This window comes from Lachnospira sp. (assembly GCF_016290755.1).
Lineage (GTDB): Bacteria > Bacillota > Clostridia > Lachnospirales > Lachnospiraceae > Lachnospira > Lachnospira multipara.
Genome location: NZ_JAEEVD010000017.1, coordinates 1 through 43030 on the forward strand (window position 1 = coordinate 1; position 43030 = coordinate 43030).

The window sequence follows — 43030 nt, forward strand, 5'->3', positions numbered from 1 at the left end:
TGACCTAAAGGTGGCTAGCCTTACTCTAGAACCTATTGCAGCTATTAATATTGCGGTACCAGAAAACTTTAGACTGCTTAATCTAGGTTTGGTGGATGTGGGAGCTGGAACTTCCGATATTTGCCTTACTAAGGATGGCAGCATTATTGCCTTTGGCATGATTCCTGTGGCAGGAGATGAAATCACTGAAGCCATTGCAAGACACTATCTTGTAGACTTTAAAACTGCAGAGCAGATTAAGATGATTGCAAGCTCTAAGCCAAAGGGACAGGTGAAATTTAAAGACGTCATGGGCATTGAGCAAAAAATCAATGTTTCAGATATTAATAAAGTTGCCTCAGAGCCAATTGGTGAGATGGCTAAGGAAACAGCAAGTCGCATTAAAGAGCTTAATGGAGGCAAGAGCTGTAACGCCGTCTTTGTAGTTGGTGGCGGTGGCAAAATGTCTGGCTACACACAAACTCTTGCTAAGGAGCTTGGTCTTCCAAAGGAGAGAGTTGCAGTTCGTGGGGCAGATGTACTTGAAAGCGTGGATTTTAGCGCGGTTTCTTTCCAGAAGGATTCCCTTTATGTAACACCAATCGGAATTTGCACTAATTTCTATAACCAGAAGAACAACTTCGTCTTTGTTAGCGTAAACGAGTCAAGGGTTAAGCTCTATGACAACAACCACCTAACAATTAGCGATGCCCTTGTTCAGATTGGTTATTCTAATAGCGATGTATTCCCTAAACGTGGTAAGGCCCTTAGTTTCTCAATTAATGGCGTTCAAAGACAGGTTAAGGGTAAATCTGGCGAAGGCGCTATAATTAAGCTAAATGGCAAGCCTGCTAACCTAAATTCTAAGATTGGTCAAAATGCAAAGATTGAAATTAAGAATTCAACTGCCGGTGAGGATGCAAACCTTACACTTAATAAGCTAGAGGAGCTCTCAAGCCCAGTTAAGTTAACTCTTAACGGTGAGCTACTTGAACTTCCAAAGATTGTCTATGTAAATGGCGAGACAAAGCCTGAAGATTACGACATTTTAGAGGGAGATCATTTAAGAGTTGAAAACTATTATACTGTTAAGCAGCTTTGTGACTGCCTTGGCATGAAAGCCCTTGATAACGAAATCTTTGTAAACGGCGAGGAAGCTAATCCTATTACTAAGATTTATTCCGGTGATTCTATTACAGCCTCAAGTTACATTAAGAGTAATGAAAATGCATCAAATCCTGACAATAAGTATCTAACCCTAACAAATGGCTTAGAGGTGGAAAATTATGAGGAAGACTTAGAAGAACTAGAAAAGGCTAAGGAGCGTGGCAGAAAGAAGGCTATACTTGAAGAAGAAAAGAAGTTAAAGGAAGAGGCCCAAAAAAGCATTGACCTTAAAAATATCGATGAATCAAGCATTGGTAAGATGAGTGCTTCCTTTACTAAAAAGAATAAGATTTCAAATAACAAGTTCATGAATGAAATTATAAAAAGCAATACATTTTCAGAAAATATTGCCAAGCCTGGAAATCAGGAAGAATTGGCGCAGGTGGCAGCAGACATGGTTGTGGTTGAGAAAAAGTCAGACATTCCAAATAAAATGACTAAGGGTATCACAATTTTTGTAAATAATGAACCTGTAAAATTATCTGGGAAAAGCGACTACATTTTGGTAGACTTATTTCAGTTCTACGAATTTGATTTGTCTAAGCCAAAGGGAGTCGTAGTTCTAAAACAAAATGGAAATAAGGGTGAATACACAGCTCCTCTAAAGGAAGGAGATAAGATTGACCTTTATTGGGAGGATATAACACAATGAGAATGATGCCAATCGCAAGTGGCAGCAGTGGAAACTGCGTCTACGTTGGCTCTGATAATACGCATATTTTAATTGATGCAGGAGTTAGTCGTAAAAAAATTGAAGAGGGTTTGAATAAAATCGACCTTTCAGTTAAAGATTTATCTGCAATATTCGTAACACATGAGCACAGTGACCACATTAAGGGTATTGGAGTTATAAGTCGAAAAGAGGCTATTCCAATTTATGCAACCCAAGGTACAATTGATGGAATATTAGAGGCTGGTTTAGGAGATATGCCTGAGGGCATACTTAATAGAATCGGCGTTGACATTCCCTTTTACCTTAACGATTTAGTTATTAGACCTTTTGCAATTTCACACGATGCTAACGAGCCTTGTGCTTACAGCATTACTAATGCAAATAAGAAGGTTTCTGTTTGTACAGACCTTGGTTGTTATGATGACTATACAGTTGAGAATTTGAAAGAATCGGACATTTTATATGTAGAGGCTAATCATGACATAAATCTACTTCAGGTAGGTAGTTACCCATATTATCTTAAGCAAAGAATCTTAGGAAATAAGGGACATTTATGTAATGAATCTTCAGGACAGCTAATTAGTAAGGTTTTACATCCTAATTTAAAGAAGGTAATTCTTGGCCACTTAAGTAAGGATAATAACTACGAAAAGCTAGCCTATGAAACTGTAAAATTAGAAATTGACCAGTCAGAAAATGACTATAAGGCCAGTGATTTTGAAATTGAGGTGGCAAAGAGATTTGAAACTTCAATGTTAAATGTGATTTAAGCTTATATGTAATTAAATGTTGCATTTGATTTAATGTTACATGTTAAATGTGCTTTAAAGTAACATTTTCAAAAAGAATAAAAATTTAAGCTTCCGAAATCTTGCAATTATGCGGGGTTTTGGAAGCTTTTTGCTTATCTTAAAATTGACATACATTCAGAAATAGAGTATCTTTAGAGGGATAAAGCTTGCAATTTGCAAGTGTTTAATTTTAAGGAGAATGATTATATGAAGAAGTGTGTAATTACAGTTGTAGGAAAAGATACAGTTGGAATTATAGCAAAGGTATGTACTTATTTAGCTGAGTCTAAGATCAATATCTTAGATATTTCACAGACTATCGTTTCAGGTTATTTTAACATGATGATGATCGTTGATATTGCTAATACAACTAAGAGCTATGATGAAATTTTAGAGAATTTAGACAAGCTTGGCGAAGGTATCGGCGTTTCTATTAAGTGCCAGAAGGAAGAAATCTTCGACATGATGCATAGAATCTAATTCGATTTTTCAAAACACATAAAAACTCTGATAATATAGGAGAAAACTATGATTAATATTATGGAAGTCACTGAGACTAATAAGATGGTTGAGAAGGAAAACCTTGATGTAAGAACTATTACAATGGGTATTAACTTGCTTGAATGTGCAAGTCCAGACCTTAAGTCTACATGTGATAATATTTACAATAAAATTACAACTCTTGCTAAGGACTTAGTAAAGACTGGTGAAGACATTGCTAGGGAATTCGGTGTCCCTATTGTTAATAAAAGAATTTCTATCACACCAATTTCTTTAGTTGGTGGTGCTTGTTGTAAGACAAGTGATGACTATGTTGAAATCGCAAAGACTCTTGATAAGGCTGCACACACAGTTGGTGTTAACTTTATCGGTGGTTATTCAGCAGTAGTTTCAAAGGGTATGACTCGTTCTGATGAGTTACTCATTCGTTCAATCCCAAAGGCTTTAAAGGAAACAGAACTTATTTGTGCTTCTGTAAATGTTGGATCAACAAAGACTGGTATCAATATGGATGCAGTTAAGCTTATGGGCGAAATTGTAAAGGAAACAGCACATTTGACAAAGGACAACGACTCTATTGGTTGTGCTAAGTTAGTTGTTTTATGTAATGCACCTGATGATAATCCATTTATGGCTGGAGCTTTCCACGGTGTAACAGAAGACGACGCAATCATTAACGTAGGTGTTTCTGGTCCAGGTGTTGTAAAATATGCTCTCGAATCAGTACGTGGTGAGAGCTTTGAGGTTCTTTGCGAAACTATAAAGAAGACTGCCTTTAAGATTACTAGAGTAGGTCAGTTAGTAGCTCAAGAAGCTTCTAAGCGTCTTGGTGTACCTTTTGGTATCATCGACCTTTCACTTGCTCCAACTCCAGCAATCGGCGATTCAGTTGCAGATATTTTAGAAGAAATCGGACTTGAAAGAGCCGGTGCTCCTGGTACAACAGCAGCTCTTGCCCTTTTAAATGACCAGGTTAAGAAGGGTGGCGTTATGGCTTCTTCTTACGTTGGTGGTTTATCAGGTGCCTTCATTCCTGTTTCAGAAGATCAGGGTATGATTGATTCTGTTGAGGCTGGTTGCCTTACAATTGAAAAGCTTGAGGCTATGACTTGTGTTTGTTCAGTAGGTCTTGATATGATTGCCATTCCTGGTGATACTAAGGCTACAACAATCTCAGGTATCATCGCAGATGAGGCAGCTATTGGTATGATCAACCAGAAGACAACTGCTGTAAGAGTTATTCCTGTTGAAGGAAAGGGACTTGGAGAGACAGTTGAATTTGGTGGATTACTTGGATACGCACCAATTATGCCAGTAAATCAGTTTGATTGTTCTGCGTTTGTGAATAGAAAAGGTAGAATTCCAGCGCCTATTCATAGTTTTAAGAACTAGGTGTATTAAATCAGTTATTAAATAATATAGTTTGATGCTTGCTGTTATATTTGTGTGACTAACTTACATTGCAGCGCAGCCATCAAATTCTCAAAGACGTACACTAGATTACAATCGCAAATTAAATCGACAATATTATATAGTTTGATGCTTGCTGTTATGTTTGTGTGACTAACGTACATTGCAGCACAGCCATCAAATTCTCAAAGACACGTTTTCACTAAGCTAATTGCTTAGCGGTACTAATAAAAGGGATGGGTTATAACCCATCCCTTTTAAAGTGCCGAAGCAATTAGAATTGTCTTTTCGAATTTATGTCTGCGCTTCCATTTACCTTACAACAAACCAGACAATAAGATGAAACTTTATAGATATAAAACGGCTTTAATTGCCGATAGAATTGGCGAGAATTATCGCATGGGGTATCTTCATCCGCGGGGGTGATGCACAATGTAAGTGGAGATACAAGTTCGAAAAGACAATTCTAGCTGCCTCTGCACTTAAAAGGACGTCCCCTTTAGGGGGCTGGACTTTCTTAGTACAGCTAGGCAGCTAGCTTAGCGGGAGCGGGTCTTTGAGAACTTCGTAGCTTCACTGCAATGTCCGTCCTTCTCCCCTTAGCGGCTGAGATAACTCATCCCATTAGTAAAACTCCCTATTTAGTTTTCCTTCACAATTGCCTTCTTAATCTCTCTTTCTGGAATCTTTCCTGTCTTCCTTCCTAGCACATTATTGTACAAATCAGACATATACATTTCTTCCAAAAATTCTTTATTTTCTTTTCCCTTAGAGTTCTTAGTTATTAGTTCTATATCTAAGTCCTTCTTTACGCTAGATAGTAGGGCTTGTCCTTTTTTATCAAAGCCTAACACTTTAATAAAAGCTAATTCTTCCTTTATATCTGTCTTTTTTATTCCTAAAATTATGCAAAAAAGACAGCGGGAGATGCGAGAGTAAGTGTAGGTTTTTGATTTTAGAGCATCTATAAAATCACTGATTTTAAAGGCTCTATTCCAGTTTATAAACTTCGTATAGATAGAGGCTGCTAAAAATTCTGATAGGTCGTTGAATTCTACTAAAGTTTTTATAGCCTCGTCTTTGTTATATTTGCAAAGGTCTAAGAGCTTAAAATAAAGAAGGTCACTAAAGTCATCAATAAAGATTAGTTCGTTCTTATTAAAGCTATCTTCTAAGATATTATAAGTAAATTCATTTGTGTGACCTTTGATTATTTCTATGTCTTTTTTATACAAAGAATTTCTAATAGCTGTGGCGCTTGTAAGATTTTCTTTTATTTCTTCATCATTAAAGTCTTGGCCAAGGCGTTTTATGCCTTCAAAGCTTATGTTGGCCTTATGTTTTTTGTTATATTTTAAAATCTGTCTAATATATTCAATAGCAAGCACATTGTTGGACTTAGTTGTTTCCTTTGCCAAATTCTCCCCATAAATAGAAGAGAGGGCAAGCATTCTAGCCTTAGGGTAGGAGTAGCCTTCATTAATAAAGGACTTGATGCTTTCACTAAATTCTGGACTTTCGTCGTTTAGTAGGTTAGCGATCTTTACTAGATTTTCAATATTATCAGACTCCATGCCAAAGATTATCTTATTAGCTCCCAGCTTTATGAGACTGTTAACGGCTGCAAAGGCAAAGTAGCTTGCGCTTGATAAGGAAAATTTAGTTGCTATCTGAAGGATGAGATTTACATTTTCAGATAAAGCCATACTCGTTCTTTTATATTTATCTATAATTGCTCCCTCGCCTCTTTGGACATAATCGCCACTCATGGAAACAATGAGGCTTGTCTCTGGGTATTTAGCCTTGATTGAGTCAAGCAAATACTTGTGTCCGTTGTGGAAGGGATTAAATTCTGCAACTATTCCTATAGTCATAATTAAACCTCTTGTTAAATTTATATAAAATTACAAGTTAATAATATTATTTTTTCTAAAACATGTCAAAATCGTGCTTTTAAAGAGATAATGTTAAAATATTTTCTTGTATTCAAAAAGGAAAAGTCGTATAATTTTTACTAGTGTTCGAAGTGTTTTTGAAACTGGAAATCATCGAACTAATATTAAAAAAACAAAATAATCTAAGGAGGAGTCAGTAATCATGGCATTTATTGACGAAATTAAAGCAAAGGCTAAAGCTGATAAGAAGACTATCGTTTTACCTGAATCTATGGATAAGAGAACATTTGCTGCTGCAGAGCAGATTTTAAAGGAAGGTATCGCTAACTTAATCATTATCGGTACTAAGGAAGAAATCGCTGCTAACAGTGAAGGATATGATATTACAGGTGCAACTATCGTTGATCCTTTCAACGATCCTAACAAGCAGAAGTACATCGACAAGTTTGTTGAATTAAGAGCTAAGAAGGGTGTTACTCCAGAGCAGGCTAAAGAAATGATGGAAAAGGATTACATGTACTATGCATGCCTTATGTGTAAGTGTGGAGATGCTGATGGTGCTGTTTCAGGTGCTTGCCACTCAACAGGTAACACAATCAGACCAGCTCTTCAGTTATTAAAGACTAAGCCAGGTATCTCTTCAGTTTCTGGTTTCTTCCTTATGGAAGTTCCTAACTGCGAACTTGGTGAAAACGGTTTATTCGTATTCGCTGACTGTGCTGTTAACCCAGATGTTGATTCTGAAAAGTTAGCTGAAATCGCAAAGTTATCTGCTGAATCATTTGAAACATTTGTTGGTAAGGAAGCTAAGGTTGCTATGCTTTCATTCTCTACAAAGGGTTCTGCTAAGCATGACAATGTAGATAAGGTTGCTAACGCTGTTGCAATCGCTCATGAGAAGTACCCAGAACTTACACTTGATGGTGAATTACAGTTAGATGCTGCATTAGTTCCAGAAGTTGGTGAATTAAAGGCTCCAGGTTCTAAGGTTGCTGGTCATGCTAACACATTAGTATTCCCTTCACTTGAAGCTGGTAACATCGGTTATAAGTTAGTTCAGAGACTTGCTAAGGCTGGTGCTTACGGTCCTATCTTACAGGGTCTTTCACTTCCAGTTAACGATCTTTCAAGAGGTTGTTATGCAGAAGATATCGTTGGTACAGTAGCTTTAACAGCTGTTCAGGCTCAGAATGCTGCCAACTAATCTAGATTTAGTCTTATTTTAATTAACTAGATTTTTAAGATATTACTTAATAAAAACTGATCACCGGGAGTTTTACATTGCCTCCGGTGATTAGTTAAGTTATAAATAATTTTTTAAACAAGGAGATTATCAATGAATATTTTAGTTTTAAACTGTGGTAGTTCATCACTTAAGTATCAGTTAATCAACATGGACGACGAAAGCGTTATCGCTAAGGGTCTTGTTGAAAGAATTGGTATCGAAGGTTCAATCCTTACACATAAGCCAACAGGTAAGGATAAGTATGTAGTAGAAACACCTATGAAGGATCATAACATCGCTGTTAAGTTAGTTCTTGACGCTTTAGTAGATCCAGAACACGGTGTAATTAAGTCAACAGACGAAATCGGCGCTGTAGGTCATAGAGTACTTCACGCTGGTGAAGCTTACAAGGAGTCTTGCCTTGTAACTGAAGATGTTAAGAGAGTTATTAAGGAGTGCTTCGATTTAGGACCTCTTCATAACCCAGCTAACTTAATCGGTATCGAAGCTGTTGAAGCTGCTATGCCTGGTAAGAAGAATATCGCAGTTTGGGATACAGCATTTGGTGGAACAATGGAGCCAAAGGCTTACCTTTACGCTATTCCAAGAGAATACTATGAGAAGTATCATGTAAGAAGATACGGTTTCCACGGAACATCTCATATGTTCGTTTCTGGTGAAACAATTAAGTTTGCAGGCCTCAATAAGGACAACGCTAAGGTTATCGTTTGCCACTTAGGTAATGGTGCTTCAATCTCTGCATCAATCGGTGGTAAGTGTGTTGATACTTCAATGGGTCTTACTCCACTTGAAGGTTTAATCATGGGTACACGTTCTGGTGATCTTGATCCAGCTATCCTTGAATACCTTTGCAACCATGAGAATATGACAATCTCTGAGATGTTAAACGTTCTTAATAAGAAGTCTGGTATCTTAGGTATGTCAGGTATCTCTTCAGATTTCCGTGACTTAATCGCAGAAGTTGATAAGGGTAACCAGATTGCTAAGGATACATTAGATGCTTATGCTTACAGAGTTGCTAAGTACATCGGTTCTTATGTAGCAGCTATGAACGGTGTAGATGCTATCGCATTTACAGCTGGTGTTGGTGAGAACAACGCTAGAATCCGTAAGATGATCTTAAGCTACTTCAACTACTTAGGTATTGAAGTTGATGATGCAGCTAACGAAGCAGCAGTTGGCGAAACAAAGATGATTTCTACAGCAGATTCTAAGGTTAAGGTAGTAGTATTACCTACTAACGAAGAATTAGCAATCGCTAGAGATACATTAGCATTAGTTAAGTAATTGTCTTATAACTATTAAATTTTAAGCTGTAAAGTAATTTTACTTTACATTTTAGAAAATGTTGTTGACAAAAACAAAACATGTGCGTATAATTGACAAAGTGTGAAAAGGCAAGTTATTTCCCTTCACGCCTAGTATATAGGATCGGGTCGTAACTAAGTATTAAAGGTTTCGATAGGAGATTATGTATGCTAATTGATTTAAGAGAACTTTTATCCGGTTCATCTCAAGATTTAACTAAAAATGTTTCCCTTGAAGCGGATACATTTAATAATGGTCTATTTGACTATCCAATAGTTAAGAAGGCACCATTTGATGTTACTATTAACAAGATAGGAACTAACAAGATTTCTATTAAGGCAGTAACAGATGTAACTTTATCAATTCCTTGTGACAGATGTTTAACAGCTGTTGATACTAAGGTGGATTTAGTTATTGATGAGATAGTTGATTTTGCTGATGACGCTTCGGAAGAAGAGACTCAGATAGAAAAAGACTACATTGATGGATACAACCTCGACGCGGATAAATTATTATTTAGCGAATTGCTTGTTTCCATGCCAGGCAAGACTTTATGTAAGGAAGACTGCAAGGGCTTATGCTTAAAATGTGGTACTAATCTTAATATTAAGGAATGCGGGTGTGACCGCGATGTTCTGGATCCAAGAATGTCTGTTTTCAAAGATATTTTAAATGAGTTTAAGGAGGTGTAATAGTATGTCAATTTGTCCAAAGAATAAATCATCTAAGGCTAGAAGAGATAAGAGAAGAGCTAATTGGAAGATGAGCGCTCCTAATCTTGTTAAGTGTTCAAAGTGTGGTGCTTTAATGCTCCCTCATAGAGTTTGCAAGGCTTGTGGTTCTTACAACAAGAAGCAGATTATCGAAGTTGAAGCTTAATTCTAGAGCTTAATTTTTATAAAGAGTCCTTTTATAGGGCTCTTTTTTTGTTTGTTAAAAAACTCTAAAAGACTTGAAAAATGCGCGTTTTCGTGGTACTTTTAATAAAGTTTAAAAATAAATTCGGAGGAGAATATGATTAAAGTCGCTTTAGATGCTATGGGTGGAGATAATGCTCCAAAGGAAACAGTAAAGGGAGCTATAGAAGCAATTAATGCCGATAGTGACACATTTGTATATCTAGTTGGACTAGAGGATGTTATTAATAAGGAGCTTGCAAATTATAAATATAACAAGGATCAGCTTGAAGTAGTAGCTGCTAGTGAAGTTATTGAAACAGGTGAACCACCTGTTATGGCCGTTAGAAGAAAGAAGGATTCTTCTTTAGTTAAGGCTTTATATATGGTTAAGGAAAAGAAGGCTGACGCTTTTGTTTCAGCTGGTAGTTCAGGTGCTATTCTTGTTGGTGGACAAACTATTGTAGGTAGATTAAAGGGCGTTCAAAGACCTCCTATGTCACCACTTGTACCAACTATGAATGGTGTTTTCTTACTTGCAGATGCAGGTGCTAACGTAGATTCTAGACCGGATTTCCTTGTTCAGTGGGCTAAGATGGGCTCTATTTACATGGAGAATGTAGTAGGTGTTAAGAATCCTAGAGTAGCTATTGTTAACGTAGGTTTAGAAGAAGAGAAGGGTAACCAGTTAGTCAAGGAGACATTTCCACTTCTTAAGGCTTGCGATGACATTAACTTTATTGGAAGTATTGAAGCTAGAGAAATTCCTAATGGTGGAGCAGATGTAGTAGTCTGTGACGCCTTTGTAGGTAATGTAATCTTAAAGCTCTATGAAGGTCTTGGCGGTGGCTTACTTAAGAAAATTAAGGGTGTTTTAATGTCTAGTCTTAAGACTAAAATTGGTGCTCTCTTAATTAAGAATAAGCTTAAGGAAGAGTTAAAAACTATGGATGCTAGCCAGTACGGAGGAGCACCTTTAGTAGGCTTAAATGGTCTAGTTGTTAAGACTCACGGAAACGCTAAATCTACTGAAATTAGGAACTCAATTCTTCAGTGTGTTAAGTTTACAAAAATGAATATTAATGATAAGATTGTAAAGTCATTAGAGAATATGCCAACAGCTAATGACTAAGCATTTTGGCAAAGCTTTATAGCATGTATGATGCTAATAGAGGGATTTTTATTTTGAAAGGATGTTAATACTATGGAATTCGAGAAATTACAGAAAATTATTGCTGATGTACTTAATGTAGACGTTGACAAGATTAATCTTGATACAACATTTATCGATGATTTAGGCGCTGATTCATTAGATGTTTTTCAGATCATTATGGGAATTGAAGAAGAATTTGATATTGAAATCCCTGAAGACGCAGCAGAACAGATTTCAACTGTTGCAGATGCAGTAGAAGCAATTAAGAACGCAACTAAATAATAACTTTATATGATTTAATATAGGACTACTTATTTGTTTAAGTAAGTAGTCTTATTTATTTGTAAAAATATAAAAAGGAAGATGAATTTATGAATACTAATCTGAATGAATTAATGGATATTATTGGCTATAAGTTCAAAGATATCTCATTACTAGAGAATGCACTTACTCATAGTTCATATGCCAATGAAAAGAAACAGCTTAAGATTAAGGATAATGAAAGACTTGAATTTTTAGGCGATGCTGTTTTGGAACTATCAAGCAGTGACTACATTTTCAAAAAATTCACAATGAATGAAGGTAAGATGACTAGACTTCGTGCAAGTATTGTTTGTGAGCCAACTCTTGCACTTTGCGCTAGAGAATTTGGTTTTGAGGAATTTATTAAGCTTGGTAAGGGTGAAGAACTTACAGGCGGTAGAAGAAGAGACTCTATTGTTTCAGATGCACTTGAGGCTTTAATTGGTGCTATTTATCTTGATAGTGATTTTGCTAATGCAAAAGAGTTTGTCCTTAAATTTATTTTAAATGACTTAGACAATAAACAACTCTTTTTTGATAGCAAGACCATTCTACAGGAAGTTGTTCAAGGAATGGGTAAAGAGGTTAGCTATTCTCTAATTAGAGAAGAAGGACCAGAGCATAATAAGACTTTTGTTGTGGAAGTTAAAGTAGAGGGCTTAATTGAGATTGAAGGAAGCGGACACAATAAGAAGAATGCTCAGGCTAACGCCGCCTATAAAGCTTTAGTAGAGCTTAAAAATAAAGGGATAGAAATTAAAGATGTATTAAAGTAACTAAAGGGAGATTTTATGTATTTAAAGAGTATTGAGGTACAAGGATTTAAGTCCTTTGCCAATAAAATCGTTTTTGATTTTGATAACGGTATTACTGGTATTGTAGGGCCTAATGGTTCTGGTAAAAGTAATGTTGCCGATGCTGTAAGATGGGTTCTTGGTGAACAATCTGCAAAGCAACTTCGTGGTTCTAAGATGGAAGATGTTATCTTTGCTGGAACACAAAACAGAAAGCCTGTGGGCTTTGCGTATGTATCAATTACGCTTGATAATTCAGATCATGCACTAGCAGTTGATTATGATGAAGTAACTGTAAGCAGACGAGTTTATAGATCTGGCGAGAGCGAATATCTAATTAATGGTAATGCGTGTAGATTAAAGGATGTTACTGAACTTTTTTATGATACAGGTATTGGTAAAGAAGGCTACTCAATTATCGGACAGGGTCAGATTGATAAGATCCTTTCTGGTAAGCCTGAGGAAAGAAGAGAACTATTTGATGAAGCAGCAGGTATTGTAAAGTTTAAGAGAAGAAAAGCTGCCGCAATTAAGAAGCTTGAAAGTGAGAGAGCTAATTTAGTCAGAGTTAATGATATTTTATCTGAGCTTGAAAAGCAGGTAGGACCTTTAAAGGTGCAGTCTGATAAGGCTAAGGAATACCTTAATTTAAAGACTGATTTAAAGAATTACGATGTCAATGCCTTCCTCTTAGAGACAGACAGAATCCGTAATGATTTAGCTGCCTTAGATGAGAAGATTTCCATTGCTGATGGTGACCTTTCAAAGGCCAATGGCGAATACGAAACAATTAAGTCAGAATATGAGCAGGCTGAAAGTCAGTTAGAGGCAATTAATGCTCAGATTGAAGAAACTAATAATACTAAGTCTGAGACAGAACTTGAAAAGCAAAAGCTTGAGGGCACAATTAATGTCTATAGCGAGCAGATTAAGACTTTCAATAACAATAACGAACTTCACTCAGAAAGACTTACAAAGATCACTGAGGAGATTACATCAAAAAACGAAGAAATAGCTAAAGCTGAAGCTGATTATCAGGCTATTAAAAATGATATGACAGGCCACGATGATAGACTAGAAGAGATCAACAAGCAAAGCGAGGAAATTAAGGAAAAGATTTCTTCTGTAGAGACTAAGATTGATGAGAAGAACCAGTCTATTATGGATGCATTAAATGAGAAGTCATCTATTAATGCTGAGAATCAGAAGTACGTTACTATGCTTGAGAACTTAAGCATTAAAAAGGCAGAGCTTTCAAGTAAGGTAATTAAAGATAAGTCTGATGAAGCTAGCCAGAAAAAGCTTATTGATTCTTATTCTAACGAGCTTTTATCAGTGGATGAAGAATATAATGAATTAAACGATAAATTAGTTAAGAATAATGAAGAAATTACTAATATTAAAAATGCTAACACAGATTTAAATCTTCAAATTGAAAAATTAACTAGTAAATATCATAGAGAGAAATCAAGACTGGAATCCTTAATTAATATTACTGAGCGTTATGATGGTTACGGTAACTCAATTCGTGAAATCATGAAGCTTAAGGATACGAAGCCAGGTATTCTTGGTGTTATTGCAGATATTATTAAGGTTGAGCGTTCTTATGAAGTAGCAATTGAAACAGCCCTTGGCGGAACTATTCAGAATATCGTTACAGACAAGGAAGATACTGCTAAAGACTTGATTGCTCACTTAAAAGAAAACCGTTTGGGTAGAGCTACATTTTTACCATTAAACGCTATTAAGGCAAGAGAAACCCTTGAAAAGGATAATTGCATTAAGGAAGAGGGCGTTATTGGCGTAGCTTCTAACTTAGTTAGAGTTTCCTTTGAATATGAGAACCTTGCTAAGTATTTACTTGGTAGAATCTTAGTTGTAGATAATATTAACAATGCTCTTGCCATTGCAAGAAAGTATAGATATTCCCTTAGAATCGTAACTCTTGAAGGTGAACAGCTAAATCCAGGTGGTTCAATGACTGGTGGTGCTTTCAAGAATTCAAGCAACTTGCTTGGACGTAGAAGAGAAATCGAAGAGTTAAAGCAAAGTGTTAATGAGACTTCTAAGGCTGGCGTTGAGCTTAAGAATCAGGTTAGCGATAACAGAGCTAAGATTGCTGAAATTAGAACTGATAACGAAAGCTTAACAAAGGATTTAAGAGATGTTACTTTAAGAAAGAACACAATTCAGGTTAACTTAAATCAGGAGAAGGCTAAGTTAAAGTCAATCCTTGAGTTAGTTGCAAAGGATAGCATGGAAATTAAGATGGCGGATGAAGAAATCCAGAAGATTAATGAAAGCAAGTCCCTTGTTTCTAACAACTTAGATGAACTTGATAGTCAGAATGAGAAGTCTAAGGAAGAGATTGAGAGCTTGAATAAGTTCCTTGACGAGTTAAAGGAAGAAGAAGTTAAGATTTCTGTTAAGCTTGAAAATGTAAAGCTACAGCATAGCAGCTACAGCCAGAAGATAAGCTATATCGAAGAGACTATCCTTCGTCTTAACGAAGAAGTTAAAAAGCTTATTGTGGAAGAGGCAGAAATCAAGAATAAGATTAAACAGACTGAAACTGAAATTATTAATAAGAATAAGGACATTTCAGATGTTAAGAAGTCTATGAATCTTGCTGACTTTAGAATTAAGGAATCTAACGAAAAGATTGAGAAGTTAAGACTTGAGCGTGAAGAGATTTCAAAGACTCACAAGTCATCCTTTGATAAGAGAGATGAGATTAATAATCGAATCGTCTTACTTGAAAAGGAAAGCATGCGTCTTCATAACCAGCATGAAAAGCTCGATGAATCTAATGATACATTAGTAGATTACATGTGGAATGAATATGAGTTGACTTATAGTTATGCTCTCGAACTAAGAAACGAAGAACTTACTGATCTATCTAATATTAGAAAGCAGATTAACATTTTAAAATCCGCAATTAAAAAGCTCGGTGATGTAAATGTTAATGCCATTGAAGAATACAAAGGCGTTTCAGAACGTTACGAATTCTTAAAGGGCCAGCATGATGATATGATTGAAGCTGAAAATGCACTTATGCAGGTTATTGATGAACTTGATAGCGGCATGAGAACTCAGTTTACAGCTAAGTTTGAAGAAATTAAGAAGGAATTCGACCAGGTATTTAAGGAATTATTTGGCGGTGGAAAGGGTACAATCGAACTTGTAGAAGGTGAGGATATCCTTGAAGCAGGCATTACAATTATTTCTCAACCACCTGGAAAGAAATTACAGAATATGATGCAGTTATCCGGTGGTGAAAAGGCTCTTACAGCCATTGCGCTTTTATTTGCAATTCAGAACCTAAAGCCATCTCCATTCTGTCTACTTGATGAAATTGAGGCCGCTCTTGATGACTCAAATGTAGGAAGATACGCAAACTACCTACATAAGTTAACAAAGCATACTCAGTTTATTGTCATTACACATAGACGTGGTACTATGGCAGCTGCAGATAGACTCTTTGGTATTACAATGCAGGAGAAGGGTGTTTCAACTCTTGTTTCTGTTGACTTAATTGATAAAGAACTAGATAAAGATAAGCAGGTAAAAACTGCCTAGAAATTTTAGTTAAGCCTATATTTTTACTAGTATGGAAGTACTTGCATTAGAGGCGGCTTCTATGAAGTCGCTACATTTGATTAGTTTACTTGTAAGAATGTGGGCTTAATTTTTTTATAAGGAAGGATTTAATATGGGATTTTTTGAAAAATTAAAAGCAGGTCTTAATAAGACAAGAGACAATATTGTTTCAAGCATTGATTACGTTTTCAATGGCTTTACAAATATTGATGACGAATTCTATGAAGAGCTTGAAGAGACTCTTATTATGGGCGACTTAGGCGTTAGAACAACTGATGAAATCATTGAAAACCTCAAGGAAAAGGTTAAGGAAAATGCTATTAAGCAACCAGCTGAATGTAAGGAATTACTTATTCAGTTAATTAAGGAGCAAATGGATCTAGGCCCTAATGCCTACGATTTTGAAAATCAGAAATCCATCGTTTTATTAACTGGTGTTAATGGCGTTGGTAAAACAACTTCAGTGGGTAAGCTTGCTGGCTTACTAAAGAATCAGAATAAGAAGGTTATTATGGCTGCTGCCGATACCTTTAGAGCTGCTGCCATTGAACAGCTTACAGAATGGTCTCATAGAAATGGCTGTGAGATTATTGCTCAAAGCGAAGGTTCAGACCCAGCTGCAGTTATTTTTGATTCAATTCAGGCTGCAAAGGCAAGAAAAGCTGATGTTTTACTTTGCGATACAGCAGGACGTCTTCAGAATAAGAAAAACTTAATGGAAGAGCTTCGTAAAATCGATAAGGTTATTACAAGAGAATATCCAGAAGCTTATAGAGAGAATTTAATCGTACTTGATGCTACAACAGGACAGAATGCTCTTTCTCAGCTTAGAGAATTTAAGGATGTAACTGACATTACAGGTATTATTTTAACTAAGATGGATGGTACAGCTAAGGGTGGAATAGCAGTGGCTATTCAGTCTGAATTTGGCATTCCAGTTAAATATGTGGGAGTTGGCGAGCAGATTGAGGATTTACAGAAATTTAACTCAGAGGATTTTGTAAATGCCCTCTTTGACTTGCAATAAAAGCTTTACAGGTCTATAATTATGAACAACTTGTCATACAACAATTATGGCTTGTTGGACAAGAATACTTATGGGATTCAAGGAGAAGCTAGGAAAATGGAAGAATTAACATTGAAGAAATTCGAAGAAGCAGCTGAAAAAGTTAAAGAAGCTACTCTTCCAACAAATTTAGTATATAGCGAGTTCTTTAGTGCACAGTCAGGCAACAAGGTTTACTTAAAGCCTGAGAATATGCAGTATACAGGCGCATACAAGGTTAGAGGTGCTTATTATAAGATTAGCACAATGTCAGAGGAAGCTAGAAAAAGAGGATTAATTACAGCTTCAGCTGGTAACCATGCCCAGGGCGTTGCATTTGCAGCAAAGAAATATAACGTAAAAGCAACAGTAGTTATGCCTACTACAACACCTTTAATTAAGGTTAACAGAACTAAGGGCTATGGCGCCGAAGTTATCCTTTATGGAAATGTTTATGATGAGGCATGTGAATACGCAATTAAGTTAGCTAAGGAGCAAGGATTAACTTTCGTTCATCCATTTGATGACCTTGAAGTGGCTACAGGTCAGGGCTCAATAGCTATGGAAATCATTAAGGAATTACCTACAGTTGATTATATTTTAGTACCAGTAGGTGGTGGCGGACTTGCAACTGGTGTATCTACACTTGCAAAGCTACTTAATCCTAACATCAAGGTAATTGGTGTTGAACCTGCAGGAGCTAACTGTTTACAGGCATCCCTAAAGGCTGGGGCTGTAACAACACTACCAACTGTTAACACAATTGCAGATGGTACAGCAGTTAAGACTCCAGGTAGTAAGTTATTCCCATATTTACAGAAGAACTTAGACGATATTATTACAGTACCAGATGAAGACTTAATCGTATCCTTCCTTGATATGGTTGAGAACCACAAGATGGTAGTTGAGAATTCTGGTTTACTTACAGTAGCTGCCCTTAAGCAGCTTAATGTAAAGGATAAGAAGGTAGTTTCTATCCTTTCAGGTGGTAACATGGATGTAATTACAATGTCTTCAGTAGTTCAGCAGGGTCTTGTTCAGAGAAGCAGAATCTTTACAGTATCTGTTCTTTTACCAGATAAACCAGGTGAACTTGTAAGAGTTGCAACTATTATTGCAGAGGCTAATGGTAATGTAATTAAGCTTGAGCACAACCAGTTTGTATCAATTAACAGACAGACAACAGTTGAGCTTAGAATCACAATTGAAGCTTATGGACATGAGCATAAGGATGAGATTGTCGAAAAGCTTGAAGAAGCAGGCCTTAGACCAAGAATCGTTAAGGTTAATATCTAGTCAGACTATAAAGAAGCTAGATAATCTAATAAATTAGATACAAAACTACAGCTGTTATGAGTAAGTGAAACTAAGGTTTTACGCCCTTGTTTCATTTCTCATAGCAGCTTTTTTAATTTCTTTTTAAAATTTCTTTTTTATCTCTTTTTAATTTCTTTATTTCAGTTCACAAAAACACCACACAAAGAACACATTTACAACATTTTAAATCTTTATATTAATTATAAAAATAAGATATCAGAGGGCGGAAAGATTTACGATTCCCCAGTGATAGGTTTAATTAAAGGAGGATTACTTATGATTAATTTAAGAAAGGTAGGTACCATAGGATTAACTAGTGTATTAATTGCCATGAGTCTATATGGCTGCACAACTAACGAGGCTACAACGACAACTACAACAAGTTCATCTAGTTCTACAAGCTCATCAAGCACCACAACTGCAACAGTTGACGTAGATTTAGACGAGTTGATCTCAAGTCTTGAAAATGGAGTGTCTCTTGAACTAGATGAAAATGATACAGATACATCTTATGACAGCGACGACACAACAATTACACTTAATGGTTCTTCAATTTCAGTAAATGGTGATGGTGCAAGTGCATCTGGTTCTACTGTAACTATCACCCAAAAAGGAACTTATGTTATTTCCGGTAGCTTAAGCGATGGACAGATTGTAGTTGACCTTGAAGATGACACTGATGAGGTGCATTTAATTTTTAATGGAATGGATATTTCTAATTCAAGCACAGCACCAGTTTTAATTCTTAGTGCAGACAAGGTAACAATTACTCTTGCAGATGGTACAACTAATACAGTAACTGATTCTTCTAGAACAACAGATACTGAAGAATATAGCGCAGCAATTTATTCTAAGGACGACTTAAGCATTAATGGTAATGGTAGTTTAGTTGTAAATGCAGGCTATAACGATGCAATTACAAGTAAAGATGATTTAATTATCGTTAACGGAAACATTTCCATAACAGCAACTGATGATGGTTTAATTGGTAAAGACTTAGTAGGTATTGCTGGTGGAACAATTGATATTACAGCAACTGGAGATGGTATTAAGGCTTCAAACGATTCTGATGCAACTAAGGGTTATATCATTATTGAAGACGGTGAGATTACAATTCAGTCAGAAAATGACGGTATCCAGGCAGAAAACTATGTAGTTATTAATGGCGGTAACATTGATATTACAACAGGTGATGGAGCAGCAAACTCATCTGTTACTCATAGCTCAACTGACTTTGGCTTTAGAGCAAGCTCTTCAACTTCAACAACTTCATCAACAGCAACAGACTCTATGAAGGGTATTAAGGCAACAAATGTCCTTATTGTATTTGATGGTAGTATTAATATTGACTCTGAAGATGATGGCGTTCACACAGATGGTGCTGTAATCATTAAAGGCGGCGATTTAGAAATTGCAACCGGTGATGATGGTATTCATGCTGATACACTAGTTCAGATTGATGGTGGAACTGTTAATATTACTGATTCCTATGAAGGTTTAGAAAGTACTCAGATTGTTATTAACAATGGTAATGTTAGTGTAGTAGCTGACGATGATGGTATGAATGCCTCAGATGGTTCAACACAAACAACTGGCATGGGTAATACAACAGGTGGTACAAATTCAAGTGTTAAATTAGAAATCAACGGTGGAACTGTTTATGTTAAATCTACCGGTGATGGACTTGATTCAAATGGTACCATGACTATTGCCGGTGGTACTACAATAGTTGAAGGTCCTACAGATAGCGGAAATACTGCTCTTGACTTTGACTCTAGCCTTACAATTACAGGTGGTACATTAATGGCCTTTGGTTCAAGCGGAATGGTTGAAACACCAAGTTCTGCTACAAACGGTGTATGCTTATTATTATATGGTTCAGGTTCTGCTAATCAGACATTTACATTAACTGATTCAAGTGGAAATACAATTCTTTCATATACACCATCAAAGTCATATCAGGTTTGTATTTGTTACTCCGCTGACATCACAACAGGCAGCTCATACACATACACAATTGGTTCTTCTTCAACAACAGTAACACCAACAAGCTCTGTTTACTCAAATGGTTCTTCAAGCTCAGGTATGGGCAGTATGGGAAACATGGGTGGTAACTCACAGTCTGGCACTGGAAGAAATGCCTTTAAATAAAATCTAAATAAAATTTAAATATCTTTTAAAATATAAGAAAATAGGCTATAATTAAAGGGATGACTTTTTAGTCATCCCTTTTTTCGTACATTAAAGCCTAGATTATGGCGATAAATTTAAATATTAGGGGGATAAAATGAAAAATAAAGAACCGATAGATATTAGGAAATATTTAGGACTTACACTTGCATTTTCTATTTCTTTTATACTAGCAATGTTAGTATATTTTATGATTGATAGGGCTAGCTATATAAGTAAATTTCTAAATGGCATAATAAAAACCTTAATGCCGTTTTTAATAGGTGCCTGCTTGGCCTATATTATCTGTCCTATGGTAAATGGTCTAAATTTATTATACCAAAAGCTTTTTAAAAAACTAAAAGAAGAAAGAAGATTAGCCCTTGCTAATTCCTTTAGTATCTACACAGGTATTATAATTGCAGCACTTATTATAATTTTCGTTATTGTTATGATTATTCCAAACCTTGTTAACAGTATTATAAGAATTGTGCAATTAGCACCTTCGGCCATTGATAAATTCTATGATTTTGCAATTAATTTTATGCAGTCAAATGAATTTATTAGGGAGCATTCTCAAAATATTATTAATACAAGTTATGACTTTGCAAAAGATTATATTAATAACAGTCTAGTTAAAAACTCAGATGTTATCCTATCTAATCTTACAATCGGTGTAATGGGAGTATTAAATCTATTTTTTAACTTACTTATTGGTTTTATTGTTGCAATCTATCTTCTCTTTATGCGCAAAAAACTTGCTAAACAAAGTAAGATGATAATTTATAGCATTTTCAAAGAAAAAGAAGCAGAATCCATTATGGATGAATTTGAATTTGTTGATAAGGTATTTTCAGGCTTCCTTATTGGTAAAATTGTAGACGCCATTGTAATTGCCATCATTTGTTACTTTATGCTTATATTTTATAAATTGCTAAATCCTGGCGTTGAAACTATGAACGAAGTCATGATTGCAGTAATTGTAGGCATATTTAATGTCATTCCTTTCTTTGGATGGTACATTGCTTGGGCTATTGGCATTATACTTTGCTTAATTGTAAATCCGGGACAAGCCATATATTTCCTCGTGTTTAACTTTATTCTTCAGCAAATCGATGGAAATATTATAGGACCAAAAATTTTAGGAAACAGCACAGGTATCTCTGGCTTTTGGGTATTATTTGCCATCCTTTTATTCGGACACATTTGGGGCTTCTTTGGAATGTTAATTGGTGTTCCAATATTTGCCATAATTTATCACTTCATCAAGAAGGCTATTTTCAAAGGACTATTAAAAAAGGGACAGTTTAAAATGGCGGTGGATTATGAAAATGAATATCCAACGAAGGAAAATGAAAAGTTTAGTGAGAAGATGAAGTCCGCATATGAAAGAATTAAGGAAGATCAATTAAAACAAAAAGAAGAAATAGTAAAGCAAAAGGAAGAACAAAAAAGAATAAAAGAAGAGCTAAAGGAAAGCAAAAAGCTCAAAAAGGAAAACAAACAAAAAGAAGAAAATATAGAAATTGACTCTGAAATAGAAGAGGATGAAGAAGAATAATTTTTTAAATTTTCTTCCTCTGTCAAGTTTTTTTACTTGACATTAAAAATGCTATATGATATTCTATTCAAGGTTTAATTGAAACAAGCTAAATTTACATAAAGGTAAGGAATTATGGAGAAGATTGTTGAGCAGGCTCTTCTATATGACTTTTATGGAGAGTTACTAAATGAACATCAAAGAAAAGTCTATGAAGATGCAATATTTAACGATTTATCATTTAGTGAAATTGCTGATGAATATGGAATCTCTAGACAAGGAGTTTTTGATTTAATTAAGCGTGTCAATAAGACATTGGCCAATTATGAATCTAAACTTCACCTTATTGAGAAGTTTCAAGAAACTAAGACAAAGGTTGCAAGAATAGATTCTTTAGCTGATTCTTATCTAGAGAATAATGATGAGAATTTAATACTAGATATCAAGAAGATATCTAAAGAAATACTAGATGAATTTTAGAGGTGTTACATGGCATTTGATAGTCTTTCAGATAAACTACAGAATGTATTTAAGAACCTTCGAAGTAAGGGACGATTAACAGAAAGTGATGTTAAGGCAGCCCTTAAAGAAGTAAAGATGGCTTTACTTGAAGCTGATGTAAACTTCAAAGTTGTAAAAAACTTTGTTAAGTCAGTGGAGGAAAGAGCAGTAGGTCAGGACGTTTTAACAAGTTTAACTCCTGGACAGATGGTCATTAAGATAGTTAACGAAGAGATGGTTAACTTAATGGGATCTGAAACTACTGAGATAAAGCTAAAGTCCGGTAATGAAATTACCGTAATTATGATGGCCGGTCTTCAGGGTGCTGGTAAAACAACTACAACAGCTAAGTTAGCTGGAAAGTTTAAAGCTAAGGGTAAGAAACCTTTACTAGTTGCCTGTGATGTTTATAGACCTGCAGCTGTTGAGCAGTTACAGATAAATGGTAAGAAGCAAGAGGTAGAAGTTTTCTCAATGGGAACTAATAACAGCCCAATTGATATTGCCAAAGCTGCTATTAATCATGCTAAAGATAATAACTTTAATGTTGTTATTTTAGATACAGCCGGTAGACTTCATGTTGATGAAGACATGATGAACGAGCTTATTGAAATTAAGAAGAACGTAGAAGTTGATCAGACAATCTTAGTTGTGGATTCCATGACTGGTCAGGATGCAGTTAATGTTTCTGCTTCCTTTGATGAGAAGATTGGCATTGACGGAGTTATCTTAACAAAGCTTGACGGCGATACAAGAGGTGGTGCTGCACTTTCAATTAAAGCAGTAACTGGTAAGCCAATTCTCTATGTTGGTATGGGTGAGAAGTTATCTGACCTTGAACAGTTTTATCCAGATAGAATGGCAAGCCGAATCCTTGGTATGGGCGATGTCCTTACTCTTATTGAGAAGGCAGAAGCTCAGATAGATGCCACTAAGGCCAAAGAGATGGAGAACAAGTTAAAGAAAGCAGAGTTTGACTTTAACGATTTCCTTGATTCCATGGATCAGATTAGTAACATGGGTGGTATCGGTTCAATACTTGGTATGTTACCGGGTATGGGACTTGGCTCTAAGATGAAGGATGTTTCAATCGATGAGAATGAAGCAGAAGCTAATTTAAAGAAGACAAGAGCAATTATTCAATCTATGACAAATAAAGAAAGATCTCATCCAGATATTCTTAATCCGTCAAGAAAGAATAGAATTGCAAGAGGTGCAGGTGTTGATATTGCAGAAGTCAATCGTCTTGTTAAGCAGTTTGAGCAGATGAAGAAGATGATGAAGCAGATGCCTGGAATGATGAAAGGTGGTAAAAAGGGTCGATTCAGATTACCTTTTTAACATATATCAGCAAATAATTTAGGAGGTGAAATTTAACATGGTAAAGATTAGATTAAAGAGATTAGGTGAGAAGAAGTCTCCTTTCTATAGAGTAATCGTAGCAGATTCAAGATCTCCAAGAAATGGTAGATTCATTGATCAGATTGGTACTTATGATCCTAATTATGAACCAGCTAAGATTAACATCGATGCAGAAGCTGCTAAGAAGTGGTTAGCTAACGGTGCTCAGCCAACTGAGGTAGTTAGCAAGCTTTTCAAGGCTGCTGGTATCGAAAAGTAATTGACTAGTAGTGGAGGTGTGGTCTATGAAAGAATTAGTAGAAATTATCGCTAAAGCGCTAGTTGATAATCCCGATGAAGTTGTAGTAACTGAAACTGAAAAGGACAAGGCAATTGTAATTGATTTAAAGGTTGCTTCTTCTGATATGGGTAAAGTAATCGGTAAATCAGGTAGAATTGCAAAGTCTATTAGAGCAGTTGTTTCAGCTGCTGCACAGAAAACCGATAAGAAGGTTATAGTCGAAATTGACAACTAGTTAATGGAGAACTATTTGAGAGAGATTAAGTTTAGCTTAGTTTCTCTCTTTTTTTGTATCTTAGTTTACTTGGCTCACTTTACATGTGCTTCAAAGTTTATTACAATATTTATGTTTTTTAAGAAACTAAAAGACATTGGGAGGAATACATTGAAAATTATACATTGTGCAGATTTGCACCTAGATTCGTCCTTAACAGCTAATTTTAATGCAGGACAGACTAAGGAAAGAAAACTAGAACTGATAAATAGCTTCGAAAGATTACTTCGCTATGCCGATGAGAATCTTGTAGATGCTGTTATTATCGCTGGGGATTTATTTGATAAGCCAATCGTTAGTAAGACTACAAAGAATATTGTTCTTGATGGAATTACTAGATTAAAAGATATAGATTTTTACTACTTAAAGGGAAATCATGACGAGTTTAATTCCCTTGATCAACTAAGAAACTTACCGGAGAATTTGCATTTGTTTAATAATGAATGGCAGACCTATACAGCATTTTCTTCGGATTATTATGATATAACAATTTCAGGAAAAGAGCTAACTAGCAGAGATTCTAATCTAGACTTAGAGAGCCTTGAGCTTGAAGCTTCTGACTTTAACATAGTCTGCCTACATGGTCAGCTAACAGGCTACGAATCTAAAAAGGATGACATAAACATTCCTTTAAATGGCCTTGTAGGGAAGAATATCGACTATTTAGCCCTTGGCCATATTCATAAAGAAAGCGTCGGAGAAATCGATTCTAGGGGCATTTATGCCTATTCTGGAGCGCTAGAGGGCCGCGGCTTTGATGAGCTTGGGGAGAAGGGATTTATTTTACTAAATATTGATGAGGAAAATCACAGCTTTACTCACGAGTTTATTCCCTTTGCTAAAAGGACCCTTGAAGAGGTATGGGTGGACATTACAGATGCATATACAAGCCTTGATGTTATTGAGCTTGCAACAGAGGCTATTAATGAAGCCAATATCCCTAAAACCTCCCTTATTAAGCTAGTCCTTGTGGGAGAAGTCCTTGTGGAGGCGGATATTAATGAAAATGTAATCAAGCGCCATTTTGAAAACGACTTCTTCTACGTTAAAATCGTAAACGACAGCCGATTTAAGCTAAATATTAGCGACTACGCCCATGAAGAGTCCTTGAAAGGTGAATTTGTAAGGTTAATTGCTACAGATAAGGAACTTTCAAATAAGGACAAGATGCAAATAATTAATATTGGAATTAAAGCGTTAACTAACGATTTAGGAAAGCAGGACTATGAGATTAATTAGCTGTCATATTGAGAATTTTGGTAAGCTGTCAAATTTTGATTACAATTTTAACGAGACTAAAAATATCATCCTAGAGGACAACGGCTGGGGAAAGACAACACTTGCAGCCTTTATTCGTGTCATGTTTTACGGTTTTGCAAACCCTCTAAAAAAGGATGATTATGAAAATGAAAGAAAGAGATTTAAACCTTGGAAAGGCGGAGTTTATGGCGGCAGCCTAAGCTTTAGCGTTAATAACAAGGAATATATAATTAACCGTGTCTTTTTTGATAGAGAAAAGGAAGATACATTTTCCATAAGAGACGCCCACACTTTACTTGAGACTACAGACTTTAGTAAAAACATTGGGGAGGAAATCTTTAAGATTAATCACGAGTCCTTTAAAAATACCATCTTTGTGGGACAGGACGAGCTAGAAACCAAGTCTACAAGGGATATTGAGAGCTTGCTTGGTAATGTAAGCCTAGATGAACTTGATATTAATAACTACGACGACGCCCTTGGCACCATTAACGGCCTTATTAATAGTTTAAGCCCTGATAGAAAGACTGGCAGACTCTACAAGCTATCTAGACAGCTTGATAATCTTGAATTTGAAAATCTATCTTTTGACGCTAATAAAACACGAGTTTCTAAGTTAGTTGAAAGAGCTAAGTCTTTGGAACATTTTCTAAATAAGGAAAGAAGGGCTAAGTCAGAGCTACAGGGGCTAATATTTGAGGAACTATCAAATAAGGGCGAGGAAAAGAAAGAAGCGAAAGAGGAGAAAAAGGAAGAGGCGCCAAAAGATGAGAGGGCAGAAAAGTTAAAGAAGGACATTTTTAACTTTAATAAGCTTGCCATCAATGAAAAGACTGATGTTATCGGACTTTTTATACTTTTCTTTGGATTTTTCCTAACGGTACTAGGTGTATTTTTACAAAATAATAACAGATACCACGGATACGCTTATCCACTGACCTTTATTGGAATTATCATTGTGATTTTCTATGTGTCTAGGACCTTCTTTAAAAGGGCCGATGATACGGAAGATGATGAGGAGGAGGAAGAGCCTCATCTAAAAGAGGAAGAAACTAAGGACTACGAACCTTTTAAATCCGCTGAGGATGCCGAGTTTAACAGCTCTTCTAGTAAGTATCAGGCTTTAATTGAGAAGATGAAGCTTAATGATAAGAAAATCGATGAGCACACAGGTGAGCTCTACCGCCTAAACCGCGAGATTGAGGAGCTTACAAAGGAGATTTTAAAGCAAGAAGAAAATATTACAAGACTAACAGAAATCAAGGAAGAGATAATCGAGCTTAAGGAAAAGTATGAATATACTCTAAAAGCTAGAGATTATCTAGGCTTGGCTAAGGAAAATTTTGCTAAGCGCTACAATAAGCCAGTAAAAAAGAGCTTTGATAAGTTCCTTGGCTATATGCTTGATGAGACGGATGACTACATTTTAAATATAAATAATGAACTAAGAATTAAGGATGCCGGAGAGTTAAGGGATGTGAGAATGCTAAGTAAGGCCTTTAGAGACGTAATTGGCCTTGCCCTTCGCCTTGCCTTTATTGAGAGTGCCTTTACTAAGGAAAAACCTTTTATTATCCTGGATGACCCTTTTGTAAATGTGGATGATAACACACTAGCTCCTTGCCTTAATACGCTAAATATCATCTCAAAGGATTATCAAATTATTTATTTTACTTGCTCAATAAGTAGGACCTAGTTTATAATACGAATACGATTTTAGATTGGAGTAGACTATGAAGAATGATTTATTAAGAGTCGGTGTTATTACATCTACTCATGGAATTCGTGGTGAAGTTAAGGTTTTCCCTACAACAGATGATCCACAAAGATTTAAAGACTTAAAGGAATGCATCATTGCTGCAAAAAGAGAGAATATTAACGTTACAGTGGAATCTGTGAAGTTTTTTAAGCAGTATGTTATAGTTAAATTCAAGGAATTCTCTAATATCAACGATATTGAAATCTATACTAAGTGCGATTTAATGGTTACTAGAGAAAATGCAGTTAAGCTCGAAGAAGGAGAATATTTTATCTGCGATTTAGTAGGCCTTGAGGTTATTACAGATGAAGGCAAAAAGATTGGTAAGTTAAAGGATGTCCTTGAGACTGCTGCCAACAATGTCTATATTGTAGAAGATGAGGATGGGGATGAAATCCTTATTCCTGTTATTGATCAGTGCATTTTAGGCCATGACCTAGAGGCTGGCACAATCACTGTTCACCTACTTGATGGCTTATTGGATTTAAATAAAAAATAAAGCTTGCATAAAGCGAGGATTTATGATAAATTAATAAAGTTGTGAGATAACGAGATGGTCCTCTGTTACAATTCCTGTATTAAGAACATCCAGATTAATAGGAGGTCACACATGGCTAATAGTATTATTAAGAGCATCGAAGATGCACAGCTTAAGGCTCAGGCACCTGAGTTCAGAACAGGTGATACAGTTAAGGTATCAGCTAAGATTAAAGAAGGAAACCGTGAAAGAATTCAGGTTTTCGAAGGTACAGTAATTAAGAAGCAGGGTACAGGCGTACGTGCTACTTTCACTGTAAGAAAGATTTCTAACGGAGTTGGCGTTGAGAAGACATGGCCACTTCATTCACCTATCGTAGAGAAGGTAGAAGTTACTAGACGTGGTAAGGCTAGACGTGCTAAGCTTTATTACTTAAGACAGAGAACAGGTAAGGCTGCTAAGGTTAAGGAATTAGTTAGATAATTAATTTACGTTAGTGGATCTATAAAGCCCGCAACTTATGTTGTGGGCTTTTTTTTTCTACATTTTTTTGATATAATCTAGTTTGTTTGTAAATTAATAAAGTTGGGAGAGAATATGGTGATATGGTAGCATTTAGAAGAAGATACCACGAGAACAAGCAATTGCTATTCGTGTGTAAATATATTGTTGATATAATAATGGTGATTGTGGCAGCTTACGTTTTAGTGAGCTTTATAGCCTATAGAGATACTAATGTGGGTAACTCCATGAACTCTATTTTAAAGGATGGAGATACAGTTTTAGTTAACCGTTATGCCTATTCTTTAGCTAGCCCTAAAAGATACGACGTTATTGCTTTTAGCGTAGATGGTGTTAATTCATCTAAGATTTATATTAAAAGAGTAATTGGTCTTCCAGGAGAGACAGTGCTTATTAAAGACGGCAAAGTCTTTATTAATGGTGAAGAGTTAGAAGACGATGTGGTGGATACAGAGATTTTAACTGCAGGTCTTGCAAGCACAAGCATTACCCTAGACAAGGATGAATATTTTGTTCTAGGTGATAATAGAAACAATAGTGAAGACAGTCGTTTCTCATCTATAGGAACAGTAAAGGAAGACAATATAGTTGGCAAGGTTTGGTTCATTTTAAGCCCTGTTAAACGTATTAAATTTGTATCATAATCAATCATAACTATCATTGAAAGGTGATTCTATATGAGTAAAGAAATCAAGAAAAATTTTGGAAAGTCAGCTTCTAAGGGAAGAGCTGCTGGAAAATCCAGTGCTAACAAATCAGGTTCTGGCAAAGCCGGTGCTAACAAGGCCGCTAGCAAAGCTGGCGCTGGCAAGTCTGGCTCTAAGTTTGGCGCAGCTAAGCCTAGCAAGACTTTTGATAAAAAGGAACACGATAGAAAAATTCAAGAACGTAAACTTGAAAAGAAGAAGAAAATGGAAGCTAAGGAAGCAGCAGGAGATAATAACAAGCTTGCAACTTTTAACTGGTATCCAGGTCATATGACTAAGGCGAAGCGTCAGATGCAGGAAGATATTAAGCTTATCGACCTTGTAATTGAAATCGTTGATGCAAGAGTACCAAACAGTTCAAGAAATCCTGATATTGATGAATTAGCTAATAATAAAGCAAGAATCGTTATTTTAAATAAGGCTGATTTAGCTGATGATAAGCTAACTAATGCTTGGATTAGCTATTTTAAGGAAAAAGGCTTTTACTGCCTAAAGATGGATTCAAGAAAGAATAACGGCTTTAAGGAATTAAACGAGATTATCCTTGAATCTTGTAGTGAGAAGATTGAAAAGGACAAGGCAAAGGGTATTGTTGGTAGACCTATTAGAGCCATGATCGTTGGTATTCCTAATGTGGGTAAGTCTACATTTATCAATGCCTACTCCGGTAAGGCTTCAGCTAAAACTGGTAACAAGCCTGGTGTAACAAAGGGTAAGCAGTGGATCAAGATTAAGGGTAACATCGAGCTTCTTGATACTCCTGGTATCCTCTGGCCTAAGTTTGAAGACCAGACAACAGGACTTAGACTTGCCATGATAGGTTCAATTAACGACAACATTTTAAATAAGGATGACTTAGCCCTTGAGGTTATTAAGTACTTAAATAAGTATTATGCCAATAACCTAAAGAAGCGTTACGAGTTTGAAGATAGCGAGGTTGAAGAGGCTAAGGCAAATTATGAAATGGCAATTAATGAAGAAACTGCAACTAGCCTTGCAATTATGGAAGTTATTGCCTTAAAGAGAGGTTGTATAAAGAAGGGGGCACAAGCTGATTTTGAAAAGGTATCTAATATTATCTTAGATGACTTTAGAAGTGCTAGACTTGGTCTCGTTTCTCTTGAAAGACCTTAATTTATCTAAGCTTAACTAAAGTTTAGGAAAATGGAGCATTATATGACATTAAAAGAAGAACGCGAATTAAAAAAGAAGAAAAAAATGGAAGAAGAAATGGCCAGAGTTGAGGCCATGTTTGAATATGAAAAGCAGCATCCTGATTGTGAGTATATCGCAGGTATCGATGAAGTAGGCCGTGGCCCTCTTGCAGGTCCTGTGGTTACTTGCTGCATCATTATGCCAAAGGATGTAAGAATCCCTTATGTAAATGATTCTAAAAAGGTTACTAAAAAAAGACGTGAAATGTTGTATGATATAATTATGGAGAAGGCAATTGCCGTTTCCATTGGCATCAATGACGAGAAGAGAATTGATGAGATTAACATTTTACAAGCAACTTATGAAGCTATGCGTAAAGCTATTAACAATTTAGAAGTAAAACCCGATATATTATTAAACGATGCAGTTAATATTCCTGAAATAGACATTCCTCAGATTCCAATCATTAAGGGTGACGCTAAAAGCTTTACCATTGCCTGTGCAAGTATCATTGCTAAGGTTACAAGAGATAGAATGATGGAAGAATACGACAAGAAATATCCAGGCTACGGCTTTGCAAAAAATATGGGCTATGGCACAAAGGAGCACACAGATGCCCTAAGAAAACTTGGCCCATGTGAAATTCACAGAAGAACTTTCATAAAGAATTTTGTGGATTAAATTTTTAAGTTAGTTAAGCAAGCTATAAAGTTGGCAAAAGATTTACCGTTACTAGAAACTAATAATTAGTATAGTGGGGGAATTATGGAGATTAATCTTTCAAAGCTATTTAATAACCAAAATATAAATACTAATCAGAATCCCGAAGGAGAGGTTTCAAGCACTTCTCTTAGGGAGTCTGCCAACCTTTTAAAGAATGTTGTTAATAGCAATAATTCTGAGAACGCTATAACTGTGCTTAAAAATATGCTAGCTGGAGATACATTTTCAGGGCTTGTAACCAATGTATCTGAAGGCAGCGTTGAAATTCTCCTTAATCAAAATGTAAAGATAAATGCCAGTCTCTCAAAAGGGGTTAATATCTCTAAAGGAGAGAACCTAACCTTTATGGTTGAGGACAATCAAAATGGCAAGGTTCATATAAGACCGCTTGATTCTAACGGTCAGGCAAACACTGTAATTAACAGAGCTCTTGAGGCAGCAAATCTTCCTGTAAACGAGAAGAACATAAACATTGTAAAAGAGCTTTTATCCCTAAATATGCCAATTAATAAAGAGACCATAACTAACTTGGCTCGTCAAATGGCAAAATTCCCAGAGGCTAATTTAAACAGCCTAGCTAATCTAACAAGACTAAATATTCCAATTAATAAAGAAAATATCGGACAATTTGAAGCCTATAAGCAATTCGACGCAAAGATAGAACAAAGCCTAAATACACTAGAGTCGGATTTTTTCAAAGACTTAGAAGGGCTTATAAATAATAAGGATCAGGCAGGAAATCTTGCCACTAAGGGCGATGCGCAAGGAAATAATCCTAGCAATCTAGTTGGAAATCCTAATGAGGCTAATGCTTCAGCCTTAGGAGAGAATATCCAAAATTTACAAAAGGATAATCTAGCTAACGCCCGTGATATTCTCAAATCCACTATAAACAATCTATACAATGGTGTGGCAGATTCAAAGGATAATACACTAGATACATTTTTATCAAAAGAAAGTTTAAATAATCTAGCAAGCCTTGTAAGCGATAAGGAATTAGCAAGCCAGATTAAAGATGGCTCAATTACTACAAGAGACCTAGTTACTAAGCTTTTTAATTCTGAAAATGCATTATCAAACGAAAATCTTGCAAAGCTTATTGGCGACAAAGACTTTAAGAGTCTTTTCCACGAATTAATTAATGAGACTATGAAGCTTAGCCCTAAGGAAGTAGGGGAGTCTGAGGACGCTATTAATGAATTTTACAATAAATTAAAGAAAAATGTGGACGAGCTATCTAAGGATTTAAAGAACCTAAATATTAGCCCACAGACCGAGAAAAACGTAGACAATCTAAAGAATAACATTAACTTTATGAACGAGCTTAATAGAAATCTTATGTTTATGCAGATGCCAATTAAGTTTAGTGATAGCGAGGGAAACGGAGAACTCTACGTTTTTAGTAATAAGAAAAATCTAAAATACGACCCAGATAATATTAGCGCTATGCTGCATCTAGACATGGAAAACTTAGGACCTCTAGACATTTACGTAAAGCTAACTAATAAGACTAATCTAAGCACCAACTTTGTTCTAGAGTCCGATGAGATGCTAGATTTTATCTATGAGAATATTGATAAGCTTGAAAAGCGGCTCTCAGAGCTTGGTTACGATACACATTTTGAAATGAAGACCAATGACGAGGCGGCAAAGAGTTTCGACTTTGTAAGAGATTTTATTGAGCGAGACCTAAATAAGTCAAGCCCTATTGAAACCTACATTTTTGATACCAAGGCCTAGCTAGAAAGTTTTGTGACTATTTAATTTTACGGGGGTAAAATTATGGCGGAGAATAAGTTTCATTTTAATAAGGAAAATGTAAATAAAGACAGCAGTAAAAATAAGGACGGGGACAATAAGCAAAAAATTGCAGTTGCTCTTGAATACGTCCCTGGGGAAGATGCGCCAAAAATCATTGCCAGTGGTAAGGGACATCTTGCAGAAACCATTATTGAAAAGGCCAAGGAGGTAAATGTGCCAACCTATGAGGACACAGGCCTTGCAAATACCCTATCTAAGCTAGATATAGGGGATATGATACCTCCTGAATTATATACAGTTGTTGCAGAAATACTTGTATTTGTGGATGACTGTGATAGAATAAGAGGAAAATTAAAAAATAAATAGAAAGGTTAAGCCATGAACAAAAGACAACTAGGGCAGGAGAATGAGTATTTAGCCCTCAAATACCTAACGGACAAGGGGTATAAAATTATTAAGAGGAATTACAGATGTAAATTAGGGGAAATAGATTTAATTGCTAAAAAAAATAATAGAATAATTTTTATCGAGGTTAAATATAGATCTAATAGCCGCTACGGAAATTCTATTGAGGCGGTAAATAAGCGCAAGCAACAAGTCATAAGGCAGGTAGCTCGCTACTATCTTTTAACAAACTATCACAGTTTGGAAATCCCCATAAGTTTTGATGTAATTGGAATTGATAAGGACAAAATAACACACATAGAGAATGGCTTTTAAAAAATATGGAATTTAAATTAATTAATAACAAGAATTTTTTTGACGGACTAAAGGTGGGCTCTTGTATTGATTCCACATATTTTGAAGAAATTGAGGTTGATGCAAATAAGTATTTTAATAGACAGCCTGCTGCCAAAGAGAACGAAGCATCTAAGGAGTCTTTGGCAAGTCACAAGGTTGGCATTATTAGATTTAAACCCTTTAAGGATTTAAACTTTATTGAGTGCGCCTTTTCTACTAGACTTGGTGGGGTAAGTACTGGCTACTCTGAGAGCATGAGCTTTTGCTATGATAGAGGAGATAGTAGGGAAAATGTTTTAGAAAATTTTAGAATTTTTTCTAAGGCCATTAAGATAAACCCAGACAGACTAGTCTATTCAAAACAAACTCACACAACTAATGTTTTATATGTAGATGAGTCAAATGCAGGCATGGGAGTTACAAAAGAACGTAACTATGACAATATCGATGGACTTATTACTGATAAGAAAAATCTATGTCTTGTAACTTCCTTTGCAGATTGTGTTCCTGTAATCTTCGTTGATAAAAAAAGACATGTAATAGGCTCTGCCCACTCTGGTTGGAGGGGTACAGTAGGAAATATTACAAGAAATGTAGTTGAACAAATGGGACAAAAGTTTGGCACAAAACCAGAAGATCTTGTAAGCTTTATTGGCCCATCAATTTGCATGGATTGTTATGAAATCAGTGAAGATGTAGCAGAAGAGTTTAAAAAGGCCTACTCAAAAGAAGAACAAAAACACATTCTATTAGATAAGAAAAATGGCCACTACCAACTAAACCTACACATGGCCAATTACTACAACATGCTAAACGCCGGCATAAAGCCAGAAAGCATAAACGTAACTAATATATGCACCTGCTGTAATAAAGATTTACTCTTCTCCCATAGAGGAAGTCAAGGAAAACGTGGTTTACTATGCAACTTCATATACATTAAACAATAAACCTATCTCCAAGCGCGGTGAAACTCGCGCGCAATTATATAGTTTAAGTAGTTATTTTGTAAACTCCGAGCGCGGCAACGCTCGCGCGAGTATCACAACAAAATCAAAACATCAACAGAACCGTCCCGTAAAAGCGTTAATTTGTAGCCCTCGAGCGCGGTGAAACTCGCGCGAGTTTTGCGACAAAGTAAATGGAAGCAAAGACACAACTTCGAAAAGACAATTCTAATTACCTCGGTACTTAAAAAGCCCAGGATTGTAAAATCCCGGGCTTTTTTTAGTATCCGCTAGGTAATTAGCTTAGCGCAAGCGTGTCTTTGAGAAGTTAGTGTCTTTGCTGCAATGTACGTCCGTCGCAAACCTCGAGCCTTTTCTGCACTTCCGTCTCTACAACCCCCTACGCTTCTTAATCTCTAGTTCTTCCTTTATCAACTTATTCTGTTTCTTCTTATTCCCAACTCTTATAAAGTAAACAAGCAATGCCAAAATTGCTACGGGAATGGCAGCAGTAATGATTACTGATAAAGTTTCGGAAACGACTCCATTTTCTAAAATCGAAGATTTAACTTCTGTATACTTAGCGGAGTTTAAAACAACTGCCATATTAGCAAGCATCTCATCTGTTACAGAATCTGTATTTGTCTGGATTGCAAAATTGTAAATGTAGCCATTAGCTACTGTATAATACTTTGTTGCGTAAACAACCACACCTTCAGTAGTAGTTGAAATGTTATATGTCATAAAATAGGGCTGATCATTAAAGTATTCTATGCCGCTATCTAAAATCTCTTCTTCCTTATATTCTGTCTCTAAATTGGATTCTGATTCGATGTAGGAATCAAATAGACTATTTAAATCACTTTCGGATAAAGTGTTAAAATCGGATAGAGACTCATTTGCCTTAACACCAGTAATTGCAAGTTCATAGGTCATATCTGCATCTACAGCTTCTAAGTAACAATTGTTGGCTATCATAGAAGTCTGAACTTCTGAGGCGTCTGAGGCACCAATTAATTCTAGATAGGAATTGTTATTAGTAGTAGACTGTGTAAAGCAAATCAGCTCACTTGGAACTTCTATCTTTAAATTTATGGCGGAAAATTGTAGGCTCTTCGTGTCTGTATCCGCAAAGCTTGTAACTTTGTTAAAATTTAAGAAGGACACCGTAAAAATTCCAACCATTAAACATGATAAAACTCTTCTTTTTATTTTGTTAAACTTCATCAAAAACCTCCCAGAAATCAACTAGTTTCAATAATCGGTATAATATCATAGACCTTTACAAAAAGCAATTAAACTGATATTATAAATCAGTATATTTACATTAAAAATTTATTAATAAGATTAGGATGAATAATTATGAGTAAACCTATTGTAGCTGTTGTCGGAAGACCTAATGTTGGTAAATCAACATTATTTAATTGTCTTTGTGGGCAACAGATTTCTATTGTTAAGGATACTCCTGGTGTTACAAGAGATAGAATTTATGCCGAGGTTACTTGGCTTGATAAATCATTTACACTTATTGACACAGGTGGTATCGAACCAGATTCAAAGGATATTATTTTATCTCAGATGAGAGAGCAGGCACAGATTGCCATTGATACTGCAGATGTCATTGTATTTATGACAGATGTTAAGCAGGGCTTAGTTGATTCAGATGCTAAGGTGGCAGATATGCTTAGACGTTCCCATAAGCCAGTTGTACTTTGTGTTAACAAGGTAGACAACTTTGATAAGCTTATGCCAGATGTCTACGAATTTTATAACCTTGGAATTGGCGATCCAATGCCAATTTCTGCTATTAGTAAGTTAGGTCTTGGTGACCTACTTGATGAGGTTATTAAGCATTTCCCAGAGGAAGCTGATACTGAGGAAGAAGATGACAGACCTAAGATTGCCGTTATTGGTAAGCCAAATGTTGGTAAGTCTTCCCTTATTAATAAGCTCATGGGAAAGAACAGAGTTATTGTAAGTAATATAGCTGGTACTACAAGAGACGCTATTGATACAGTAATTAAATACAATAAGAAAGACTATGTATTTATTGATACAGCGGGTCTTAGAAGAAAGAGTAAGATTAAAGAAGATCTTGAACGTTTCTCAATCATTAGAACAGTGGCAGCAGTTGAGAGATGTGATGTAGCTATTTTAGTTATTGATGCAACTGAAGGCGTTACAGAACAGGATGCTAAGATTGCTGGTATTGCCCACGAAAGAGGTAAGGGTGTTATTATTGCCGTTAATAAGTGGGACGCCATTGAGAAAAACGATAAGACAATTTATGAATTTACTAATAAAATTAAAGATACATTGTCATTTATGCCATATGCGGAAATCATGTTTATTTCAGCACTGACAGGACAACGTCTAGCTAAGATTTATGAGTTAGTAGATGAGATCATTGACCATCAGACAATGCGTATACCAACTGGTGTACTTAACGAAATCTTAACAGAGGCTGTTGCTATGAAGCAGCCACCTTCAGATAAGGGTAAGAGACTTAAGATTTATTACATGACTCAGGTTTCTGTTAAACCACCAACCTTTGTTATGTTTGTTAATGACAAAGAATTAACTCATTTCTCATATACAAGATATATTGAGAACAAAATTAGAGAATCCTTCGGTTTTAGAGGAACTCCAGTAAGATTTATCAACAGAGAGCGTAAGGAGAAAGACTTGTAATGTTAGCACGAATATTATGTTTAGTTTTAGGATATCTTTTAGGTTCTATAATCCAGGGCGGATATTGGCTTGGAAGATTTAATCACATCGATATTAGAAAATATGGTAGCGGAAACGCTGGTACAACAAATGTTATGCGTACCTTAGGTAAGAAATATGGCTTCTTAACTTACTTTTTAGACATTTTCAAAGTAATACTTGCAGGAATCATTGTTAACTTCTGCATAGCGCCACATTTTAACGTATCAGAATTATTATTATTCTTATATGCCGGCTTTGGTACAGTACTTGGACACAACTTCCCATTCTATTTAGGCTTCAAGGGTGGTAAGGGTATTGCAGCAACTTCAGGACTTGTAATTGCACTTATACCTTTCCCTCATTATTGCTTTGCATTTACACTTTTTGGACTTATTACATTCCCATTAGTGTTATTTACAACAAAGTATGTAAGCCTTGCATCCCTTATTGGAATTGCTGGTTTCTTTATTGAATTTGTAATTTGGGATTTAGTTGGTTTCCTACCACTTAACGGAACTGAACATGTAGAAAGCTGCATTATAGTATTCTTATTTGCTGCACTTGGCTTTATTAGACATGCGGCTAACATAAAACGACTTATTAATGGAACTGAAAGAAAGATGGGAGAGAAAAAGAATGGCTAAAATCAGTATTATGGGCGCCGGAAGCTGGGGCTTAGGATTATCTATTTTACTAAACAACAATGGACACGAAGTAACAGTTTGGTCTGTATTTGAAGAGGAACTTGATGTATTAAGAAAGAACCACGAGAATACAAAGTGCCTTCCTGGAGTTAAGATTCCAGAGAATATTAAATTTAACGGTAACACTAAGGAAGCAGTAGAATCTGCTGATATCTTAGTGCTTGCAGTTGCTTCACCTTATACTCGTTCAACAGCCAAATTACTTGCTCCATATGTTAAAGATGGACAGTATATCGTTAATGTTGGTAAGGGTATTGAAGAAAGTAGTCTAATGACTTTATGTGATGTAATAAAGGATGAAATTCCACAGGCTACAGTAGCTGTACTTTCAGGACCAAGCCACGCAGAGGAGGTTGGTAGAGGTATTCCTACAACTTGCGTTATTGGTACTGCAAAGAAGGAGGATGCAATTTTCTTACAGAACATCTTCATGAGTGATGTATTTAGAGTATATATTAGTCCAGATGTACTAGGAATTTGCCTTGGAGGCTCACTTAAAAATGTTATTGCCCTTGCAGCAGGTATCGCTGATGGCCTTGGCTATGGTGATAATACTAAGGCAGCCCTTATTACTAGAGGTATTGCTGAAATCAGCCGTTTAGGTCTTGCTATGGGAGCTAAGGTTGAGACATTTGCTGGTTTATCAGGTATTGGAGACTTAATCGTTACTTGCGAGAGTATGCATTCTCGTAACAGACGTGCAGGTATCTTAATCGGTAAAGGTTACACAAAAGACCAGGCTATGGAAGAAGTAAAGATGGTGGTAGAAGGCGTTTATTCCGCTAAGGCAGCCCTTTTACTTGCTAAAAAATATAACGTTTCAATGCCAATTGTAGAGCAGATTAACAAGGTGCTCTTTGAAGATATGAATGCTTCTCTTGCAGTTTCTGAGCTTATGCTTAGAGATAAAAAGATCGAAGCAGATAGTATTTCATGGGAATAAAAAAGTGGGTTGTGAAATAGGGCTAATGTGTCATTAGTCCTATTTCATTAGGTATAATGGTATAGATTACCCATTTTTTTATACTAAAATTTGGTTTATACTTTATATATTGGAAGAAATGTTATGAAGAGAGGATAGTTATACATGGCGCATATTAAACAATTACTAAACAGAGCTTATATTTCTAATCGTTTAAAGGATAAGTTAAGCTCATTTGAGCAGTACAGATACAATTTTATCTGTGCGCCAACAGGGTATGGTAAATCTATTGTTTGCCGTACATTTTTTAAGAATTACCCAGGCTACACAATCCTTTGGATTGATGCAGACACATCAAAGGAGATTTTCTGGAACAATCTATGCAATGCTATTAAGCTTGTTAGCCCAACACATGCAGCACATTTTTCTAATTTAGGATTTCCTACAACAGAAGAGGAAGTTAACGAGCTTTGCTCATTAATGTCTAACTTAACTAACGAAAGAGCACAGACAGTTGTTGTTATTGATAACTTTGATAAAGTCTTTGACGATAATCTTGCAACATTCTTTAAGATAAACTACGCTGCGACTACACCAGGTCTAAAGTATGTATTTCTTATACATGAATTACACTATCAAGATATTATCAATTTAATTACTAAGAATGAAATCGGATGTATTGATAAGAGTGACTTAAGCTTCGTGCCTGAGGACATTTATGATTATTTTAGATTAAATGAAATTATAGTTGATATTGAAATTGCTAAAGACATTTACAATAAAACAATGGGTTGGCCATATATTGTAGAACTTTATATGGATCATGATGGAGATAAGGCAAAGACTTCATCAAGAGAGAACCTTGATAATTTTATTGAAACTAACATATGGTATAACTTAGACGATTCACTAAGAGATTTCTTAATTAATCTCTCAGTATTTCATAAATTTACAATCAGCCAGTGCGTTGCACAGACTAAGCTAGATGAAAGAACATGCCTAGAATATTTAAGAAAAGTCTCACTTATAGACTATGATAAATTATCTAGAACTTATAGCTTTAATCCTGTATTTAAGAACTTCATGCAGAAGGTCTTTAAGGAAAAGCCAAAGGATACAATTAAGGAAATTACTATGAGAGCAGCGGATACATACCTCTCTAATAGCGATTATTTCTATGCAATTAAGCTTTATAATGAGTCTAATGAGTATGGAAAGATTTATACTTGCGATGCAACCCTTAGTAGCCTTTATTGCTATATTATTCGTGAGAATAAGGATATGTTCTTTAATGTTGCCAACCAGTATTGGAAGGTAGACAAGAAGGGAAAGTATGAATTTTCAATTATTATGTGCTTTGCTATGTTCTTATATAACGAGAAGAACACAATGGAGGCCTTAATTAAGGATATTGAAAATGATATCAAGAACGATGATTTAGTAGATGAGATTCAAAAGAACTCATACCTTGCTGAAATTCAGTATATCAATGCTTTCTTTACTTATAATGATTTTAACAAGATGAATGAGGACTTTAAAAAGGTTACATATCTTACAAAGTCACCTCTAAATCTTATTTCATCACAGTATCCATTCAGTTTTGAAAGTCCTTCTATTATGGCTCTTTACCATAGAAGAATCGGCGGATTAGATGTGGAGATGTTCTCACTTGAGGATTGCGCACCTAATTATTATAGAATTACTAATGGACACGGTAAGGGCTTTGAAGCTTTAATGAAGGCAGAAAGTCTTTACAATAGAGGTGAGATAGATGGTGCTGAAATTCTTTGTCATAAGGTTATTTATATGGCAGATAGTAGAAACCAGCATGATATCTATATTGCAGCTAACTTCCTTATGGCACGTATTTCCATTTATCATGGAGCTAATGATGCCTACAAGGAATACATGAACAATATTGAATTTAGACTTACATCTAATGAAGATGCAGCTAACAACTTATCTAAGATGGTGGATGTGTGCAAGGCATTTATCTATACTGACTTAGATGAGGTTGATAAGATAAGCAACTGGCTAAAGGATGAGAAGAGTATTGAAGATCATGCTAACTTCATTTCCCTTAGTTATGTAAATGTTGCATTGTGTAAATACTTAATTCTTACAGAGGAGTATCATCACTTCCTTGGAATTAGTGGACAGTTAATCGGCTTAAGTAAGTTATTCTCTTACATAGTGCCAAGAATTTACACATACATTTTCCTTGCAATCGCTAATAACGAAACTAATGATTCTGAAAAAGCTAAGAGATTCTTACTTGAGGCTATGGAATTGGCTGTTCATGATAGAATCATTATGCCATTCGTTCAGAACTATTCATACATTGGCGATATGCTTGATGAAATCACAATTAGCAAGACTTTATCACCTTTTGTAAAGAGCATTAATAAGCATGCTAAGAACTATGAAAAGGGTGTTAAGACAGTTAAGAAGGCCGGAAGAATGTTAGCAGATTACGGCCTAACAGTAAGAGAGGCTGATGTTGCAAAGCTTGCCGCACAGCGTCTTACAAACAAAGAAATTGCAGAGCAGTTATTTATTGCAGAAAGTACTGTTAAATCTAACATGAAGGTTATATTTAACAAGTTGGGCATTAATTCAAGAGGTGATTTAAAGAATTTCTTTGAATAATGTCGAGGCCAGATAGCTTTCTAGCGAGAACAAGAAAGGACACATATGAGAGTTATTGCAGGAAGTGCTAGACACCTCCCTCTTAAAACCATTGAGGGACCAGGAACAAGACCTACAACTGATAGAATAAAGGAAACCTTATTTAATATTCTACAATCAGATATCGTAGGATCAAATTTTCTAGACCTCTATTCTGGTAGTGGGGCTATTGGAATCGAGGCTTTAAGCAGAGGTGCTAAAAGTGCTACATTAGTTGAAAATGCAAAAAATGCTTGTGGGGTTATTAAGGACAATTTAGCATTTACAAAATTAGCAGATAAGGCTAACTTAATGGAATGCGATTGTTTATCAGCAATAAATCGTCTTAAGGGCGGTGAAATATTTGACATAGTATTCATGGATCCTCCATACGGAAAGGACTATGAGTTTGAGACATTAAAGGCAATTAAGCAGGCAGGAATAGTTGATGAATATTCAATTATTATTGTTGAAGAGGCCCTTGATGTTGACTTAGACTATGCAGAAGAGCTTGGCTTTGAATTAGTTAGAGCTAAGACTTATAAGACAAATAAGCATTTATTTTTTAAACTAAAGGGAGACAAATAAAGTGAAAAAAGCAATTTATCCGGGCAGCTTTGATCCGGTAACATTAGGTCACTTAGATATTATCGAGCGTTCAGCAAAATTAGTAGACCACCTTATTGTAGGAGTACTAAATAACAAGGCTAAAACACCATTGTTTTCAGTAGATGAACGTGTTAATATGTTAAAAGAAGTAACAAAGCACATTCCAAATGTAGAAGTATTATCATTTAGTGGACTTTTAGTGGAATTTGCTAAAGAACACGAGGTTAATGCTATTATTAGAGGCCTTCGTGCTGTAACAGATTTTGAATACGAACTTGCAATGTCACAGACAAACAAAGTGGCTGCGCCAAGCATTGACACTGTATTCCTTAATACAAGTCTTGAATATGCTTACTTAAGTTCAAGCATTGTAAAGGAGATGGCAATGTATCATGGGGACATCTCAAAATTTGTTCCAGAATATGTTATTGATAAAGTAAATGAAAAATATAATGCATCAAATAATTAGTTGAGGGAGAGAGAGTATGAGCAGAATTGAACAGATGATTAGCGACATTGAAAGTTATATCGACAGCTGTAAGTTCTATGGTTTATCAAAGAACAAGATTATTGTTGATAGAAGTGAAATGGAAGAGATGTTAAAAGAGCTTCGATTAAAGACTCCAGAAGAAGTTAAGAAATACCAAAAGATTCTTAATAACAAGGATGCCATTATTGCAGATGCAAAGGAACAGGCAGAGGCTATTTTAAGAACAGCACAGGTTCAGACAGAGGAACTTGTTAATGAACACGAGATTATGCAGAGAGCTTACGCTCAGGCTAATGAACTTATTGAGACTGCTACAGCTCAAGCTCAACAAATACTTGATAGCGCAACAGGCGAAGCTAACGACATTAGATACGGCGCAATGCAGTATACAGACGATATGTTAGCTAAGTTACAGTTTATTATTGAACACTCAATTAGAGATAATAAGCAGAAGTATGAGTCATTACTTAATGGCTTAGAAGACGTTTTATCTGTTGTTAATAACAATAGAAACGAATTAAAGGGTGCCACAGATGATACTGCTGAAGTAGCAGCAGAGACAGCTGATACAAAGGCACAGAAATTAGATGATGAATCTGAAGAAGATTTATAATATTTTATAAGACATTATAATACATATACTAAAGCGATTGCTAAGCTATGAGCTTTGGT

At 35.7% G+C, this 43030-nt stretch carries 40 protein-coding genes; 38 read left to right on the forward strand and 2 right to left on the reverse strand.

Features of this window, described 5'->3' with window-relative positions; translation table 11 throughout:
* The 4 genes from QVA17_RS05865 to QVA17_RS05880 all read left to right on the forward strand — a co-directional run.
* Positions 1-1798: cell division FtsA domain-containing protein (locus tag QVA17_RS05865; RefSeq protein ID WP_287387041.1), on the forward strand; the 1798-nt coding region annotated here is incomplete at its 5' end.
* Entirely contained in the window at positions 1795-2589 is a 795-nt protein-coding gene (locus QVA17_RS05870) for an MBL fold metallo-hydrolase (protein ID WP_287387042.1), read from the forward strand. The genes QVA17_RS05865 and QVA17_RS05870, both read left to right, overlap by 4 nt.
* A gap of 228 nt (positions 2590-2817) precedes the next feature.
* On the forward strand, positions 2818-3090 hold the full coding sequence (locus QVA17_RS05875) for an ACT domain-containing protein (protein WP_027430708.1): 273 nt from the start codon (positions 2818-2820) through the stop codon (positions 3088-3090).
* Positions 3091-3138: 48 nt separating this feature from the next.
* On the forward strand, positions 3139-4503 hold the full coding sequence (locus QVA17_RS05880; protein ID WP_074521205.1) for a PFL family protein: 1365 nt from the start codon (positions 3139-3141) through the stop codon (positions 4501-4503).
* A 659-nt stretch (positions 4504-5162) separates the two neighbouring features.
* Here the strand turns inward: QVA17_RS05880 and QVA17_RS05885 are convergent.
* Positions 5163-6395, reverse strand: a complete 1233-nt coding sequence (locus QVA17_RS05885; protein ID WP_287387043.1) for a tRNA(Met) cytidine acetate ligase — start codon at positions 6393-6395, stop codon at positions 5163-5165.
* Positions 6396-6618: 223 nt separating this feature from the next.
* Here QVA17_RS05885 and pta point away from each other — a divergent pair, with 223 nt between their 5' ends.
* From pta to pgeF, 27 genes are all read left to right on the forward strand, one after another.
* A complete protein-coding gene (pta, locus tag QVA17_RS05890; protein WP_287387045.1) occupies positions 6619-7620 on the forward strand; it encodes a phosphate acetyltransferase in 1002 nt (333 codons plus the stop codon).
* Positions 7621-7752: 132 nt separating this feature from the next.
* On the forward strand, positions 7753-8949 hold the full coding sequence (locus tag QVA17_RS05895) for an acetate/propionate family kinase (RefSeq protein WP_027430712.1): 1197 nt from the start codon (positions 7753-7755) through the stop codon (positions 8947-8949).
* A gap of 188 nt (positions 8950-9137) precedes the next feature.
* The gene (locus QVA17_RS05900) at positions 9138-9662 is read left to right on the forward strand and encodes a YceD family protein (protein WP_287387047.1); all 525 of its coding nucleotides are present in this window, start codon (positions 9138-9140) and stop codon (positions 9660-9662) included.
* 4 nt (positions 9663-9666) lie between these two features.
* Positions 9667-9849, forward strand: coding sequence for a 50S ribosomal protein L32 (gene rpmF, locus QVA17_RS05905; protein ID WP_027430714.1), 183 nt, complete (start codon positions 9667-9669; stop codon positions 9847-9849).
* 135 nt (positions 9850-9984) lie between these two features.
* Positions 9985-10998, forward strand: coding sequence for a phosphate acyltransferase PlsX (gene plsX, locus QVA17_RS05910; RefSeq protein ID WP_034245421.1), 1014 nt, complete (start codon positions 9985-9987; stop codon positions 10996-10998).
* A 72-nt stretch (positions 10999-11070) separates the two neighbouring features.
* A complete protein-coding gene (acpP, locus tag QVA17_RS05915) occupies positions 11071-11301 on the forward strand; it encodes an acyl carrier protein (protein ID WP_027430716.1) in 231 nt (76 codons plus the stop codon).
* A gap of 89 nt (positions 11302-11390) precedes the next feature.
* The gene (gene rnc, locus QVA17_RS05920) at positions 11391-12098 is read left to right on the forward strand and encodes a ribonuclease III (RefSeq protein WP_074521200.1); all 708 of its coding nucleotides are present in this window, start codon (positions 11391-11393) and stop codon (positions 12096-12098) included.
* Positions 12099-12113: 15 nt separating this feature from the next.
* Positions 12114-15695, forward strand: coding sequence for a chromosome segregation protein SMC (gene smc, locus QVA17_RS05925; RefSeq protein WP_287387051.1), 3582 nt, complete (start codon positions 12114-12116; stop codon positions 15693-15695).
* Positions 15696-15828: 133 nt separating this feature from the next.
* The gene (gene ftsY, locus QVA17_RS05930; protein WP_287387052.1) at positions 15829-16743 is read left to right on the forward strand and encodes a signal recognition particle-docking protein FtsY; all 915 of its coding nucleotides are present in this window, start codon (positions 15829-15831) and stop codon (positions 16741-16743) included.
* Between the two features lie 96 nt (positions 16744-16839).
* Complete coding sequence (gene ilvA, locus QVA17_RS05935; RefSeq protein ID WP_027430720.1) at positions 16840-18057, forward strand: threonine ammonia-lyase; 1218 nt, start codon at positions 16840-16842, stop codon at positions 18055-18057.
* A 297-nt stretch (positions 18058-18354) separates the two neighbouring features.
* Positions 18355-20229: a carbohydrate-binding domain-containing protein gene (locus tag QVA17_RS05940; protein WP_287387055.1), complete on the forward strand. Its 1875-nt coding sequence runs from the start codon at positions 18355-18357 to the stop codon at positions 20227-20229.
* 136 nt (positions 20230-20365) lie between these two features.
* Positions 20366-21808 (forward strand): AI-2E family transporter, encoded by a 1443-nt coding sequence (locus tag QVA17_RS05945; protein WP_287387056.1) that lies wholly within the window; start codon positions 20366-20368, stop codon positions 21806-21808.
* A gap of 114 nt (positions 21809-21922) precedes the next feature.
* Entirely contained in the window at positions 21923-22267 is a 345-nt protein-coding gene (gene ylxM, locus QVA17_RS05950) for a YlxM family DNA-binding protein (protein WP_027430722.1), read from the forward strand.
* Between the two features lie 9 nt (positions 22268-22276).
* Positions 22277-23629, forward strand: a complete 1353-nt coding sequence (gene ffh / locus QVA17_RS05955; RefSeq protein WP_287387057.1) for a signal recognition particle protein — start codon at positions 22277-22279, stop codon at positions 23627-23629.
* A 37-nt stretch (positions 23630-23666) separates the two neighbouring features.
* Positions 23667-23909, forward strand: a complete 243-nt coding sequence (gene rpsP, locus QVA17_RS05960) for a 30S ribosomal protein S16 (protein WP_027430724.1) — start codon at positions 23667-23669, stop codon at positions 23907-23909.
* A 25-nt stretch (positions 23910-23934) separates the two neighbouring features.
* Positions 23935-24165: a KH domain-containing protein gene (locus tag QVA17_RS05965; protein WP_027430725.1), complete on the forward strand. Its 231-nt coding sequence runs from the start codon at positions 23935-23937 to the stop codon at positions 24163-24165.
* A gap of 150 nt (positions 24166-24315) precedes the next feature.
* Positions 24316-25443: a metallophosphoesterase family protein gene (locus QVA17_RS05970; RefSeq protein ID WP_287387059.1), complete on the forward strand. Its 1128-nt coding sequence runs from the start codon at positions 24316-24318 to the stop codon at positions 25441-25443.
* Complete coding sequence (locus tag QVA17_RS05975) at positions 25430-27160, forward strand: ATP-binding protein (RefSeq protein WP_287387061.1); 1731 nt, start codon at positions 25430-25432, stop codon at positions 27158-27160. Before QVA17_RS05970 ends, QVA17_RS05975 begins: the two co-directional genes overlap by 14 nt.
* A 37-nt stretch (positions 27161-27197) precedes the next feature.
* Positions 27198-27722: a ribosome maturation factor RimM gene (gene rimM, locus QVA17_RS05980; protein ID WP_287387063.1), complete on the forward strand. Its 525-nt coding sequence runs from the start codon at positions 27198-27200 to the stop codon at positions 27720-27722.
* A gap of 111 nt (positions 27723-27833) precedes the next feature.
* Positions 27834-28184 (forward strand): 50S ribosomal protein L19, encoded by a 351-nt coding sequence (rplS, locus tag QVA17_RS05985; protein WP_034245423.1) that lies wholly within the window; start codon positions 27834-27836, stop codon positions 28182-28184.
* 122 nt (positions 28185-28306) lie between these two features.
* Positions 28307-28867 carry a signal peptidase I gene (lepB, locus tag QVA17_RS05990; protein ID WP_027430730.1) on the forward strand — a complete coding sequence of 187 codons (561 nt, stop codon included), beginning with the start codon at positions 28307-28309 and terminating at the stop codon, positions 28865-28867.
* A 33-nt stretch (positions 28868-28900) separates the two neighbouring features.
* Positions 28901-30064: a ribosome biogenesis GTPase YlqF gene (gene ylqF / locus QVA17_RS05995; RefSeq protein ID WP_330635156.1), complete on the forward strand. Its 1164-nt coding sequence runs from the start codon at positions 28901-28903 to the stop codon at positions 30062-30064.
* A 42-nt stretch (positions 30065-30106) separates the two neighbouring features.
* Positions 30107-30766 carry a ribonuclease HII gene (locus QVA17_RS06000; protein WP_287387064.1) on the forward strand — a complete coding sequence of 220 codons (660 nt, stop codon included), beginning with the start codon at positions 30107-30109 and terminating at the stop codon, positions 30764-30766.
* Between the two features lie 84 nt (positions 30767-30850).
* Positions 30851-32548 (forward strand): flagellar hook-length control protein FliK, encoded by a 1698-nt coding sequence (fliK, locus tag QVA17_RS06005; protein WP_287387066.1) that lies wholly within the window; start codon positions 30851-30853, stop codon positions 32546-32548.
* 42 nt (positions 32549-32590) lie between these two features.
* A complete protein-coding gene (locus QVA17_RS06010) occupies positions 32591-32935 on the forward strand; it encodes an EscU/YscU/HrcU family type III secretion system export apparatus switch protein (RefSeq protein WP_027430734.1) in 345 nt (114 codons plus the stop codon).
* Between the two features lie 12 nt (positions 32936-32947).
* Positions 32948-33289, forward strand: a complete 342-nt coding sequence (locus tag QVA17_RS06015) for a YraN family protein (protein ID WP_027430735.1) — start codon at positions 32948-32950, stop codon at positions 33287-33289.
* Positions 33290-33294: 5 nt separating this feature from the next.
* Positions 33295-34257 carry a peptidoglycan editing factor PgeF gene (pgeF, locus tag QVA17_RS06020; protein WP_287387070.1) on the forward strand — a complete coding sequence of 321 codons (963 nt, stop codon included), beginning with the start codon at positions 33295-33297 and terminating at the stop codon, positions 34255-34257.
* A 387-nt stretch (positions 34258-34644) separates the two neighbouring features.
* Here the strand turns inward: pgeF and QVA17_RS06025 are convergent, their stop codons facing one another.
* Entirely contained in the window at positions 34645-35481 is an 837-nt protein-coding gene (locus tag QVA17_RS06025; protein ID WP_074521189.1) for a hypothetical protein, read from the reverse strand.
* A 135-nt stretch (positions 35482-35616) separates the two neighbouring features.
* Between QVA17_RS06025 and der the strand changes: the two genes are divergently transcribed.
* The 7 genes from der (at position 35617) to QVA17_RS06060 (ending at position 42971) form a co-directional block, all read left to right on the forward strand.
* Entirely contained in the window at positions 35617-36945 is a 1329-nt protein-coding gene (der, locus tag QVA17_RS06030; RefSeq protein ID WP_287387072.1) for a ribosome biogenesis GTPase Der, read from the forward strand.
* Positions 36945-37610 (forward strand): glycerol-3-phosphate 1-O-acyltransferase PlsY, encoded by a 666-nt coding sequence (plsY, locus tag QVA17_RS06035; protein WP_027430739.1) that lies wholly within the window; start codon positions 36945-36947, stop codon positions 37608-37610. Before der ends, plsY begins: the two co-directional genes overlap by 1 nt.
* Positions 37603-38613 (forward strand): NAD(P)H-dependent glycerol-3-phosphate dehydrogenase, encoded by a 1011-nt coding sequence (locus QVA17_RS06040; protein WP_287387074.1) that lies wholly within the window; start codon positions 37603-37605, stop codon positions 38611-38613. Before plsY ends, QVA17_RS06040 begins: the two co-directional genes overlap by 8 nt.
* 144 nt (positions 38614-38757) lie before the next feature.
* The gene (locus tag QVA17_RS06045) at positions 38758-41241 is read left to right on the forward strand and encodes a LuxR C-terminal-related transcriptional regulator (protein WP_287387076.1); all 2484 of its coding nucleotides are present in this window, start codon (positions 38758-38760) and stop codon (positions 41239-41241) included.
* Positions 41242-41286: 45 nt separating this feature from the next.
* Positions 41287-41847 carry a 16S rRNA (guanine(966)-N(2))-methyltransferase RsmD gene (gene rsmD / locus QVA17_RS06050; RefSeq protein WP_027430742.1) on the forward strand — a complete coding sequence of 187 codons (561 nt, stop codon included), beginning with the start codon at positions 41287-41289 and terminating at the stop codon, positions 41845-41847.
* A gap of 1 nt (position 41848) precedes the next feature.
* Positions 41849-42337: a pantetheine-phosphate adenylyltransferase gene (gene coaD / locus QVA17_RS06055; protein WP_074521184.1), complete on the forward strand. Its 489-nt coding sequence runs from the start codon at positions 41849-41851 to the stop codon at positions 42335-42337.
* A 16-nt stretch (positions 42338-42353) separates the two neighbouring features.
* Positions 42354-42971, forward strand: coding sequence for a vacuolar family H+-ATPase subunit H (locus QVA17_RS06060; protein WP_287387078.1), 618 nt, complete (start codon positions 42354-42356; stop codon positions 42969-42971).
* Positions 42972-43030: the final 59 nt, after the last annotated feature.

Bases quoted from the DNA above. Each gene is read 5' to 3' on its own strand.
- QVA17_RS05870 (WP_287387042.1), top strand. From the start codon at position 1,795: ATGAGAATGATGCCAATCGCAAGTGGCAGCAGTGGAAACTGCGTCTAC.
- QVA17_RS05875 (WP_027430708.1), top strand. From the start codon at position 2,818: ATGAAGAAGTGTGTAATTACAGTTGTAGGAAAAGATACAGTTGGAATT.
- QVA17_RS05880 (WP_074521205.1), top strand. From the start codon at position 3,139: ATGATTAATATTATGGAAGTCACTGAGACTAATAAGATGGTTGAGAAG.
- QVA17_RS05885 (WP_287387043.1), bottom strand. From the start codon at position 6,395: ATGACTATAGGAATAGTTGCAGAATTTAATCCCTTCCACAACGGACAC.
- pta (WP_287387045.1), top strand. From the start codon at position 6,619: ATGGCATTTATTGACGAAATTAAAGCAAAGGCTAAAGCTGATAAGAAG.
- QVA17_RS05895 (WP_027430712.1), top strand. From the start codon at position 7,753: ATGAATATTTTAGTTTTAAACTGTGGTAGTTCATCACTTAAGTATCAG.
- QVA17_RS05900 (WP_287387047.1), top strand. From the start codon at position 9,138: ATGCTAATTGATTTAAGAGAACTTTTATCCGGTTCATCTCAAGATTTA.
- rpmF (WP_027430714.1), top strand. From the start codon at position 9,667: ATGTCAATTTGTCCAAAGAATAAATCATCTAAGGCTAGAAGAGATAAG.
- plsX (WP_034245421.1), top strand. From the start codon at position 9,985: ATGATTAAAGTCGCTTTAGATGCTATGGGTGGAGATAATGCTCCAAAG.
- acpP (WP_027430716.1), top strand. From the start codon at position 11,071: ATGGAATTCGAGAAATTACAGAAAATTATTGCTGATGTACTTAATGTA.
- rnc (WP_074521200.1), top strand. From the start codon at position 11,391: ATGAATACTAATCTGAATGAATTAATGGATATTATTGGCTATAAGTTC.
- smc (WP_287387051.1), top strand. From the start codon at position 12,114: ATGTATTTAAAGAGTATTGAGGTACAAGGATTTAAGTCCTTTGCCAAT.
- ftsY (WP_287387052.1), top strand. From the start codon at position 15,829: ATGGGATTTTTTGAAAAATTAAAAGCAGGTCTTAATAAGACAAGAGAC.
- ilvA (WP_027430720.1), top strand. From the start codon at position 16,840: ATGGAAGAATTAACATTGAAGAAATTCGAAGAAGCAGCTGAAAAAGTT.
- QVA17_RS05940 (WP_287387055.1), top strand. From the start codon at position 18,355: ATGATTAATTTAAGAAAGGTAGGTACCATAGGATTAACTAGTGTATTA.
- QVA17_RS05945 (WP_287387056.1), top strand. From the start codon at position 20,366: ATGAAAAATAAAGAACCGATAGATATTAGGAAATATTTAGGACTTACA.
- ylxM (WP_027430722.1), top strand. From the start codon at position 21,923: ATGGAGAAGATTGTTGAGCAGGCTCTTCTATATGACTTTTATGGAGAG.
- ffh (WP_287387057.1), top strand. From the start codon at position 22,277: ATGGCATTTGATAGTCTTTCAGATAAACTACAGAATGTATTTAAGAAC.
- rpsP (WP_027430724.1), top strand. From the start codon at position 23,667: ATGGTAAAGATTAGATTAAAGAGATTAGGTGAGAAGAAGTCTCCTTTC.
- QVA17_RS05965 (WP_027430725.1), top strand. From the start codon at position 23,935: ATGAAAGAATTAGTAGAAATTATCGCTAAAGCGCTAGTTGATAATCCC.
- QVA17_RS05975 (WP_287387061.1), top strand. From the start codon at position 25,430: ATGAGATTAATTAGCTGTCATATTGAGAATTTTGGTAAGCTGTCAAAT.
- rimM (WP_287387063.1), top strand. From the start codon at position 27,198: ATGAAGAATGATTTATTAAGAGTCGGTGTTATTACATCTACTCATGGA.
- rplS (WP_034245423.1), top strand. From the start codon at position 27,834: ATGGCTAATAGTATTATTAAGAGCATCGAAGATGCACAGCTTAAGGCT.
- lepB (WP_027430730.1), top strand. From the start codon at position 28,307: ATGGTAGCATTTAGAAGAAGATACCACGAGAACAAGCAATTGCTATTC.
- ylqF (WP_330635156.1), top strand. From the start codon at position 28,901: ATGAGTAAAGAAATCAAGAAAAATTTTGGAAAGTCAGCTTCTAAGGGA.
- QVA17_RS06000 (WP_287387064.1), top strand. From the start codon at position 30,107: ATGACATTAAAAGAAGAACGCGAATTAAAAAAGAAGAAAAAAATGGAA.
- fliK (WP_287387066.1), top strand. From the start codon at position 30,851: ATGGAGATTAATCTTTCAAAGCTATTTAATAACCAAAATATAAATACT.
- QVA17_RS06010 (WP_027430734.1), top strand. From the start codon at position 32,591: ATGGCGGAGAATAAGTTTCATTTTAATAAGGAAAATGTAAATAAAGAC.
- QVA17_RS06015 (WP_027430735.1), top strand. From the start codon at position 32,948: ATGAACAAAAGACAACTAGGGCAGGAGAATGAGTATTTAGCCCTCAAA.
- pgeF (WP_287387070.1), top strand. From the start codon at position 33,295: ATGGAATTTAAATTAATTAATAACAAGAATTTTTTTGACGGACTAAAG.
- QVA17_RS06025 (WP_074521189.1), bottom strand. From the start codon at position 35,481: ATGAAGTTTAACAAAATAAAAAGAAGAGTTTTATCATGTTTAATGGTT.
- der (WP_287387072.1), top strand. From the start codon at position 35,617: ATGAGTAAACCTATTGTAGCTGTTGTCGGAAGACCTAATGTTGGTAAA.
- plsY (WP_027430739.1), top strand. From the start codon at position 36,945: ATGTTAGCACGAATATTATGTTTAGTTTTAGGATATCTTTTAGGTTCT.
- QVA17_RS06040 (WP_287387074.1), top strand. From the start codon at position 37,603: ATGGCTAAAATCAGTATTATGGGCGCCGGAAGCTGGGGCTTAGGATTA.
- QVA17_RS06045 (WP_287387076.1), top strand. From the start codon at position 38,758: ATGGCGCATATTAAACAATTACTAAACAGAGCTTATATTTCTAATCGT.
- rsmD (WP_027430742.1), top strand. From the start codon at position 41,287: ATGAGAGTTATTGCAGGAAGTGCTAGACACCTCCCTCTTAAAACCATT.
- QVA17_RS06060 (WP_287387078.1), top strand. From the start codon at position 42,354: ATGAGCAGAATTGAACAGATGATTAGCGACATTGAAAGTTATATCGAC.